General features: G+C 72.0%; 53 protein-coding genes (1 of these 53 only partly in view). 34 read left to right on the top strand and 19 right to left on the bottom strand.

From position 1 onward, the window contains the following. Positions 1-145: 145 nt before the first annotated feature. Positions 146-337, bottom strand: coding sequence for a DUF397 domain-containing protein (locus ACWEN6_RS09805; protein WP_452569821.1), 192 nt, complete (start codon positions 335-337; stop codon positions 146-148). Beyond that, positions 328-1,149 carry a helix-turn-helix domain-containing protein gene (locus ACWEN6_RS09800; RefSeq protein ID WP_452569820.1) on the bottom strand — a complete coding sequence of 274 codons (822 nt, stop codon included), beginning with the start codon at positions 1,147-1,149 and terminating at the stop codon, positions 328-330. The genes ACWEN6_RS09805 and ACWEN6_RS09800 overlap by 10 nt, the downstream gene beginning before the upstream one ends. A gap of 258 nt (positions 1,150-1,407) precedes the next feature. On the opposite strand from ACWEN6_RS09800, the gene ACWEN6_RS09795 reads away from it, so the two are divergent. Further along, on the top strand, positions 1,408-1,806 hold the full coding sequence (locus ACWEN6_RS09795) for an ATP-binding protein (RefSeq protein ID WP_452569819.1): 399 nt from the start codon (positions 1,408-1,410) through the stop codon (positions 1,804-1,806). Between the two features lie 92 nt (positions 1,807-1,898). On the opposite strand, the gene ACWEN6_RS09790 is transcribed toward ACWEN6_RS09795, so the two are convergent. Next, positions 1,899-4,565, bottom strand: a complete 2,667-nt coding sequence (locus tag ACWEN6_RS09790) for a M14 family zinc carboxypeptidase (protein ID WP_452569818.1) — start codon at positions 4,563-4,565, stop codon at positions 1,899-1,901. 122 nt (positions 4,566-4,687) lie between these two features. Then, positions 4,688-5,593 (bottom strand): alpha/beta fold hydrolase, encoded by a 906-nt coding sequence (locus tag ACWEN6_RS09785; RefSeq protein ID WP_452569817.1) that lies wholly within the window; start codon positions 5,591-5,593, stop codon positions 4,688-4,690. A gap of 156 nt (positions 5,594-5,749) precedes the next feature. Between ACWEN6_RS09785 and ACWEN6_RS09780 the strand changes: the two genes are divergently transcribed. Beyond that, the gene (locus tag ACWEN6_RS09780; RefSeq protein ID WP_452569816.1) at positions 5,750-6,919 is read left to right on the top strand and encodes a sensor histidine kinase; all 1,170 of its coding nucleotides are present in this window, start codon (positions 5,750-5,752) and stop codon (positions 6,917-6,919) included. Further along, on the top strand, positions 6,916-7,584 hold the full coding sequence (locus ACWEN6_RS09775; protein ID WP_452569815.1) for a response regulator: 669 nt from the start codon (positions 6,916-6,918) through the stop codon (positions 7,582-7,584). Before ACWEN6_RS09780 ends, ACWEN6_RS09775 begins: the two co-directional genes overlap by 4 nt. Positions 7,585-7,652: 68 nt before the next feature. Here the strand turns inward: ACWEN6_RS09775 and ACWEN6_RS09770 are convergent, their stop codons facing one another. The 3 genes from ACWEN6_RS09770 to ACWEN6_RS09760 form a co-directional block, all read right to left on the bottom strand. Continuing rightward, positions 7,653-8,411, bottom strand: a complete 759-nt coding sequence (locus tag ACWEN6_RS09770) for an SDR family oxidoreductase (protein WP_452569814.1) — start codon at positions 8,409-8,411, stop codon at positions 7,653-7,655. 30 nt (positions 8,412-8,441) lie between these two features. Next, on the bottom strand, positions 8,442-8,894 hold the full coding sequence (locus ACWEN6_RS09765; RefSeq protein WP_452569813.1) for a flavin reductase family protein: 453 nt from the start codon (positions 8,892-8,894) through the stop codon (positions 8,442-8,444). Positions 8,895-9,555: 661 nt separating this feature from the next. Next, complete coding sequence (locus tag ACWEN6_RS09760; protein ID WP_354835281.1) at positions 9,556-9,900, bottom strand: hypothetical protein; 345 nt, start codon at positions 9,898-9,900, stop codon at positions 9,556-9,558. 148 nt (positions 9,901-10,048) lie between these two features. On the opposite strand from ACWEN6_RS09760, the gene ACWEN6_RS09755 reads away from it, so the two are divergent. From ACWEN6_RS09755 to ACWEN6_RS09740, 4 genes are all read left to right on the top strand, one after another. After that, entirely contained in the window at positions 10,049-10,798 is a 750-nt protein-coding gene (locus tag ACWEN6_RS09755; protein ID WP_354835279.1) for a GntR family transcriptional regulator, read from the top strand. A gap of 199 nt (positions 10,799-10,997) precedes the next feature. Continuing rightward, positions 10,998-11,609, top strand: coding sequence for a GNAT family N-acetyltransferase (locus tag ACWEN6_RS09750; protein ID WP_452569812.1), 612 nt, complete (start codon positions 10,998-11,000; stop codon positions 11,607-11,609). A 152-nt stretch (positions 11,610-11,761) separates the two neighbouring features. Continuing rightward, on the top strand, positions 11,762-12,442 hold the full coding sequence (locus ACWEN6_RS09745) for a copper homeostasis protein CutC (protein WP_452569811.1): 681 nt from the start codon (positions 11,762-11,764) through the stop codon (positions 12,440-12,442). A gap of 1 nt (position 12,443) precedes the next feature. After that, entirely contained in the window at positions 12,444-13,694 is a 1,251-nt protein-coding gene (locus ACWEN6_RS09740) for a DUF6986 family protein (protein ID WP_452569810.1), read from the top strand. Here ACWEN6_RS09740 and ACWEN6_RS09735 read toward each other — a convergent pair. After that, positions 13,638-14,960, bottom strand: a complete 1,323-nt coding sequence (locus tag ACWEN6_RS09735) for an FAD-dependent oxidoreductase (protein ID WP_452569809.1) — start codon at positions 14,958-14,960, stop codon at positions 13,638-13,640. The genes ACWEN6_RS09740 and ACWEN6_RS09735 overlap by 57 nt on opposite strands. A gap of 226 nt (positions 14,961-15,186) precedes the next feature. Here ACWEN6_RS09735 and ACWEN6_RS09730 point away from each other — a divergent pair, with 226 nt between their 5' ends. Continuing rightward, entirely contained in the window at positions 15,187-16,950 is a 1,764-nt protein-coding gene (locus ACWEN6_RS09730) for a proline--tRNA ligase (RefSeq protein WP_452569808.1), read from the top strand. A 208-nt stretch (positions 16,951-17,158) separates the two neighbouring features. On the opposite strand, the gene ACWEN6_RS09725 is transcribed toward ACWEN6_RS09730, so the two are convergent. From ACWEN6_RS09725 to ACWEN6_RS09715, 3 genes are all read right to left on the bottom strand, one after another. Then, positions 17,159-17,350 carry a DUF4236 domain-containing protein gene (locus ACWEN6_RS09725; RefSeq protein ID WP_354835267.1) on the bottom strand — a complete coding sequence of 64 codons (192 nt, stop codon included), beginning with the start codon at positions 17,348-17,350 and terminating at the stop codon, positions 17,159-17,161. Between the two features lie 79 nt (positions 17,351-17,429). Further along, the gene (locus ACWEN6_RS09720) at positions 17,430-17,906 is read right to left on the bottom strand and encodes a ferritin-like domain-containing protein (RefSeq protein WP_354835265.1); all 477 of its coding nucleotides are present in this window, start codon (positions 17,904-17,906) and stop codon (positions 17,430-17,432) included. After that, complete coding sequence (locus tag ACWEN6_RS09715; RefSeq protein ID WP_452569807.1) at positions 17,903-18,418, bottom strand: hypothetical protein; 516 nt, start codon at positions 18,416-18,418, stop codon at positions 17,903-17,905. Before ACWEN6_RS09715 ends, ACWEN6_RS09720 begins: the two co-directional genes overlap by 4 nt. A gap of 186 nt (positions 18,419-18,604) precedes the next feature. On the opposite strand from ACWEN6_RS09715, the gene rimP reads away from it, so the two are divergent. The 14 genes from rimP (at position 18,605) to dapB (ending at position 34,794) form a co-directional block, all read left to right on the top strand. Next, on the top strand, positions 18,605-19,120 hold the full coding sequence (rimP, locus tag ACWEN6_RS09710) for a ribosome maturation factor RimP (protein ID WP_354835261.1): 516 nt from the start codon (positions 18,605-18,607) through the stop codon (positions 19,118-19,120). A 23-nt stretch (positions 19,121-19,143) separates the two neighbouring features. Further along, positions 19,144-20,145 (top strand): transcription termination factor NusA, encoded by a 1,002-nt coding sequence (nusA, locus tag ACWEN6_RS09705; protein ID WP_354835259.1) that lies wholly within the window; start codon positions 19,144-19,146, stop codon positions 20,143-20,145. Beyond that, complete coding sequence (locus tag ACWEN6_RS09700) at positions 20,111-20,422, top strand: YlxR family protein (protein WP_354915604.1); 312 nt, start codon at positions 20,111-20,113, stop codon at positions 20,420-20,422. The genes nusA and ACWEN6_RS09700 overlap by 35 nt, the downstream gene beginning before the upstream one ends. 151 nt (positions 20,423-20,573) lie before the next feature. Then, positions 20,574-23,846: a translation initiation factor IF-2 gene (gene infB, locus ACWEN6_RS09695; protein WP_452569806.1), complete on the top strand. Its 3,273-nt coding sequence runs from the start codon at positions 20,574-20,576 to the stop codon at positions 23,844-23,846. 90 nt (positions 23,847-23,936) lie between these two features. Next, positions 23,937-24,236, top strand: coding sequence for a DUF503 domain-containing protein (locus ACWEN6_RS09690; RefSeq protein WP_354835253.1), 300 nt, complete (start codon positions 23,937-23,939; stop codon positions 24,234-24,236). Positions 24,237-24,304: 68 nt separating this feature from the next. Next, a complete protein-coding gene (rbfA, locus tag ACWEN6_RS09685; RefSeq protein ID WP_452569892.1) occupies positions 24,305-24,805 on the top strand; it encodes a 30S ribosome-binding factor RbfA in 501 nt (166 codons plus the stop codon). Further along, positions 24,805-25,827, top strand: coding sequence for a DHH family phosphoesterase (locus ACWEN6_RS09680; RefSeq protein WP_452569805.1), 1,023 nt, complete (start codon positions 24,805-24,807; stop codon positions 25,825-25,827). Before rbfA ends, ACWEN6_RS09680 begins: the two co-directional genes overlap by 1 nt. Positions 25,828-25,881: 54 nt before the next feature. Further along, a complete protein-coding gene (gene truB, locus ACWEN6_RS09675; protein ID WP_452569804.1) occupies positions 25,882-26,865 on the top strand; it encodes a tRNA pseudouridine(55) synthase TruB in 984 nt (327 codons plus the stop codon). An 8-nt stretch (positions 26,866-26,873) separates the two neighbouring features. Further along, positions 26,874-27,983 carry a pyridoxal-phosphate dependent enzyme gene (locus ACWEN6_RS09670; RefSeq protein WP_452569803.1) on the top strand — a complete coding sequence of 370 codons (1,110 nt, stop codon included), beginning with the start codon at positions 26,874-26,876 and terminating at the stop codon, positions 27,981-27,983. A gap of 248 nt (positions 27,984-28,231) precedes the next feature. After that, positions 28,232-29,185 (top strand): bifunctional riboflavin kinase/FAD synthetase, encoded by a 954-nt coding sequence (locus tag ACWEN6_RS09665; RefSeq protein WP_354835245.1) that lies wholly within the window; start codon positions 28,232-28,234, stop codon positions 29,183-29,185. Positions 29,186-29,427: 242 nt separating this feature from the next. Continuing rightward, positions 29,428-29,697: a 30S ribosomal protein S15 gene (gene rpsO / locus ACWEN6_RS09660; protein WP_354835243.1), complete on the top strand. Its 270-nt coding sequence runs from the start codon at positions 29,428-29,430 to the stop codon at positions 29,695-29,697. 404 nt (positions 29,698-30,101) lie between these two features. Continuing rightward, positions 30,102-32,447: a polyribonucleotide nucleotidyltransferase gene (locus ACWEN6_RS09655; protein WP_452569802.1), complete on the top strand. Its 2,346-nt coding sequence runs from the start codon at positions 30,102-30,104 to the stop codon at positions 32,445-32,447. Continuing rightward, the gene (locus ACWEN6_RS09650; protein ID WP_380823966.1) at positions 32,444-33,754 is read left to right on the top strand and encodes a M16 family metallopeptidase; all 1,311 of its coding nucleotides are present in this window, start codon (positions 32,444-32,446) and stop codon (positions 33,752-33,754) included. Before ACWEN6_RS09655 ends, ACWEN6_RS09650 begins: the two co-directional genes overlap by 4 nt. 302 nt (positions 33,755-34,056) lie before the next feature. Further along, entirely contained in the window at positions 34,057-34,794 is a 738-nt protein-coding gene (gene dapB, locus ACWEN6_RS09645) for a 4-hydroxy-tetrahydrodipicolinate reductase (protein WP_452569801.1), read from the top strand. A 165-nt stretch (positions 34,795-34,959) separates the two neighbouring features. On the opposite strand, the gene ACWEN6_RS09640 is transcribed toward dapB, so the two are convergent. The 4 genes from ACWEN6_RS09640 to ACWEN6_RS09625 form a co-directional block, all read right to left on the bottom strand. After that, on the bottom strand, positions 34,960-35,829 hold the full coding sequence (locus tag ACWEN6_RS09640) for a 1,4-dihydroxy-2-naphthoate polyprenyltransferase (protein ID WP_452569800.1): 870 nt from the start codon (positions 35,827-35,829) through the stop codon (positions 34,960-34,962). 237 nt (positions 35,830-36,066) lie between these two features. Continuing rightward, complete coding sequence (locus ACWEN6_RS09635; RefSeq protein ID WP_452569799.1) at positions 36,067-36,651, bottom strand: N-acetyltransferase family protein; 585 nt, start codon at positions 36,649-36,651, stop codon at positions 36,067-36,069. Between the two features lie 94 nt (positions 36,652-36,745). Next, entirely contained in the window at positions 36,746-37,744 is a 999-nt protein-coding gene (locus tag ACWEN6_RS09630; protein WP_452569798.1) for a CGNR zinc finger domain-containing protein, read from the bottom strand. Between the two features lie 46 nt (positions 37,745-37,790). After that, positions 37,791-39,209 carry an aminotransferase-like domain-containing protein gene (locus tag ACWEN6_RS09625; RefSeq protein ID WP_452569797.1) on the bottom strand — a complete coding sequence of 473 codons (1,419 nt, stop codon included), beginning with the start codon at positions 39,207-39,209 and terminating at the stop codon, positions 37,791-37,793. A 190-nt stretch (positions 39,210-39,399) separates the two neighbouring features. Here ACWEN6_RS09625 and ACWEN6_RS09620 point away from each other — a divergent pair, with 190 nt between their 5' ends. After that, on the top strand, positions 39,400-40,371 hold the full coding sequence (locus ACWEN6_RS09620; RefSeq protein ID WP_452569796.1) for a DMT family transporter: 972 nt from the start codon (positions 39,400-39,402) through the stop codon (positions 40,369-40,371). 443 nt (positions 40,372-40,814) lie between these two features. Here ACWEN6_RS09620 and ACWEN6_RS09615 read toward each other — a convergent pair whose 3' ends face one another. Beyond that, positions 40,815-41,555: a GntR family transcriptional regulator gene (locus ACWEN6_RS09615; RefSeq protein WP_380823961.1), complete on the bottom strand. Its 741-nt coding sequence runs from the start codon at positions 41,553-41,555 to the stop codon at positions 40,815-40,817. Positions 41,556-42,043: 488 nt separating this feature from the next. Between ACWEN6_RS09615 and dapA the strand changes: the two genes are divergently transcribed. Beyond that, positions 42,044-42,958, top strand: coding sequence for a 4-hydroxy-tetrahydrodipicolinate synthase (dapA, locus tag ACWEN6_RS09610; protein WP_452569795.1), 915 nt, complete (start codon positions 42,044-42,046; stop codon positions 42,956-42,958). Between the two features lie 247 nt (positions 42,959-43,205). Next, positions 43,206-44,891, top strand: coding sequence for a ribonuclease J (locus ACWEN6_RS09605; RefSeq protein WP_452569794.1), 1,686 nt, complete (start codon positions 43,206-43,208; stop codon positions 44,889-44,891). Between the two features lie 149 nt (positions 44,892-45,040). Here ACWEN6_RS09605 and ACWEN6_RS09600 read toward each other — a convergent pair whose 3' ends face one another. Then, entirely contained in the window at positions 45,041-46,360 is a 1,320-nt protein-coding gene (locus ACWEN6_RS09600; RefSeq protein WP_452569793.1) for a pectate lyase family protein, read from the bottom strand. 125 nt (positions 46,361-46,485) lie between these two features. After that, positions 46,486-47,406 (bottom strand): 5-dehydro-4-deoxyglucarate dehydratase, encoded by a 921-nt coding sequence (locus tag ACWEN6_RS09595; protein WP_452569792.1) that lies wholly within the window; start codon positions 47,404-47,406, stop codon positions 46,486-46,488. A 250-nt stretch (positions 47,407-47,656) separates the two neighbouring features. Here ACWEN6_RS09595 and ACWEN6_RS09590 point away from each other — a divergent pair, with 250 nt between their 5' ends. The 9 genes from ACWEN6_RS09590 to ACWEN6_RS09550 all read left to right on the top strand — a co-directional run bounded on the left by ACWEN6_RS09590 (position 47,657) and on the right by ACWEN6_RS09550 (position 56,256). Beyond that, positions 47,657-48,559: a carbohydrate ABC transporter permease gene (locus ACWEN6_RS09590; protein ID WP_354835215.1), complete on the top strand. Its 903-nt coding sequence runs from the start codon at positions 47,657-47,659 to the stop codon at positions 48,557-48,559. Positions 48,560-48,570: 11 nt separating this feature from the next. Next, entirely contained in the window at positions 48,571-49,452 is an 882-nt protein-coding gene (locus ACWEN6_RS09585) for a carbohydrate ABC transporter permease (protein ID WP_380823956.1), read from the top strand. Between the two features lie 27 nt (positions 49,453-49,479). Next, entirely contained in the window at positions 49,480-50,796 is a 1,317-nt protein-coding gene (locus ACWEN6_RS09580) for an ABC transporter substrate-binding protein (protein WP_452569791.1), read from the top strand. A 107-nt stretch (positions 50,797-50,903) separates the two neighbouring features. Then, positions 50,904-52,055 carry an enolase C-terminal domain-like protein gene (locus ACWEN6_RS09575; protein WP_452569790.1) on the top strand — a complete coding sequence of 384 codons (1,152 nt, stop codon included), beginning with the start codon at positions 50,904-50,906 and terminating at the stop codon, positions 52,053-52,055. Continuing rightward, the gene (locus ACWEN6_RS09570) at positions 52,049-52,861 is read left to right on the top strand and encodes an NAD-dependent epimerase/dehydratase family protein (RefSeq protein WP_452569789.1); all 813 of its coding nucleotides are present in this window, start codon (positions 52,049-52,051) and stop codon (positions 52,859-52,861) included. Before ACWEN6_RS09575 ends, ACWEN6_RS09570 begins: the two co-directional genes overlap by 7 nt. A gap of 41 nt (positions 52,862-52,902) precedes the next feature. Further along, positions 52,903-53,706: an IclR family transcriptional regulator gene (locus ACWEN6_RS09565; RefSeq protein ID WP_452569788.1), complete on the top strand. Its 804-nt coding sequence runs from the start codon at positions 52,903-52,905 to the stop codon at positions 53,704-53,706. A 111-nt stretch (positions 53,707-53,817) separates the two neighbouring features. Further along, a complete protein-coding gene (gene kduI, locus ACWEN6_RS09560) occupies positions 53,818-54,630 on the top strand; it encodes a 5-dehydro-4-deoxy-D-glucuronate isomerase (protein WP_452569787.1) in 813 nt (270 codons plus the stop codon). Continuing rightward, the gene (locus ACWEN6_RS09555; RefSeq protein ID WP_452569786.1) at positions 54,630-55,376 is read left to right on the top strand and encodes an SDR family oxidoreductase; all 747 of its coding nucleotides are present in this window, start codon (positions 54,630-54,632) and stop codon (positions 55,374-55,376) included. Before kduI ends, ACWEN6_RS09555 begins: the two co-directional genes overlap by 1 nt. A gap of 103 nt (positions 55,377-55,479) precedes the next feature. Then, positions 55,480-56,256, top strand: coding sequence for an IclR family transcriptional regulator (locus ACWEN6_RS09550; protein ID WP_452569785.1), 777 nt, complete (start codon positions 55,480-55,482; stop codon positions 56,254-56,256). 15 nt (positions 56,257-56,271) lie between these two features. Here ACWEN6_RS09550 and ACWEN6_RS09545 read toward each other — a convergent pair whose 3' ends face one another. Then, positions 56,272-57,039, bottom strand: partial view of a sugar kinase gene (locus ACWEN6_RS09545; RefSeq protein WP_452569784.1) — the 3' portion only. 201 nt of this gene lie beyond the right edge of the window; only the last 768 of its 969 coding nucleotides appear in the window; its start codon lies off the right edge, out of view; its stop codon occupies positions 56,272-56,274.

The following is a 57,039-nucleotide window of genomic DNA, read 5'->3' as shown; positions in this document are numbered from 1 at the left end:
GCCGTCCGGCAGATGGGCCTCGCCTTCGGCTCGGGCTGTTCTTCCCAGGGGGCTGCCGCCCCCCTCGCCCCCCGACCGGGAGGCGGGTTCCTCAGACGGGCGCTGTGCCGGTCGAGGCGGGGGTGGGCAGATGAGCGAAGGGGGATCAGGGAGTCGTCTTCAGGGAGGTGACGAAGGCGTGCCATTCCGTGTCGGTGCACGCGAGGGTGCCGCCACCGGAGTCCTTGGAGTCGCGAACCGCGACGACCCCGGGGAGATTGGTGGCCACCTCGACACACTGGCCCCCGTCGGGGCCTGATCGTCTTGACTTTCGCCACTTCGCTTCATTCAGGTCCATCGCTGGATCACGTCCTTGATGAGCTGCAGTGAAAGGTACTGGGCGTGAGCCTCTGCTCGTATGGCATCGTAGCGGGCGGCGACCCCGAGAATCGTTGTGCGATCGTCGATCACCTGACCTCGCGCAGATGACTCCACATACACGATATGGGACGCGCCTTGCAGCTCCGCGATCGTGAACGCGCTCAGCATTCCCGCTGTCGATTCTGCGCTGTAAGGGACGACCTGAATGATGACTTTGGGGTGCTGGGCGATTTCCAGGAGGTATTCCAACTGTGTGCGCATCACCGTCGATCCACCGAGCGGCCGGTGCAGGACGCTCTCGTCCATGATGCTCCAGACCGTCGGGGGATGTTCCTTCTCGAAGATCGCCTTCCTGCGTAGTCGGCTTCCGACGTGCTGATCACGTTGGTCCGGGGTGAGCCCGGGCTCGCCTTCGATCACCTTGCGCGCGTACTCCTCTACCTGGAACAGTCCGGGGATCAGAAGGGGATCCCAGCTTCGGAGAGCCGTGGCCTGCTGTTCCACGTCCATCCAATTCCGGAAGTGCTCGGGGACGGTTTCCCACCTGGCTATGGCGCAGAGGCGGGTGAGGACGCCGTCGAGACCGAGGGTCTCGTCGCAGAGATTGGCGAGACGCTTTCCCGGTGGACGCCGGGCGGTTTCGACCATGCCGACGACGCTCGTCGTATAGCCGATCCTGTGCGCCAGTTCCGCCTGTGTCAGCCCTGCCTCTAGGCGGTATCGCCGTAGTTCATAGGCGAACAGCGCCCGGGGGGACTCTTCTGGGTTGACCTCGACGGGTTTCGTCACCTTTTTACCCTCCGTTGCATGCATGGCCCGCCTCCGCACCTCGCCTTCGCCACCCCGCAAGTGAGGCGTCATTGAGAGGTGAATCCGCTGTCGCGGGCACTCCTTCGTCGGCCACTGTATGAAGCCGTCTCTTTACTATCCGTAGAAACGGTGAGGTGGGAAGGCATGTCGACCCCGCAACAACCTCGCAAATCGATGAGTGGTCCCGACCAGGTCGCGTCTTCGCGGGCGGACGGCTCGGTGGAGACCCTCCAGGGCGTGATCGACCTGGTCGGCGTTCCGGAGTCGGCCGGCCAGGCTCGGGCCTTCGTCAGGGAGGCGCTCGGGCGCGCTCATCCGGTCCTGGACGAGGTCGTCTTGCTTGTCTCCGAGCTGGTCACCAACAGCGTCACGCACTCGGACTCGCGCGGCGGCGGACCGGTGACGCTCGCCATCAGCGAGTGTGACGGCGCCGTCCATGTCGAGGTGGTCGACAGGGGATCGGAGCGGGAGCCGCGGGTTCGGGGTGGCCTTGAGGAGGAAGGCGGGCGAGGGCTCTTTCTGGTGGACGCCATCTCGGATCGGTGGGGGATGTACCGGGACGGCGGGGGGAGGGTCGTCTGGTTCGCGGTGAGGTTTCGGGACGCCGGGGCGTCAGAGGTGGGCGCTGAGGGGTGACGGGGGCTTCCCGGTGCCCGGCATGAGTGCGGCTCGCGCCTTGTGCTGTTTCGCGGGAGGCGCGAGCCGCGGTCGTCGGGCGGTGGGCGGGGTCAGGGGAGGACCACCGCGAGGGGGGTCACTCCGGCGGCGCGGAGCGCGGCCGGGAGCTTGGCGGCCCAGGGATGCTCGTCGAGGCCGAGGCCTTCGGGGTTGGGCACGACGAAGCGGAGCGAGCCGCCGGGTCCGGGGCGCTCGGTCCAGGTGGCGCCGAAGCCGGTCAGGGCGGCGGCGACCTTGGCCTTGTCGGCGGCGTTCACGGTGACGCGAATGGCCGACTCGCGGTCCGGAGCGGCCGCGGCCGTCACGGTCGGGTCTCCGGCGGCGGAGGTCCGATTCTGCGGGGCGGCGGTCCCGTCCTGCGGGGCAGTGGTGCGGTTCTGCGGGGTGGCGGTCCCGTCTTGCGGGGTGGCGGTGCGGTTCTGCGGGGTGGTGGTCGTGTTCTCGGGGGTGGCGGGCCTGTTGTCCAGGCCGGAGGTGCGGGGCCGGGGGAGGTCCGCGGTCAGGGCGTTGGTGATGAGGTGCGCGGTGCCGTCGGTGAAGGCGCGGAAGTTGGGCTCGGCGGCGACCAGGATCGCGTGGCCGCGGCCGACGGGCTCGTCCAGCGCGGCGGCGGTCCCGCCGAGTTCCTCGGCGCCGAGCTGGAAGCCGGACACGAACCAGTCCGCCGAGTCCGCCGCCGGGTAGGAGGCCACTACCTGGGCCGGGTCCGAGGCCCGCATCAGCGGGTCGTAGGAGTAGAACTGCCAGGCCGTGGAGCCGATGCCGGCGGCCAGCGGGCCCTTGGCGACCTGGACGCGGAACAGCGAGCCGGGGACGTCGGAGGTCGGCTCGGTGAAGGTCGCCGTGCTCACCCCCGCGAGGGACGCGAGCTGCGCGCCGCCACTCCAGCCGATGTACCGGCCGCCGCCGCTCACCCACGTCTTGAGCGCCGCACGCCCAGGCTCGCCGAGGGCGGTGTTCGCGGTGGCCGCGGGGCCGGCCGGGACGAGCAGCACGTCCAGGCCGGCCAGCTTGCCGGACGCGACGTCCGCCGGCGTCAGCTTGGTGTAGGGGAGCTTCCACTCGCGGTCCAGCCGGTGGCGCAGCCAGCCGAGGGACTCCACCGTGGTGCCCGAGGTGGCGGACAGCTCCAGCACGCCGACCTTGGGCCGCTTGACGGGAGCCGGGGGCGAGACCACGTCGGGGACGCGCTCGGCCGGGGAGGCGGGCGGCGACAGGACGCTGCCGGAGGAGCCGCCGGAGACGTTCGCCAGCAGCGGCAGGCTCCAGGCGGTCACGTCGTAGAAGTAGGGGAACGGGGTGTAGCCGTCCTCGCCGAGCATCGCCTGGATCCAGTGCTTCTGGCCCTGGGCCATGGGGATCCAGTACGTGCCCTTGGGCAGGGTGGCGCGGGCCGGCGGGCGGCCGTACTCCTTGTAGTCGGAGACGGTGATCTGCTTGGCGAGCTTGTAGACCTTGACGTCCATGCGCTGCAGCCGGCGCACGACCGACTCGACCGCGGCCTTCTTGGCGGGGTCGCCGGCGCGCAGGAAGTAGTGGCGGACCGGCCGGTCGGGCACCTGGCTGATCACCTCGTGGCCGGGGTTGTACACCTGATTGGGCTCCAGCCTTCCGGCCAGGCCCTCCTTGAGCGCGTCGGTGTACATGCCGTGCCAGGTGGTGAGGATGCTCTCCTTGTGCGAGGCCGCGGCCGACAGCGACACCCACTGGGTGAGGTACTGCTCGAAGGCGCGGGTGGCGATGGGGGAGTCGCCGCCCTTCTCGTAGGTCATGCCGGCCGCGTTGAAGCCGGTGGTCGGGACGGTGTCGCCGTAACCCATGTAGAACAGGTCGTAGACGTCCCGGTTGGTGAAGGGCAGGCCGCGCCGGGTGAACTCGTCGATCATCGCCTGGCCGTACAGGTTGCTGATCCAGTCGTAGGCCGGCTCGGCGATTTCGTGGTAGATCGGGTCGGCGTTCGGCGGGAAGAAGTACGCCGTGCCGTCCTGCTCGTGGGCGTCGATGTAGAGCTGCGGCGGGTACCTGCGCAGCAGTTCCAGCTTGCCGTCGGTCTCCGGCTGGGTGCGGGCGAACCAGTCGCGGTTCATGTCGAAGCCGTAGGCGTTGCGCCGCTTGCGGGCCTCGCGCCCGTCGGGGTTCTGGATGGGCAGGATGACGACGGTGGCGTTGTCCAGGATGTGCCTGGCCGCGCAGTCGTCGCGGTCGGACAGGTCGTACAGCGTCTTCAGCGCCGCGTCGGCGCCGCTCTCCTCGTCGCCGTGGACGTTGCCGGTGACCCACAGGACGGCGGTGGCGCGCTTGGCGAGCAGCTTGGCCAGAGCGGAAGGCGTGAGCGGATCGCGCAGCGCCTTGATGGCCAGTTCGGTCGCGGTGAGCCCGGCCTTGGTGACGTTCGCGGGCTTGCCGACGATCGCGTACTTCAGCGGCCGGCCTTGGGCGGTGGTGGCCAGGGTGCCGGAGACGACGCGGTCGCTGGCCCGCGCGATCGCCTCAAGGAGCGTGTCGGACTCGGCGGAGGTGACCTCGCGCTCGCCGAGGTCGAAGCCGAGCACGCTCTTGGGGGTGGGGACCTTGTTCGAGTAGACAGGTGCGGTCTGGGTGGGATCGCACGTGCTGGACGCCTGCGTAGGGGTGGGATCCGCGAGCGCGGCCCCGGCGGGGAGGACGAGCGCGACGGTCACTGCGACCGGCGCGACCACCTTGAGACGCGTGAGCATGTGATCACCGTGTCATCGACATATATCCATGACAAGAGTGATTTTTAAGGTTTACGTTACGTCTGAGCCGATTGCCGATTACCGTCCGGATATGTCGCAGGGCTCTCCGCCGGCGGGCGTGCTCAGGTCAGGACCGCGTGAAGTTTCCCGGCGAACTCCCGGGGGCGCCAGATGTAGCCGGTGTGGTCGCCGGGAAATGGCGTCGCCTCGGCGCCGAGTCGATCGGCGAGGGTCAGGACGATCCGGGTCGCGATCTCGGCCTGGTACCGGCCCACTCCTAGCACCAGGCCGGGGAGCTTCAGGCGGAGGGCGGCGAGGCCGGGCCGGTACCGGATGAACGGGAGCATCTCGTGGGCCAGCAGGAATTCCAGGTTGCCCTGGATCCGGGCGCCGAAATCCGGGTCGGCGGGATAGTCGCCGTCCGCCGCCGGATCCTCCTTTCCTGGATCTATGGCGATGAACTGGCGAAATGCCTCTTGTGCTCCCCTTGAGCGGTACGTCTGGTAGACGGCCTCGTACTTGGCCTGCTGCGCCGCGGCGTCGGCGAGCACGGCCGGCACCGGCGGCTCGTGCGCGACCACCGTGCCGAGGCGGTTTCTGTAGCGGGTGGCGAGTTCGAGCGCGACGATGGCGCCTCCGCTGCTGCCGAACACGTGCGGCGGCGTGTCGATCAGCGTCTTGAGCAGCAGGGCGGCGTCGTCGGCCTGCTGGTCGAGTCGCAGGTCGGCCGGCGGCCCGTCCAGGTGGCTCCTGGAGTTCCCGCGCCGGTCGTAGGTGATGACCGTGTAGTGTTCGGCCAGTTCGGGGGCTATGGCGGCGAAGGAGCCGGCGTCGGTCCCGCCGCCATGGATCATCAGCAGGGGTGGCCCGGAGCCTCGCGTCTCGTAGTACAGCCGTGCTCCCGGTACTTTCAGGTACCCCGTGCGGGCCTTCGGCCGAGGTCTCGTCGTGCTTCGCCCGCACGCGCCGAGCAATATCGCTCCAGTGGCCGCGGCGGATCCCAGCAGCAGTTTCCGTCTGTCGAGCATGAGCCGATTCCAGCGCGGCGCGGACCGCCGGCGACAGCGCGTGAAGAAGGGATTCGCGACCGCTGGAACGTCCCGAAGGGGGTGCTGTATGCGACTTAAGTATGGTTTTTGCTCGGTCTCGGTCGTCGGCTGAACGGCGTTGGCTAGGGTCTCGCCATGGGGCGTGAGCGGGTTGCGGACATCGTCGTGGTGGTCGTGGCCGGCGTCGTCTCGCTGTCGGGAACGGTGACCCAGGTCCCGGTTCTCCGCGAGCCGTATGACCTGTGCGTCTTCTGCCTGCTGGTGGCGAGCGCGCTATCGCTCTGGTTCCGCCGCCGGGCACCGGTGGCGGTCGCCTGGCTCATGGCGCTGCTCGCGGTCATCCTGGTGGCGGCGGTGCGGGTGTGGCCGGGGCTCACGCCGGGAACCCGCCTGGAACCGGAGATCACACTGATTCCGGCGGCCGTCCCCTTCGCCGCGTACGCCGCGGCGGTCTTCGCCCGCAACCCTCGCCTGGCCTGGCCGCCGCTGGTCCTGGTGGCCGCCATCGCGTTTGTGGGCGCGCCGCCCTCGTCCCGCGCGGTCGCCGTCGCCGGCATGGTCCTGATCCTGGTCGGCGCGCCCGTCGTCCTGGGCAGATACGTCGTGGCGCGAGCCGAACGCGCCAGGCGCGGCCACCACCTGCGTGCCGAGCAGGCCCGCAGGCAGGAGCGGCTGCGGCTGGCGGCGGAGATACACGACGTCGTCAGTCATCGGGTGAGTGTCATGGTGCTGCAGGCCGGAGCGTTGCAGCTGACCGCGTCCGACGAGGCGTCCAGGCAGGCGGCGGGACAACTTCGCACGACCGGGTGCCAGACCCTCGGCGAACTGCGTGACCTGGTCGGGCTGCTCAACGCCGCCGGCCCCTCGGACGCGGCGAGCACGGGGCCGCTCGAACCGATGCCCGACCTGTCCGGGCTGGTCGAGTCGGCGCGGTCGATCGGGACGGTCGTCGAGGTGGACGGCGCGGAAGGCCCGTGCCTGCTGCCGCCCGTGGTCGGCCGTACCGCGTATCGAGTCGTTCAGGAGGCCTTGACGAACGTGTACAAGCACGCACCGGGAGCGCGGGTGCGGCTGCAGGTCCGGCATCTCCCCGCCGGCGTCCGGGTGAGCGTCCGCAGCACCGCACCGACCAGAGCGGGCGATGCGGTGCTGGCGTCGGCCGGTGCCGGTGCCGGGCTGCTCGGCCTGCGACGGCGCATCGAACTGATCAACGGTACGCTGCGCGCCGAAGCGTGCGCCGACGGCGGCTATCGGGTCGAGGCGGACCTGCCCTCGGTCCTCCCGGCGGCGGGGGAGGGCCCGTGATCCGCCTCCTTCTGGTCGACGACGACCCGCTGGTCTGCGCGCACCTGCGGACGATCCTCGACACCTCCGGCGAGGTGGAGATCGTCGGCGAGGCGTACGACGGCGCCGAGGCGCTGGACGCCGTCACCAGGTACCGTCCCGATGTCGTCCTGATGGACCTGCGGATGCCGGGCGTCGACGGCATCACCGCCATCCGTCACATCGCCGCGCTGCGTGAGCCGCCGATCGTGGTCGCGCTCACCACCTTCGACACCGACCACCACGTTCTTCGAGCCCTGCAGGCGGGGGCGGCCGGCTTCCTGCTCAAGTCCACCCCGCCTCAGGACCTCATCGGGCTGGTCCGGGTGGCGGCCGGCGGCCACACCGTGCTGTCCGACGCCACGACGCGGAGGCTGCTGAACGCCGCGGCCGGCCGCCAGGCGAGCCAGGACGGCAGGCTCACACTGATCGGGGCCCTGACCGGGAGGGAGCGGGAGGTCTTCGACCGCCTCGGCGAGGGTCTGTCCAATGCCGAGATCGCCCGCCGGCTGCACCTGTCCGAGGCCACGGTCAAGGGGCACGTGTCGCGCATCCTGGTCAAGCTGGACTGCCCCAACAGGACCCGGGCCGGACTGCTCGCGCAGCATGCCATGCTCGGCCATGCCACGGCGCCGGCAGTGCCTTGAGCCCGCGGACGATGCCCGACGCCGACTCGAGATGGCCGAGGTCCGGGTGGGAGGACACCACGCGCGGGTCAGACGGTGGAGATGCCGCCGTCTACGGGGATCACGGCGCCGGTCAGGTAGGCGCCCGCGCGGGAGGCCAGGAAGATCGCCGCTCCGGCCATGTCGTCCGGGCGTCCGATGCGCCCGAGCGGCACCTGGGACTCGACGGCGGCGCGCATCCCCGGATCGTCCAGCGCGAAGGCCATCATCTTGGACTCGAACGGCCCGGGTGCGATGGCGTTGACGGTGATCGACTCGCCGGCGAGCCGGTGCGCCAGGTGGCGGGTCAGCATGTGGACGCCCGCCTTGGCCGCCGAGTAGGCGTAGTTCTCGACGCCCGGCGCGCGAAGGCCGTCCACGGACCCGATGTTGATCACGCGGGCCGGGTCGTCGGCGGTCGCGGAGGCGCGCAGCAAGGGCAGGAAGCGCTGGGTCAGGTAGAACACGCCCTTGACGTTGATGCCCCAGAGCTTGTCGAAGGCGTGCTCGGGATACTCCTCCAGCGGAGCGCCCCAGGTGGCGCCGGCGTTGTTCACCAGCACGTCCAGCCGGCTCTCGCGCTCGGACACGGCCGAGACGAGCGTCTCGATGCCCTGCGGCGTCGACAGGTCGGCGGGGACGGCGGCGCAGCCGAGTTCGGCGGCCGTCTCGTGCAGCTCGGCGGCCTTGCGTGAGGAGAGGTAGACGGTGGCGCCGGCCGCCGCGAAACCGGCGGCGATCATCTTGCCGATGCCCCGCGAGCCGCCCGTGACCACGACGGTCTTGCCGTCCACCGAGAACAGAGTCATGCCCCCCGATGATGCCGTACAGCGGCTCGGTCAGGCGTTGAAGCGGCCGTAGTCGCCGCGGAAGAACAGCAGGGGGCCATGGTCGGCGTGCGCGTCCAGCGCCAGCACGCGGGCCACGACGATGATGTGGTCGCCCGCCGGGTGCTCGGACTCGATCGCGCAGTCGAGCCAGGCCAGCGCGCCCTCGAACAGCGGGCCGCCTCCCGGCGACGGCCTCCACGACAGGCCGGTGAACTTGTCGGAGACCCTGGCGGCGAGCCGCCTGCTCACGTGCTCCTGCCGCTCGGACAGGACGTTCACGCAGAGGGTGGGCGCGGCCTTCATGCGCGGCCAGGTCGTGCTGGCGGTCGAGACGCAGAAGGACACGAGCGGCGGATCCAGCGACACCGAGGTGAAGGAGTTCACCGCCAGGCCGCGGGGTGCGCCGTCGGCCGGGTCGATCGCCGTCACCGCCACCACGCCGGTGGCGAACCTGCCGAGCACGTTCCTGAAGTGCCGGGGGTCGGACGCGTCGCCTCCCGGGGACGACGTGCCGGGCGCCGGCGCGTGTCCGTTATCGGGGTGCGGTCGGTGTCCGTTATCGGGGGGCGCACCGTGTCCGTTATCAGGGGTCTGAGAGCGTCGGTCGCCCGCCCCCGAGGCGTGCCCGTCGGCCCCGGCGGAGTGGCGCCCGGCGGCCGGAGCGGGCGGCCCGCTCCGGCCGGAGACGTCCGGCCCGGGCGAGTCGGCGGCCCGCACGTGAGGGAGAGGGGGAAGGGGAGGCGGAGCGCTCTGCCTGTCGATCAACGCCCGGTCCCTCCTGGAAGGCTGCCCCGCGCGGCCGGGCGGGTCGGTCCGCCCGGCGAGGGTGCCGCGATTCAGCATGCAACCTCAACCGTGGTTCAGGTCAAGACCGCGACGTGTGACGGCGGCCACGTCCGCGTCACGAGGAACCGGGGAGGGCCGGGCGCGGGACGGAGAGCCGCCGTGACGGGGGGGCGGGGAGCGCCGTGAAGGGGCGGGGAACGGCCTTGACGGGGGGAGGGCCGTGGCCGACGGTGATAGCGGAAGGCGTGTCCTGGCGGGCGTGGGGGACCCGCCAGGACACGTTCCGCCCCGGCGCGACTTCCAGGACCCCGGCGAGGGTTGGGGTCCTGGCCGTCGTTTACCGCACGGAGTCTGTGGGCGGCCGGTCGCCGGAGTCGTGGGCCCGGGAATCCTCGGGCTCCTCCTCGACCGGCCGGCGGAGATGGCGCTTGACGAGCTGCGCGGCTCCGACGGGGTCATCGGACGGATGGGTGACCGTGAGGCCGTCCTCGTTCCACACGAACGACCCGCTGCGGCACCACACGGTCAAACCGGTGGTCACCGACAGCACCGACATCCCGTTCGCGCTGCTCTGGTAGGTGTGGGTGAACCCCTCCCGGTGCAGCGCGTAGCGCAGTAGACGCGTCGCCTCGCGGGGATCGTGCCAGGGCAGATATGGCGTGCCCGCCCGGACTGCCAGCACAGGCCCTCACCCCTCGCCGCCTCTTTGATGGATTTGTACCAACGTTTGGATAATGCGGTGTGGAGACGCTTGGGTCAAGGGGTTGTTTGCCGTCAGATCGAGATCGTCTAAATTCGTAGGTACAAAAGGACGCAACCGTAGGTGAGATTTGGCACGGTCGACGCTGTACCAGCAGGTGGCCGGCGAGCTACGCAGGGCGATTTACTCCGGCGAGCTCGGGCCGGGCGCCCAGCTGCCGACGGAGATGGACCTCATGGACAGCCATGAGGTCAGTCGCAACACGGTACGGCTCGCCCTGGCCGAGCTGGAGAACGAGGGTCTGATCACCCGGATGCGCCGGCGCGGCAGCTTCGTTCGCGACCGCCGCGCGCTTCTCATGCGTCCCCAGGCCGAGCTCAACACCCCGCCGGGCGTGCTGCGCCGGGAGGCGTTCGCCGAGGCGGTCACCAAGGAGGGCCGCAAGCCCGGCCAGGAGATCGAGGTCTCGATCGTGGAGCCGCCCGAGGAGATCGCCGCGAGGCTGGAGCTGGAGGAGCACGCGCTCGCGGTGGTGCGGCGGCGGCTGCGCTATGTCGACGACCAGCCCTACAACACCAACGACTCCTACTTCCCGCACACGCTGGTGCGCGATTCCGAGATCGCCCGTCCGGCGGACATCACGCGTGGGGCCAACCGCGTGCTGGAGGAACTGGGTCACCGCCAGGTCCGCGTCGTGGACGACATCTCGGCTCGTATGCCGACTCCTGAGGAATCCGCCCGCCTGCAACTCGAACCTGGTACCCCTGTTGTCGTATATGTCCGAGTTGGCTACGACCGTGAGGGCACCCCGGTCCGGGTCGCCTTGTCGGTACTGCCCGCCGACAAGCATCTGATCAGGTACGAGCTCGCACTGAGCTGACCTCGCGCGCGCCGTCTCGCTTCGCGACGCGGCCGCGCCGTCCTGCCGCCGGCGCGGGCCGGGGCCGCCATCGCGGCCCTTGACGCCCACAGGCCCGGCGGCTGACGCCGTTCACTCCGGCCTTGACTGATAGGGCCGCGCCCCCGGTCGAGCACGTTCGGTGTTCGAGGCGCTACACACGGCGACGAAAGGACGAGTCATGTACTCCCACACCCTCCAGCAGGCCGGTTCCCTCACGCTGCGTAATGCCACCCCCGAAGACCTGCCCGGCGTCCTCGCGCTACTGGCGGAGACGGCGGGCTGGCTGCACACCCGGGGCATCCGCCAGTGGCCGGCCGACGGCTTCCCGGCCGCGCGCATCGAGCCGCTGATCGCCGAGGGGACCATGTACGTGCTGGACGACGAGGACGCCCGCCAGGAGGGAGAGATCCGCGTCCCCGCCGCCACGATGGCCCTGGACGACCACGCCGACCCGGAGTTCTGGCGGCGCGCCGACCACCCCGAATCGGGCCTGTACGTCCACAAGCTGGCCGTCAAGCGGGCCTTCGCCGGGTCCGGCCTCGGCGGGACGCTGCTCGACTGGGCGGCTCTGCGCGTGGCGGCGACCGGCCGGCGATGGCTGCGGCTCGACTGCTCCAAGAACAACCCGGGCCTTCAGGGGTACTACCGCAAGCTCGGGTTCCGGCACGTCCGCACGGTGGACCTCCCGCACCGCGCCTCGGGTGCGCTGTTCCAGCGGGCCGCCGACCTGGCGTCCCCGGCGCTGCCGCACGCGCGGCGCCGCAGGTCCGCGCATGTGGCGACCCACTGAACCGCCTGCCCGGCGGCACTTTCCGGCGGTGGACCGGATCATGGTGCCCCCGGAACAGATCATGATGTAGCCGGCCTACCCCGGATCATTGGCCGGCTTGCGGGTGGTAGCGGTCCATCTATGGACAAGAGGGTCCGATAACCTCAGGACCCATGACCGGATCGCTGCTCGAGGTGATCGCGCTGAACGTGCGCGACGCCGTGGCCGCAGAGGACGGCGGCGCGGACCGCCTGGAGATCGTGGCCGACATGTCCGTCGGCGGGCTCACCCCCGCCCCGGAGACCGTGGCGGCGATCGCCAAGAAGTCCGCGCTGCCGCAGATGGTGATGCTCCGCTCCAACGCCGGCTACGGCGCCACCCCCGAGGAGCTGGAGGGCCTGGAGCGCGACGCGCGCGTCCTGGCCGACGCCGGAGCGGCGGGGTTCGTCTTCGGCTTCCTCGACGAGGAGGGGAAGGTGGACCTCGCGGCCACCGAGGCGCTGATCCAGGCCGTCACGCCGCTGCCCTGGACCTTCCACCGGGCCGTGGACAACGCGGCCGACGTGCAGGCGGGCTGGCGCGCCGTGCGGCTGCTGCCCAACCTCGCCACCGTGCTCACCTCCGGCGACCCCTCGGGCATCGCCGCGGGGCTGCCGGTGCTGCGGTCGCGCGCCGAGGCGGGCGACGCGCCGATCATCCTGGCCGGCGGCGGGCTCCGGCCCCACCTGGTCCCTCCGCTTCTCGACTACGGCGTGCGCGCCTTCCACATCGGCAGCGCCGCGCGCTCGTCCTGGTCCGACCCGGTCGACGCCGAGCGCGTCCGGCGCTGGCGCGACCTGGTGGACACGATCTGAGGTGCGCCTGACCCTGGGCGGCCACGACGTGCCGGGCGCGGACGCCGCCCTGGCCGAGCAGTCGCGGCGCTACCCCGCGACCGGCGGCGCCTGGCAGCCGGTGCACACCGTGTACGTGCCCGCCGACCGCTTCGGCGCGGGGACCGTGCAGGCGTGGGGCGAGGAGGCCCTGAGCCTGCTGGAGCGCCACCTGCCCGGCGGCGCGGCCCTGCCGGCGCTCTTCGGGCCCGTCGCGGCGGAGACGGCCGATGACGTCCGCGGCCGGGTGGCCCGCAAGCTCGCCCGCGAGCCCGTCGAGGACCTGCGGATCGACTTCGAGGACGGGTACGGGACGCGCCCGGCGGCCGAGGAGGACGAGCACGCCGTCCGGGCCGCCGAGGCGGTCGCCGCCATGCACGCCGCCGGTACGCTGCCGCGCCGCTGGGGGCTGCGGGTCAAGTCGTTCGCCGACGGGGACCCGGCCCGCAGCCTGCGCACCCTCGACGGCTTCCTCACCGAGGTCGCCGCCCGGGCCGGCGGGCTGCCGCCCGGTTTCACCATCACCTTCCCCAAGGTCCTCATGGAGGCCTACCTCGGGCGGTTCGCCGGATGCCTGGCCTCTCTGGAGGAGGGACTGGGGCTCGCGTCCGGCACGCTGCGCTTCGAGATGCAGGTGGAGGCGCCGCAGACCGTGCTCTTCCTCGCCCGCTCGCCCGACCTGGTGCCGTCTTTGGGCGGGCGCCTGGCCGCGGCGCACTTCGGGGTGTTCGACTACACCGCCGCCTGCGGGCTCCCGCCCGCCGAGCAGCGCCTTGACCATCCGGTCTGCGACCACGCCCGAGAGGTGATGCGCGTCGCGCTCGCCGGCACCGGGGTTGAGCTGTCGGACGGCTCGCTGGCCGCCTCACCCGCCTCCGGCTCGACGCGGGATGTGCACGCGCTGTGGCGGGCGCACGCCGGCATGGTGCGCCACTCGCTGCGCCACGGGTTCTACCAGGGCTGGGACATGCACCCCTCGCACCTGGTCAGCCGGTACGCCACCGTGTACGCCTTCCACCTGGCGACCCGCGACGCCTACGCCGGGCGCGTCCGCGCCTGGGAGGAGCGGCGCGACGCCGGCGGCGGCGTGATGGACGAACCCGCGACCGTCAGGACCCTGGCCGCCGCCCTCCGCCGCGCCGGCCACGCCCTTGGGGCCCCCGTCGCGGAAGGCGGATCAGGGTTCGGGGGTGGAGGGGGTGAAGGCGGCGAGCATGGCGGGGCGGCCTACTAGCTTGACGTGTTCGCCGCGGCCCAGGGACAGGGCCAGGGCCGCCTCGGCGGCCTCGATGGCCAGCCAGTTCGCGTAGGTCACCGGACGCACCCCGCGCGCGGCCAGCATGTCCTCCAGCCGGGAGCCCGGCTCGGGCCGCTCAGGGCGCGCGGCGAGGTCGGCCAGCAAGGTGCGCACGGTCTCGGCGGCGTCGGACTTGTTGGTGCCGATGACGCCGGTCGGCCCGCGCTTGAGCCAGCCCGCGACGTACTGCCCCTCGCCGACCCGCCCGGCCGTGTTGGGCACGGTCATCGTCGCGGTGTCGAACGGCACCCCCGGCAGCGGGACGCTCTGGTAGCCCACCGAGCGCAGCACCATGCCGGCCGGGATGGTCTCGTACTCGCCGGTGCCCACGACCCGGCCCTCCGAAAGGCGCGTGCGCTCCAGCCGCAGCGCCTCGACCCTGCCGGCGCCGAGGATCTCCACCGGGCGCAGCCAGAACCGCACGTCCAGCCGGCGGGGCCGGCCGGACGGGGTCCGCGACGACCAGGACCTCAGGACCTCCACGTTGCCCCGGATCTGCCGCGAAAGCTCGCCCAGTTCGCCCGACCCGGCCTCGTCCGGACGGACGAGCACGTCGCAGTTGGCCAGCTCGCCGAGCTCGCGAAGCTCCTTGAGGGTGAACTTGGCGTGCTCGGGACCCCGTCTGCCGATCATGTGGATGGTCGTCACCTGGCTCTTGGCCAGCCGGTCGAGGACCTCCTGCGGCACGTCGGTGGAGCGCAGTTCGTCGGCCGTCTTGGCCAGGATGCGCACCACGTCGACCGCCACGTTGCCGACCCCGATGACCGCCACCTCGGCGCTGTCGAGGGAGAAGGCGTCGGGCGGCACGTCGGGGTGACCGCAGTACCAGTTGACGAAGTCGGTGGCGGCCACGCTGCCGGGGAGGTCCTCGCCGGCGATGCCGAGGTGCCGGTCGACCATCGCGCCCGTGCAGTAGACCACCGCGTCATAGCAGGCGGCGAGATCGTCGACCGTGACGTCGGAGCCCAGCTCCACACCGCCGAAGAAGCGCACCGACGGCAGCTCCAGCACTTTGCGCAGGTAGCCGGCGATCGACTTGATCGAGGTGTGGTCGGGGGCGACGCCGTACCTCACCAGCCCGTACGGGGTGGGCAGGCGGTCCAGGACGTCGATCTCGACGGGCTCGCCCGCCTGCTTGGTCAGGGCCTCGGCCGTGTAGATACCGGCGGGACCCGATCCGACGATCGCCACGCGCAGCGACATGCGGCCTCCTTAGCGGGACCCTGCCGGCCCCGCGACGTCTTGCGCCGATTCTCGCCCAGGCGGGTCCTCCCGACCAGACTCGCACGCCGAGGGCGGTCGCAATAATCCGGTCGGGCCACCCGGCGACGGCGGCGGGGGCCACCGGGCGAGCGGCGTAAATCGGCCGGCGGTCCCGCGGGACTCGATAGCCTGTATACCTGTCAACCACCGCGACCGAGGAGTAGCCGTGCTGCTGCGTATGTCCACCCTGTTCCTGCGCACCCTGCGTGAGGATCCGGCGGACGCGGAAGTGCCGAGCCACAAGCTGCTCGTCCGCGCCGGCTACGTCCGCCGCGTCGCCCCGGGCATCTACTCGTGGCTGCCCCTCGGCAAGATCGTCATGGAGAACGTCGCCCGCGTCGTGCGCGAGGAGATGAACGCCATCGGCGGCCAGGAGGTCCTGTTCCCCGCGCTGCTGCCCCGTGAGTACTACGAGGCGACCGGCCGCTGGACCGAGTACGGCGACACGCTGTTCCGGCTGAAGGACCGCAAGGGCGCCGACTACCTGCTCGGCCCCACCCACGAAGAGATGTTCACCGACATGGTCAAGGGGGAGTACTCCTCCTATAAGGACTATCCGGTCATCCTCTACCAAGTTCAGACCAAGTACCGCGACGAGGCCCGGCCCCGGGCCGGCATCCTGCGCGGGCGCGAGTTCGTCATGAAGGACTCCTACTCCTTCGACCTCGCCGACGACGGCCTCAAGCGCTCCTACGAGCTGCACCGCGAGGCCTACATCAAGATGTTCGACCGGCTCGGCATCCACTACAAGATCTGCTTCGCGATGTCCGGCGCGATGGGCGGCTCGGCCTCCGAGGAGTTCCTCGCGCCCACCCCCACCGGCGAAGACACCTTCGTGGCCTGCCACAACTGCGGGTACGCCGCCAACGCCGAGGCCTTCACCACCCCCGCGCCCCCGGCCGTGACCGCCGAGCACCCCGCCATGGAGGTGCTGGACACCCCCGACACCCCGACCATCGACTCGCTGGTCTCCTTCGTCAACGAGCGCTACGGCCTCGGTGTCGGCGCCGCCGACACCCTGAAGAACGTCGTGGTCAAGGTGCGCACCCCCGGGTCCGGCGAAGCCGAGACGCTGGTCATCGGCGTGCCCGGCGACCGCGAGGTCGACTTCAAGCGGCTGGAGGCCTCGCTGTCGCCCGGCGTCCCCGAGATCTTCGAGGCCGCCGACTTCGCCAAGCACCCCGGCCTCGTGCGCGGCTACATCGGCCCGCAGGTCCTCAAGGGGCTCGGCATCCGCTACCTGGTCGACCCCCGGGTCGTGGCGGGCTCGTCCTGGGTCACCGGCGCCAACGAGCAGGGCCGGCACGCCGCCCACGTCGTCGCGGGCCGCGACTTCGAGCCCGACGGCATCATCGAGGCCGCCGAGGTGCGCGCAGGCGACTCCTGCCCCCGCTGCGCCCACCCGCTGTCCATCGACCGCGGCATCGAGATCGGCCACATCTTCCAGCTCGGCCGCAAGTACGCCGACGCCGCCGGCCTGGACGCCCTCGGCCCCGACGGCAAGCCCATCCGCATCACCATGGGCTCCTACGGAGTGGGCGTCTCGCGTGCCGTCGCGGTGCTCGCCGAGCAGAAGCACGACGAGCTCGGCCTGGTCTGGCCGCGCGAGATCGCGCCCGCCGACGTCCACATCGTCGGCACCGGCAAGGACAACCAGGTCGAGGTGGCGCTCGCGCTCGCCGAGGAGCTGGAGGGCAAGGGGCTGCGCGTCCTGGTCGACGACCGCCCCTCGGTCTCCCCGGGCGTGAAGTTCAAGGACGCCGAGCTGCTGGGCGTCCCCACCATCCTGATCATCGGCCGCGGGCTGGCCCAGGGGGTCGTGGAGCTGCGCGACCGCGCCTCGGGGACCAAGCAGGAGATCCCCCTGCCCGAGGCCGTCGGCCGGGTGCTGGCCGCGGCCGCCGAGCCGGAGCCCGCCCAGGGCGCCTGACCCGCGGCCCGGGCCGCCCGCGCCGCCTCGCGCGGCGCCCGCGCGCTCCGGGCGGCCGGCATGGAGATCCGGCCGGCATGGAAAGCCGGCATGGAAAAGGGCCCGCCGCCTCTCGGCCCGAGGCGGCGAGCCCCTACACGCACCGCGTCAGAGTCGAACTGCACGGCGCGCGGCTCGTGGACGCCGGGCCACCGGCCCGGCGACCGGTCTAACTACGGCTGCCGCCGAGCGTCTTGCGCCAGTGGAAGCCGCCCGGCAGGTTCACGGTGATGGTGCGCCGCCCGTCGGCGGTCTTGGTGACACGGAAGCCTCGTCCGCCATAGCTGTGTCCGACACCGCTGCGCGACAGGTTGAGCCTGAACGGCCCCATCTTGATCGACTTACGGTAACTCCAGCCCATGTGTCCCTCCGTGCGTTGCGATGGATCAGCAACTACCCCGCGCACCGATCGCAAACGTGGAGGTATGGGAGAAAGTGCCTTACTGGTCGAGGGAAACGGGCGGCGAGCCGGTCGCCCGTCCCGCCGGAGAAGGGGCCGGCGCGGGCGCCGGGTGCCCCGGCAACGCGGCGATCACCGGCTGCCAGCCGTAGCCCCGTACGGCGCACTCTTGCATGGCCTGCGCGGCCAGCCGCCGCAGCGACAGATCGCCGACCGCGACCAGCTCCAGATAGGCCGCCGTCACGCGGTCTTCGACCAGCGCGGCCAGCCGGGCGGCCTCGCGCGGGGCGGTCACCGGGAACGGCAGCTCATAGGCGGGGCCGGCCTCCGAGGGCGTGCCGCCCCTGGCCGCGATCAGGCCGCGGATCTGGTCGCGCCTGGCCCGGTGGGCGTTGAAGCCCGCCGTCGCCGTGGTGCGCTGGTCGCCGGAGGAGCGCGCGCCGACGACGCCGTAGGCGTAGACGGCCGCGTGCTCGGCGGCCAGCACCTTGTTCAGCTCGCTGAGGGCGTCGGTCACCTCGGCCTCGCCAGGGCCGCCGCGTGCGCGGCCTCGCACGCGCCGATGGAGGCGAGCAACTGGGCCAGCGGGGCGGAGACCGTGCGGACCTGCCGGAGGCGGGCGGCCGCCGCCTTGCCCTCCATCTGCCTCAGCGTGCCGATGGAGACCGCCGCCGCCGAAGGAGAGCCGCCCGCCGAGGCCGACGGCGTGGGCGTGCCCGCCGGAGGCGATGCCGGGGCGGGCAGGCGGCGCCGCAGCTCGGCCAGGTGGGCCTCATGGCGCTGCTGGAACGGCTGGAGCCTCGCGGCGGTCTTGGCGTTCGCGCGGGCCGCCTGCCGGTAGAGGGCGACCATCTGCTCCTTGTCGGCGATGACGCCGGTGAGCAGCACCGTCTCGGCATCGGGCGGCCGCGGCGTGGGCGCGGCGCCCGGCGCCGGCCCGCCGCCGGAGCATCCGGCCACGGAGGCGGCGACCGCCGCGGCCGCGGTGCCGCGCAGCACCACGCGCCGGGTCAGGGCACGCTGACGCACGGTGCGGCCTCCTTGTGAATGACGGCTTTTCCTGGCTTGGCACATAGCATCGTACGGCGCGTCGCCCGGTGGGTAACCGAGTGACGCTCTTTCCGTGCCCCGGTGTCGATAGGCTGGTGAACCGTTGGGCGAGGTACGCATTCGGCCGTCCCTTGAGACGGCCGTTGAAACAACTGGGAGGTCAGCATGGGCGCAGACGCTCGACGTGACCGCCTGATCAAGCTTCTTGAACCCGTCGCGGCCTCCGAGGGCCTCGATCTTGAAGATGTCATCGTCACCCCGGCGGGCAAGCGGCGCCTCCTGCGCGTCATCGTGGACGGCGACGACGGCGTCAGCCTCGACAAGGTCGCCGACATCAGCCAGATGGTGTCGCAGGCACTCGACGACAGCGACGTGATGGGCGGCAGCCCGTACGTGCTGGAGGTCTCCTCGCCCGGGGTCGACCGCCCGCTCACCGAGCCGCGCCACTGGCGCCGCGCCAAGGGCAGGCTGGTGAAGGCCGACCTGCGTGACGGCACCTCGCTGGAGGGCCGCGTCCTGGCCGTCGGCGACACCGGCGTCGAGCTGTCGGTGGGGGAGGCCTCACGCCCGCTGGCGTGGGAAGAGCTGGCCAAGGGGCGGGTGCAGGTTGAGTTCCGCCGGCTCGACGACGAGACGGATGATGAAGACGACGCCGGCGACGACGACGGCGATGAGGGCTAGGGGGGAGCCTTGTGGACATTGACATGAGCGTCCTGCGCAGCCTGGAGCGGGAGAAGGACATTTCCTTCGACCTGGTCGTCAAGGCCATCGAGGACGCGCTTCTGATCGCGTACTTCCGCACCGAGGGAGCGGCGGCCAAGGCTCGCGCCGAGCTCGACCGCACCTCCGGGCACGTGACCATCTTGGCGGCCGAGCTCGACGACGAGGGCCAGATCGCCAGGGAGTACGACGACACCCCCGGCAACTTCAGCCGCATCGCCGCGACCACGGCCAAGCAGGTCATCCTGCAGCAGCTCAGGGACGCCGAGGACGAGATCAACTTCGGCGAGTTCGCCAGCCGCGAGGGCGAGCTGGTCGCCGGGGTCATCCAGCAGGGTAAGGACCCCCGGGTGGTGCTGGTCGACCTGGGCAAGATCGAGGCGATCCTGCCGCACAACGAGCAGGTCCCCGGCGAGGACTACGTGCACGGCGAGCGCCTGCGCTGCTATGTGGTGCAGGTGAAGAAGGGCCACAAGGGCCCCTCGGTCACGCTGTCGCGCACGCACCCGAACCTGGTGAAGAAGCTCTTCGCGCTGGAGGTGCCCGAGATCGCCGACGGCACCGTGGAGATCGCCGCCATCGCCCGCGAGGCCGGCCACCGCACCAAGATCGCGGTCCGCTCGCGCCGGGGCGGGGTCAACGCCAAGGGCGCCTGCATCGGCCCGATGGGGTCACGGGTGCGCAACGTCATGACCGAGCTGCACGGCGAGAAGATCGACATCATCGACTGGTCGGACGATCCTGCCGACTTCGTCGGGAATGCCCTGTCGCCGGCGCGGGTTTCACATGTCGAGGTGATCGATCTCGATGGTCGCGTCGCCCGGGTGACCGTGCCCGACTACCAGCTCTCGCTCGCGATCGGCAAAGAGGGGCAGAACGCCCGGCTGGCCGCTCGCCTCACCGGGTGGCGCATCGACATCCGGCCCGATACCCAGGCGCCCGCCGCAGGGGATGCCGTCGGCCCCGCCGATGCCTCCACAAGGTAAGCTTGAGTACGGTGGCCGGGCGGCCCCCCTAAGAACGTGTGTGGGCTGCCGGGTTCGCACGGTAAAGTCCGAGCTGCTCCGCCTGGTGGTGGTCGGGAGTGAGATCATTCCCGACCAGCGAGGACGGCTTCAGGGCCGAGGTGCATATCTGCACCGGGCGCTGAGCTGCCTGGAGCTCGCCGAACGTCGCCGGGCGTTTCCGCGTTCGTTCCGAGTCGCGGAGTCGCTTGACGCGGCGTGTCTGCGCGCTCACCTGGCAGGGCTTGACGCCGAGTAGGACCGGGTGAATGGTTACCAACTGTCATGTAGGACGCCGAGTCGATGGGCGGGTCAGATAGCGATGAGCGCCTGATGAGCATGCGGCGATGAGTACGTCTAGGTAGCGACGGTCCGGCGGCACAGCCTCCCGGGCCGAGTTAGGGAGTGCAGTGGCGAAGGTCCGAGTCTACGAGCTCGCCAAGGAGTTCGGAGTAGAGAGCAAGGTCGTGATGGCCAAGCTCCAAGAAATGGGCGAGTTCGTGCGATCGGCGTCTTCAACGATAGAAGCGCCGGTGGTCCGCAAGCTTACGGAGGCCCTGAAGGGGTCCTCCGATTCCAGGGGCGGCGACAGGTCGTCCAGGGCGCCGAAGGCGTCCCCCCGGCCGGCTCCGAGCCAGGCCGGCAACGGCGCGCCCGCGCCGGGTCAGGGTGTTCCGCGGCCGGGCCCCAGCCCGCGTCCCGGCCCTGGTCCGCGTCCGGGTCCGGCGAACGTCGCGCCGCGCCCGCCAGTTCCGATGCCCCACGTGAACCAGCCTCCGCAGGAGGCCCCCCGCCCGGCCGCGCCGCGTCCCGAGGCCGCTCGCACCGAGGCTCCGCGCCCGGCTGCGCCGCGTCCTGAGGCCGCTCGCGCCGAGGCTCCCCGCACCGAGGCGCCCCGCACCGAGGCCCCCCGCACCGAGGCCCCCCGGTTCGAGGCCCCGCGTTCCGACGCCCGTCCGGCCTCGCCCGGTGGGCGCCCGGGTCCCGGCCCGAAGCCCGGCCCCCGTCCGGGCCCGGCCGCTCCGCGTTCCGGCGCCCCGGCGGCGTCCGGTGGCGGTGCTCCGAGCGCTCCGAGCGCTCCCGGCGCTCCGGCGGGTCCGCGATCCGGCGCGCCCGGCTCCGGCGCTCCGCGTCCGGGCGGCCCGAAGCCGGGTCCGCGCGGCCCGCGTCCGGGCAACAACCCGTTCTCCTCGACCGCGAGCGGCATGGGCCAGCGCCCGCCGCGTCCGGGCCGTGAGGGCGGTGGCCCTCCCGGCCGCGACGGCGCTCCCCGTGAGGGCGGTCCCCGCGAGCCGCGCCGAGATGGCGCCGGTCCGCGCGAGCCGCGCCGCGAGGGTCCCCGCGACGGCGCGATGCCGCGTCCGCCGGGCGCGCGTTCCGGCCCGCCCGGAGCGGCGGGTCCGCGTCCGGGTCCCGGCGCCGGCGGGCCGCGTCCCGGTCCCGGTGCGGGCGGTCCCCGTCCCGGTGGGCCGCGTCCGAACCCGATGATGATGCCTTCGCGCCCGTCCGGCCCCGGCCAGGGCGGTGGCGGCGGTGGCGGTGGCCGTCCCGGTGGCGGCGGCGGTCGTCCCGGTGGCGGCGGTGGCCGTCCCGGCGGTGGCGGTGGCGGTGGCGCCGGTCGTCCTGGTGGCGGCGGCTTCAGCGGCCCCCGCACGGGCACCGGCGGTCGTCCCGGCGGTGGCGCCGGCGCGGGTGCCGGTGGCGGTGGCGGTTTCGCCGGTCGTCCCGGTGGCGGCGGTGCCCGCGGCCGCGGCGGCACGGCGGGAGCCTTCGGGCGTCCCGGCGGCCGTCCGACGCGCGGACGCAAGTCCAAGCGCCAGAGGCGTCAAGAGTTCGACAACATGCAGGCCCCGTCGATCGGCGGCGTGCAGGTCCCCCGCGGCACCGGCCAGACCCTGCGCCTGCCGCGCGGAGCCTCGCTGTCCGACTTCGCCGACAAGATCGGTGCGAACCCCGCCTCGCTGGTGCAGATCATGCTGCACCTCGGCGAGATGGTGACCGCCACCCAGTCGGTGAACGAGGAGACCCTGCAGCTTCTCGGCGCCGAGCTCAACTACGCCATCCAGGTCGTCAGCCCGGAGGAGGAGGACCGCGAGCTTCTCGAGGCCTTCGACATCGAGTTCGGCGAGGACGAGGGCGACGAGAGCGACCTCGCGGCACGCCCGCCGGTCGTGACCGTCATGGGTCACGTCGACCACGGTAAGACCAAGCTGCTGGACGCCATCCGCAACACCAACGTGGTGGCCCGTGAGGCCGGTGGCATCACGCAGCACATCGGCGCCTACCAGGTCGCGACCGAGCACGAAGGCCAGGAGCGCAAGATCACCTTCATCGACACCCCGGGTCACGAGGCGTTCACCGCCATGCGTGCCCGTGGTGCGCAGGCGACCGACATCGCCGTGCTGGTGGTCGCCGCCGACGACGGTGTGAAGCCGCAGACCATCGAGGCCCTCAACCACGCCCACGCGGCGGAGGTGCCGATCGTGGTCGCGGTCAACAAGATCGACAAGGAGGGCGCCGACCCGACGAAGGTCCGCGCCCAGCTCACCGAGTACGGTCTGGTGGCCGAGGAGTACGGCGGCTCGACGATGTTCGTCGACATCAGCGCCAAGCAGGGCCTCGGCATCGACGACCTGCTCGAGGCGATCCTGCTGACCGCCGACGCCGAGCTCGACCTTCGGGCCAACCCGACGATGGACGCCCAGGGCATCGCGATCGAGGCCCACCTGGACAAGGGCCGCGGCCCCGTGGCGACCGTGCTCGTGCAGCGCGGCACCCTGCGGGTCGGCGACTCCATCGTCTGTGGCGAGGCCTTCGGCCGCGTCCGGGCGATGCTGGACGACAGCGGCGAGCAGGTCACCGAGGCCGACCCGTCGCGTCCGGTCCTGGTGCTGGGCCTGACGGCCGTGCCGAGCGCCGGTGACAACTTCATCGTCGTCACCGACGACCGCATGGCCCGCCAGATCGCCCAGCAGCGGGCGGCCCGGCAGCGCATCGCCGACATGGCGAGGTCCAGCCGTCGCCGCACCCTCGAAGAGCTGTTCAGCGACCTGGAGAAGGGCAAGGTCGACGAGCTCAAGCTCATCATCAAGGGTGACGTCTCCGGTTCCGTGGAGGCCCTGGAGGACGCGCTGCTCAAGATCGATGTCGGCGACGAGGTGCGCCTGCGGGTGCTCCACCGTGCGGTCGGCGCGATCACCGAGTACGACGTCAACCTGGCGATCGCGGACGACAACGCCGTCATCATCGGCTTCAACGTGCGACCCGAGGTCCGGGCGCGCGACCTGGCCGAGCGCGAGGGCGTCGACATCCGCTACTACTCGGTCATCTACCAGGCGATCGAGGAGATCGAGGCGGCCCTGAAGGGCATGCTCAAGCCGGAGTTCGAGGAGGCCCAGACGGGCACCGCCGAAGTCCGCGAGGTCTTCAAGGTCCCGAAGATCGGCAACGTGGCGGGCTGTCTGGTCCGCTCGGGCACGATCACCCGCAACAGCAAGGCGCGCATCATCCGCGACGGCGTCGTCGTGGCCGACAACCTCACCGTCTCGTCGCTCCGCCGCTTCAAGGACGACTCGACCGAGGTCCGCGAGGGCTTCGAGTGTGGTATCGGTCTCGGCTACAACGACATCAAGATCGACGACGTCATCGAGACGTTCGAGATGCGGGAGAAGCCGCGCGCCTGACGGCGGTGACGGACACGACGGAGGGTGTCCGTGGGTCTCGGCCCGCGGACACCCCCGGCGTTCCATCGCCCCGCACCCGCGGCGACAGCCATGTACATAGGTGCTCTGACCCTGGACATCCTGCTCGGCGACGTGCACTCGCTCAAGCAGAAGCGCTCAGTGGTGCGTCCTTTGATCGCCGAGGTGCGCCGCCGGTTCCCGGCGGTCGCGGTGGCCGAGACCGGCCATCTCGACCTGCACCGGCGCACCGAGATCGGCGTCGCCGTGGTGTCGGCGACGGCCGGCAACTGCGGTGAGGTGCTCGACGCCTGCGAGCGGCTGGTGGCGTTCCATCCGGAGATCGAGCTGCTGTCCGCCAAGCGGCGGCTGTTCAACGAGGACGAAGATTAGGGGCCCGCGGGAAGTCTCCATTCCCGCGGGCCGTTAAGCGATTAAAGCGAGTAAAGAGGGGGAGCGCGATCGTGGACGCAGCACGCGCCCGCAAACTTGCGGACCGCATTCAGCAGGTCGTCGCCGAGATGCTGGAGCGGCGGATCAAGGATCCCCGCCTCGGCTTCGTGACGGTGACCGACACCCGCATCACCGCCGACCTCCGTGACGCGACGGTGTTCTACACCGTGTTCGGCTCCGAGGCCGAGCGCGCCGACACCGCCGCGGCCCTGGAAAGCGCGAAGGGGATCATCCGTGCGGAGGTCGGCCGCCAGACCGGCGTGCGGTTCACCCCGACCCTGACCTTCAGCCACGACCCTCTGCCCGACAGCGCCCGCCACCTCGACGAGCTGCTCGCCGAGGCCAAGGCCCGGGACGAGGAGATCGCCAAGCGCGCGCAGGGCGCCGTGCACGCCGGCGAGCCCGACCCCTACCGCAAGCCGGGCGACGAAGAGAGCCCGGACGGCCAGGAGCCGCCAGTGGGGGTGGAGGCAGAGTCGCACGACCGGGCGGGGCGTTCGGCGCAGTGATGCCCAGCACGCACACCGGCGATCCCGTGCCCGCGGTGCGCGAGGAGGACTGGCGCCGGGCCGTCGCCCTCATCTCAGGCGCGCGCGAGGTGGCGCTGATCTGCCACGTGACCCCTGACGGCGACGCCCTGGGCTCCATGCTCGGCTTCGGCATGGCGCTGCGGCGGGCGGGCAAGCACGTGGTGGCCTCCTTCGGCGACCGCCACTTCGCCGTGCCTCGCCTGCTGCGCTTCCTCCCCGGCCAGGACCTTCTGGTGGAGCCGGCGGCCTACCCCGCCGAGCCCGACCTGATGATCAGCTTCGACGTCCCCACCATCGACCGGCTCGGCCTGCTCGCCCCCCACGCGGGCAAGGCCGCCGAACTGATCGTCATCGACCACCACCCCTCCAACACCGGGTTCGGCAGCGTCCCCATCGTCGACCCCCGTGCCGCCTCGACGTCCATGCTGGTCGAGGAGCTGATGGCCCGGCTCGGCTACGAGCTCGACCGCGACGTCGCCACCTGCCTCTACACAGGCCTGGTCACCGACACCGGCTCCTTCAAGCACTCCTCCACCACGCCGGCCGTGCACGAGATGGCGGCGCGGCTGGTGGCGACGGGCCTGCGCACCGACGAGATCGCCCGCGAGCTGTGGGACCGCTCCCCGTTCTGCTACCTCAAGCTCCTCGGCACGGTCCTCGGCCGCGTCCGGCTCGACCAGGACGCCGCCGCGGGCGCCGGCATGGTGTGGACCTACGTGTCCCGCGTCGACCGGGCCGCCTACTGCCTGCCCTACGAGGAGGTCGAGGGCATCATCGACGTCATCCGCCGCACCGACGAGCCGGACGTCGCCGTCGTGCTCAAGGAGGACGACGACGGGGCCTGGCAGGTCTCCACCCGGTCCAAGGGAGGAGTGGACGTCGGCCGTGCCTGCACGGCCCTGGGAGGCGGCGGTCACGTCCGGGCGGCGGGCTTCACCTCCCGCGACACCCCCGAGGAGACCATCGCCAAGCTGTGCGCGCTCCTCGGCCCGAAGAGCTGAGCGGCGCCCCGCCCGTTCCCTTCCACCCGCAGACGAGACATCGAGGATGTGCCGATGAGTACGGCCGGCAGCGAGCCGAGCCCCCTGGCGGGCAGCGAGCCGATCACCCTGACGGCCGGTGAGCCGGGTGCTCCGGCAGCCAGAGGGACGCGCGAGAAGCGTCCCGCGCCGCCCAGCGGGCTGGTCATCGTGGACAAGCCGGCCGGCTGGACCTCCCACGACGTCGTGGGCCGGATGCGGCGCCTGGCCGGCACCCGCCGCGTCGGCCACGCGGGCACCCTGGACCCGATGGCCACCGGGGTGCTGGTGGTGGGCGTCGAGAAGGCCACACGGCTGCTCGGCCACCTGGCGCTCACCGAGAAGGGCTACGACGCCACGATCCGGCTCGGGGTCACCACCAACACCGACGACGCCGAGGGCGAGATCCTGGCCGAGGTCGCGGCGGGCCAGGTGACCGACGAGGCGATCCACGCGGGCGTCGCCGCGCTCACCGGGCCGATAGAGCAGGTCCCGCCGCAGGTCAGCGCGATCAAGGTGAACGGCGAGCGCGCCTACAAGCGGGCCAGGGCCGGCGAGGAGGTCGAGCTGCGGGCCCGCCCGGTGACCGTCCACGCCTTCGAGATCACCGCCGTGCGGCGCGAGGGCGACGCGGTCGAGGTGGACGCCTCGGTGCGGTGCACCAGCGGCACCTACATCCGTTCGCTGGCCCGCGACCTCGGCGCCGCGCTCGGCGTCGGCGGTCACCTGACCCGCCTGCGCCGCACCCGCGTCGGCCCCTACGACCTGTCGGTGGCGCGCACCCTGGACGAGCTCGCGCAGGACTGCGTGATCCTGCCGATGGCCGAGGCGGTCGCGGCGGCGTTCCCGCGCATGGACGTCTCGGCCGAGGACGCCCGGCTCATCGGCCACGGCGGCCGGCTCGCCTCGGCGGGTCTGGGAAGCGGCCCGATCGGCGTTTTCGGCCCGGACGGCGCCCTTCTCGCCCTGGTCGAGGAGCGCGGCCGCTCGGTCAAGCCTCTCGCCGTCTTCGTCCCCTGAGGTGCCCGTTGACGCGTGATCTGCCGGACTACGTGTGCGCCTGCGGCCGTTCCAGCGTTCCCTCGGCCCGCCGGTGGCGGTGCGACTGCGGAGGAACGCTGGACCTCGCGCCCGTCCCGCTCGCCTGGAACCCCCGCCCCGGCGACCACTCCCTGTGGCGTTACCGGGACGCCATCGCCGTGCCCGGCCGGGAGCTGAGCCTGGGCGAGGGCATGACGCCGCTGGTCGACGCCGCCCTCGACGGCGAGCCCGGCGTGCGGCTGAAGCTCGAGTACGCCTCGCCGACCGGTTCGTTCAAGGACCGCGGGGCGGTCATGCTGGTGGCGCTCGCCCGCCTGCTCGGCGCCGACCGGCTGGTCGCCGACAGCAGCGGCAACGCGGGCACGGCCGTGGCGGCGTACGCGGCCCGCGCGGGCGTCCCGGCCGAGATCTTCGTGCCGGCCGGCACCAGCGAGAAGAAGCTCCACCAGATCAGAGGGCACGGCGCCCGGGTGACCGTGGTGGAGGGGACCCGCGAGGACACCGCCCGCGCCGCCGCCGGCCACGTGGAACGTACCGGAGCCTTCTACGCCAGCCACGTGTACAACCCCTACTTCTACGAAGGCACCAAGACCTACGCCTTCGAGCTGTTCGAGCAGCTCGGCGGGAGGGTCCCCGGCACGGTGGTCCTGCCGGCGGGCAACGGCACACTGGTGATCGGCGCCCACCTCGGGTTCGCCGCCCTGCGCGAGGCGGGCCTCGCCGACCGGGTGCCGCGCATCGTCGCCGTGCAGGCCGAGCGGTGCGCGCCGCTCGCCGCGGCGTTCGCCGCCGGGCGCGCCGAGGTGGCGCCGGTGGCCTCCGGGCCGACGGTGGCCGAGGGCATCGCCATCGCGGCGCCCGCCCGCGGCGCGCGCATCCTCGCGGCCGTCCGCGCCACCGGCGGCGCCGTGGTCACCGTGTCCGAGCAGGAGGTCGCCGGCTCGCACGCCGCCCTGGCCGCCCGGGGGCTGTGGGTGGAGCCCACGGCGGCGGTGGCGTACGCGGCGGTGCGCCGGTTGCGCGCCGAGGGCTCGCCCTACGCCGAGGGGGAGGTCGTGGCGCCGCTGTGCGGCTCGGGGCTCAAGGCGTCCCTCTGAGCCCGTTCGGCGCGCACGACGCCCGGCCGCGCGGCGCCGGAGACCCTGGGCCGGCGCCTGCACCCGGCCGTCGGGGCGCCCGCACCCGGCCGTCGCGGTGTCCGCACCCGGCCGTCGCGGTGTCCGCGAGCCGGGGCCGTCGCCCGGCGGGCCCGCCGCTGGGCTACCCTCGTCCCCGTGCGGGGAAAATGCCCTCCGCGCATGGCAGGCTTGGATGAGCGCGACCATCACCAAGGAACGAGGTCGAGGTGCAGGGCTGGCACGGACTCGACGACGTGCCCGGAGACTGGGGCAGGTCCGTCATCACGATCGGGGTGTTCGACGGTGTGCACCAAGGTCATCAGCGCATGGTCGAACGTGCCGTCGCCATGGCGGCCGACCTGGGGGCCGCCTCCGTGGCGATCACGTTCGACCCCCATCCGGACGAGGTGGTCAGGCCGGGCACCCACCCGCCCCGGCTGAGCACGGCGCGGCACCGCATCGAACTGCTGGGCGCGCTCGGCGTGGACGCCGTGTGCGTGCTGCCGTTCACGCTGGAGTTCTCGCAGATGAGCCCGGACGAGTTCGTCCAGGCGGTGCTCGTCGACCGCCTGCACGCCGCCGGGGTCGTCGTGGGGGAGAACTTCCGCTTCGGCCACAAGGCCGCGGGCGACATCGAGACGCTCCGCCAGCTCGGTGAGAAGTACGACTTCGTGGCCGAAGGGGTTCCGCTGGTGAGCAACGGCGAGGCGATCTCCTCCAGCATGATCCGAGAGCTGCTCGCCTCGGGCGACGTCGAGGGCGCCGCGGTGGCGCTCGGCCGGCCGCACCGCGTCGAGGGCGTCGTCGTGCGCGGCCATCAGCGCGGCAGGGCGCTGCTCGGCTTCCCGACGGCCAACGTCGAGTCGCCCTCGTTCACCGCCATCCCGGCCGACGGGGTCTACGCGGGGTGGCTCGAGTGCACCCAGTCGCCCTCCCCGTACGAGGGCGAACGGTGGCCGGCGGCCATCTCCATCGGCACCAACCCGACCTTCGAGGGCGTGGAGCGCACCGTCGAGGCCTACGCCCTCGACCGCGACGACCTCGACCTGTACGGGGCGCACGTGGTGGTCGACTTCACGGCCCGGCTGCGCGACACGCTGAAGTTCGACTCCATCGACGCGCTGATCGACCAGATGCGCCACGACGTCGACCAGGCGCGCCGGCTGCTCACCGGCCCCTGACCCGTGCGCCGCGGCCCGGCGCCGCGACCCGGCCGCGGCCCGGCGCCGCGGCCGGTCGGCCGCGCCCTGTTCGCGGGCCTGTTCGCGCATTGAACGCGCCGGTCTCGCGGCGATGGTAGCCTGACGTGTCGGCTCGGTCGCGGCTTCGCGCTGCCCGCCGACCTGTTACGGCGACTGTAGGCACACACGGTCGTGCGTAGTTCCGAATCTGAGGTGTGCCCGTAGACAGTTGAAGGAGAGCCGTGTCGCTCGACACCGCCGCCAAGAAGACGATCATCGACGAGTACGGGACCGGAGACGGTGACACCGGGTCCCCCGAGGTGCAGATCGCGCTGCTCAGCAAGCGCATCAGCGAGCTCACCGAGCACCTCAAGACCCACAAGCACGACCACCACAGCCGCCGGGGGCTCCTGCTGCTGGTCGGCCGGCGCCGGCGCCTGCTCAAGTACCTCATGAGCAAGGACATCACGCGCTACCGCACCCTGATCGAGCGGCTCGGCCTGCGCCGATAGTCTGGGAGGGAGCGGCTCCGCGCCGCTCCCTCTCTCATATCAGGGCAAAGGCCGCCTGATATGGAGAAACGGGTCGGCGCGTCCCGTGCGACGGGCGCCGTTTCCGAGCACACTGGCCTGACGAGACAACTGAACAGCCGAGAAAGTGCCCCGCGTCCGCACAGCACAGCAACGCGCGTCCCGTGACGCCTGCGGGCCGGTCCTCGGTAGTGGCTTCCGGATGCCGACGGCGAATGCGCCGCGCAGTCCGGGTGCTTCGATCGAAGACCGGCGCTGCACATGACGGGGAGCCGGCATAACGGAGCCAGGCACGAGCCCGCCGACCGCGACGAGAAACCGGTCGGCCCGGCGAGTGCCTGAGTGCGCGACAACACGGACGCGGGCGACCGAAGAGGAGGTCCCCCGTGGAGGGTGTCCACAGCACGGAAGCCGTGATCGACAACGGCTCGTTCGGCACGCGTACCATCCGGTTCGAGACCGGGCGGCTCGCGCGCCAGGCGGCGGGAAGCGCCGTCGTCTACCTTGACGACGACACTATGGTCCTGTCCGCCACCACCGCGTCCAAGCATCCGAAGGAGAGCCTGGACTTCTTCCCGCTCACCGTCGACGTCGAGGAGCGGATGTACGCCGCGGGCCGCATCCCCGGCTCGTTCTTCCGCCGTGAGGGGCGGCCGTCCGAGGACGCCATCCTCACCTGCCGCCTGATCGACCGCCCGCTGCGCCCGTCCTTCGTCAAGGGCCTGCGCAACGAGGTGCAGGTCGTGGCGACGATCATGGCCCTCAACCCCGACCACCTGTACGACGTGGTGGCGATCAACGCGGCCAGCCTGTCCACCCAGCTCGCCGGACTGCCGTTCTCCGGCCCGATCGGCGGCGTGCGCGTCGCGCTGATCAGCGGCCAGTGGGTGGCCTTCCCGACCCACTCCGAGCTGGAGGGCGCGACCTTCGACATGGTCGTCGCCGGCCGGGTGCTCGAGGACGGCGACGTCGCGATCATGATGGTCGAGGCCGAGTCCACCCGCGACACCCTCAAGCTGGTCGCCGACGGCGCGGTCGCTCCGAACGAGGAGACCGTCGCCGCGGGCCTGGAGGCCGCCAAGCCCTTCATCAAGGTGCTTTGCGAGGCGCAGGCCAAGATCGCTCAGGTCGCCGCCAAGGAGACCGCGCAGTTCCCGATCTTCCTGGACTACCAGGAGGACGCCTACGAGGCCGTCGCCGGGGCCGTCAAGAGCGAGCTGGCCTCCGCGCTGACCATCGCGGGCAAGAAGGAGCGCGAGACCGAGCTCGACCGGGTCAAGACCCTTGCCCTGGAGAAGGTCGGCTCCGACTTCGAGGGTCGCGAGAAGGAGATCTCCGCCGCCTTCCGCTCGCTGACCAAGAAGCTCATGCGCGAGCGGGTCATCAGCGAGGGCGTCCGCATCGACGGCCGCGGCACCAAGGACATCCGCCAGCTCAGCGCCGAGGTCCAGGTGGTCCCGCGGGTCCACGGCTCGGCCCTGTTCGAGCGCGGTGAGACCCAGATCCTGGGCATCACCACGCTGAACATGCTGCGCATGGAGCAGATGATCGACACGCTCAACCCCGAGCGCACCAAGCGGTACATGCACAACTACAACTTCCCGCCGTACTCCACCGGTGAGACCGGCCGCGTGGGTTCGCCCAAGCGCCGGGAGATCGGCCACGGCGCGCTCGCCGAGCGGGCGCTGCTTCCGGTGCTGCCCACGCGCGAGGAGTTCCCGTACGCCATCCGCCAGGTGTCGGAGGCGCTCAGCTCCAACGGCTCGACCAGCATGGGCTCGGTCTGCGCCTCGACCATGGCCCTGTTGGACGCGGGCGTCCCGCTGAAGGAGATGGTCGCGGGCATCGCCATGGGCCTCATCGGCGAGGGCGACCAGTACGTCACCCTGACCGACATCCTCGGGGCCGAGGACGCCATGGGCGACATGGACTTCAAGGTCGCCGGCACCCGTGAGCTCATCACCGCCCTGCAGCTCGACACCAAGCTCGACGGCATCCCGGCCTCGGTGCTGGCCGGCGCGCTCAAGCAGGCCAGGGCGGCGCGGCTGGCGATCCTCGACGTGATGCAGGAGGCGATCGACTCCCCGGCGGAGATGAACCCGACCGCGCCGCGCATCATCACCATCAAGGTTCCGGTCGACAAGATCGGCGAGGTCATCGGCCCCAAGGGCAAGATGATCAACCAGATCCAGGACGACACCGGCGCCGAGATCACCATCGAGGACGACGGCACGATCTACATCGGGGCGACCGACGGGCCGTCGGCCGAGGCCGCGCGGACGACGATCAACTCGATCGCCAACCCGCACATGCCCGAGATCGGCGAGCGCTACCTGGGCACGGTCGTCAAGATCGCCGCCTTCGGCGCGTTCATCAGCCTGCTGCCCGGCAAGGACGGCCTGCTGCACGTCTCGCAGATCCGCAAGCTGCACGGCGGCAAGCGCATCGAGAACGTCGAGGACGTCATGAACGTCGGCGACAAGGTCCAGGTGGAGATCGCCGAGATCGACTCGCGCGGCAAGCTGTCCCTGGTGCCGGTGGAGGTCATCGAGAAGGAGGCCGCGGCCAAGGCCGAGAGCGGCGACGACGTCGAGGACGCGCCGCACGCCGACGCCGAGCCGCGCGAGGACCGTCCGGAGCGCGGTGAGCGTTCCGAGCGTTCCGAGCGCTCCGGCGGCGACCGGCCGCGCCGTTCCCGCACCCGAGGCGGACGGGACGACCGCAACTCGTGACGACCACCACTCTGCACCCCGGCAAGGACGGCGCCGGAGTCGTCCGGCGCACCGTCCTCCCAGGTGGGCTCCGAGTGGTGACCGAGACCATGCCGACCGTGCGATCCGTCGCGGTCGGCATGTGGGTCGGCATCGGCTCGCGTGACGAGGCCCCCGAGCACACGGGGGCCACCCACTTCCTCGAGCACCTGCTGTTCAAGGGCACTCCCACCCGCGACGCGCTGGAGATCTCCGCGGCGATCGAGGGCATCGGCGGCGAGATCAACGCCTTCACCGCCAAGGAGTACACCTGCTACTACGCGCGGGTGCTCGACGAGGATCTCCCGCTGGCCATCGACGTGCTCGCCGACGTGGTGACCTCCTCCCTGGTCACCGCCGAGGACGTCGAGTCCGAGCGCGGGGTGATCCTGGAGGAGATCGCCATGCACGACGACGACCCCTCGGACGTCGTGCACGAGCAGTTCTCCGCCGAGCTGTACGGCGACACCCCCATCGGGCGGCCCATCCTCGGCTCGGTCGAGTCGATCAACGAGCTGTCGCGCGACCGCATCGCCGAGTACTACCAGAGCTACTACCGGCCCCCGCACACCGTCGTGTCGGTGTGCGGCAACATCACCCACGAGCGCGTGGTCGAGCTGGTGGCCGCGGCCTACCAGCGGGCGGGCGCCCTTGGCGGCTCGGCCGAGCCGGCCGCCCCGCGCCTGTCCGGCCCGGGAGCCGCGCCCCGCGCGGGCGTCCGGGTCGTCGACCGGCCGACCGAGCAGGCCAACCTGGTCCTGGGCACCACCGCCTACGCGCGCACCGACGACCGCCGCTTCGCCCTGGGCGTCCTGAACGCCGCCCTGGGCGGAGGCATGTCGTCGCGGCTGTTCCAGGAGATCCGCGAGAAGCGCGGGCTGGCCTACTCGGCCTACAGCTACACCGCGCAGTACGCCGACACCGGCCAGTTCGGCATCTACGTCGGCTGCCTGCCCGGCAAGGCCGACGACGTGCTGAAGATCTGCCGCGAGGAGATCGCCCGCGTCGTCGCCGAGAGCTTCACCGAGGAGGAGCTCCAGCGAGGCAAGGGCCAGATGCGCGGCGGCCTGGTCCTCGGCCTGGAGGACACCGGCTCGCGCATGTCCCGCATCGGCAAGAGCGAGCTGGTGTACGACACGCTGATGCCGGTGGACGAGGTCCTGGCCCGCATCGAGGCGGTCACCCCCGACCAGGTCGACGCGGTGGCCAAGGAGATCCTGACCCAGCCCCTCACCCTGGCCGTCATCGGCCCCTACGGCGACAAGGACTTCAGCTCCTTCATCGCCTGACCTGCCACACCCGAGGATGCCCCGCCTGCGCACGACCGGCGGGGCATCCTCATCGTTTCCGGCCCTCTCCCTTCCCCGAGCCATCGCGGGCCTGGTGATCAGACGGGCGCCGGTGATGCGCGTTCGCCGGGTGTGGTGCTCTCTCCGTCCTGGCCGGGTTTCTTCCCGGCGCCGGGTCGGTGGGGTGGTGTGCGGCGGAGTCGGCGCCGTCGTATGGCGCGGGAGGTGGCGCAGTGGCCGCGGGGTTCGCGGAGGCCGGTCTCCGGAATGGCGCGGTGGTGGTGGCGGTACGCTTGGGGCTCGTGATCAGGGTTGGGGTTCTGGGCGCCCGTGGGCGCGTCGGCGTGGAAGTCTGCAAGGCCGTGCACGCGGCCGACGACATGGAGCTGGTGGCGGCGGTCGACGCCGGCGACGACATCGAGGGGCTGTCCGCCGCCGAGGTGGTCGTCGACTTCACCCATCCCGACGTGGTCATGGACAACCTCAGGTGGTGCGTCGAGCACGGCGTCCACCCCGTGGTCGGCACCACCGGCTTCGACGCCGGGCGGTTGGCGACCGTCCGGGGCTGGCTGGAGGCCAACCCCGGGGTCAACGCGCTGATCGCCCCCAACTTCGGCATCGCCGCCGTGCTGATGATGCACTTCGCCCAGCAGGCCGCGCGCTACTTCGACTCCGTCGAGATCGTCGAGCTGCACCACCCGAACAAGGCCGACGCACCCTCCGGCACGGCCCGCCGCACGGCCGAGCTGGTCGCCGAGGCGCGCCGCGCGGCCGGCCTCGGCGCCATGCCCGACGCCACCACCGCCGAGCTCCCCGGGGCGCGCGGCGCCGACGTCGAGGGAGTGCGGGTGCACGGGGTCCGCCTGGCCGGTCTGATCGCCCATCAGGAGGTCCTGCTCGGTGGCGATGGCGAGATCCTGACGATCCGTCACGACACCATGAACCGCTCGTCGTTCACCCCGGGCGTCCTGCTCGGCGTCCGCCGCGTCCGTGACCTGCCCGGCCTCACCGTCGGCCTGGAGCACCTGCTCGACCTGTGACCGTCCGGCGTGCCGGGCCCCGGCAGCCGGTGGAAGGGGAAGCTGCGGCGGCTCTTGGCGGTGGCCGTGAGACCGGCCTGGCGGCGTCCCCAGGCACCGTAGAGCGGCATTCAGCCCTCGGGGCGGGATTCCTACCTATAACGGGTCATACGCCGTCCTAGCCGCTTACAGGGCGAGCCCGATCGTGAACAAAAGGCCGAAGGCGAGCTGCAGGCGCCCGGTCTGCTGCAGCGTGGCGATCAGGGCCGGCCCCGTCGCACCGTCCCGCACCGCCCGCACGGGCATCAGCGCCAGGGGCAGCGCCAGCACGGTGAGCGCCGTGAAGGGGCGTGCGAATGCCAGGGCCAGCGCGACGGCGAAGGGCAGCAGCAGGCAGCCGGCGTACAGCGTGCGGGTGCGCGCGTCGCCGAGCACGACGGCGAGCGTGCGCTTGCCGGCCGGGCCGTCGGTGGCGATGTCGCGCAGGTTGTTGACCACCAGAAGCGCGCAGGCCAGCAGCCCCACCGGTACGGCCGCCGCGACCGCGAGCCAGGGCAGGGACTCAAGCTGGACGTAGGTCGTGCCCGCGACCGCCACCAGGCCGAAGAAGACGAAGACCGAGATCTCGCCGAAGGCCCGGTAGCCGTACGGGCGCGAGCCTCCGGTGTAGAACCACGCGGCGGCGATCGCCAGCGCCCCCACGGCGAGCAGCCACCAGGCGCCGGTCGCGACGACCAGCGCGAGCCCGGCCACGGCGGCGGCCAGGAAGCATCCCAGCGCGGCGAGCAGCACCGAGCGAGGGGCGGCGACGCGGGAGCCGACCAGCCGCAGCGGCCCGACGCGCTGCTCGTCGGTGCCGCGCACGCCGTCGCTGTAGTCGTTGGCGTAGTTGACGCCTACCTGCAGGACCAGCGCGACGAACAGGGCGAGCAGCGCCCGCCACCAGACCGCTCCGCCGTAGGAGATGGCCACCCCCGTGCCGACGGCGACGGGGACCACCGCGGCGGGGAGGGTGCGGGGCCGTGCCCCCGCGAGCCACTGAGCGGGTGTCGCCAACGTCGCCTCTTCCACGAGTCCGGTCCTGCGCGGCCTGGCCTCCACGGTGGTACGCGCGCGCCGGAGCCGCCCAGGAAAGTGCCTATGCAGGGTAAATCATGATGACTCCATGACCAGCGCCGGGGTGCCGGCCACACCACATCCGACCGCCCCGCCGGGCCGCTGCGGCACGCTCCGGCGGGTGCGCATGGAGGAGTGGATGCCGGTCGGGACGGGGGCGCCGGCTGGGGGGATCGGTCAGCCGATGTCGGTGGTCATGCGGATCATGCGCACGGCGCGGTCCATCTCCAGGATGCGCTCGGCTTCGTCGGGGCCCCAGCCGGCCGAGGACAGGAAGTCGAGCATCGCCTTGTCCTCGGCGAAGACCCAGGTGACGACCGTGGTGAAGCCGTCCTCGCGGAGGTGGTCCACGGTGGCGTTCAGCAGCCTGCTGCCGTGCCCGCGGCGGGTGTGGCCGGGGTCGACGAGCAGCGTGAGCAGCTCGGCGGTGGTCGCCGGATCGAGATCGGGATCCTCGGCGGGCCCGTGGGAGGCCAGCCCGACCACGCGCTGCCCGCCGGGCTCGGCGTGCCCCTCGGCGAGGGAGGTCAGCGGGTCGTCGGTCTCGACCGCGACCAGCACCCGGTGGCGCGGAGAGGGAGGCGAGACCACGGCCTCATCCCACTGGCGGTTCCAGATCTCCTGGGACGCCGGGCCGGTCATCTGCTCCAGCGGCCCCTCGGGCAGGACGTCGCGGTAGGCCGCCTTCCACGCCCGGATCTGAGTGCCCGTCACCGCCGGGACGTCCTCGCGCCGCGCCGCGCGCACCCCAACGTCAGCCATCGGGCCGCCCCCTTCTCCTCCGGTTTCCAACACCGTATCGGGACCCGTGCCCACCGGTGACCCGTGGGCCTCGGCGAACCGCGGCGGGGAGGCCTCAGGAGGGGAGAGGGGCGTGCCGGCGGCGTCTGGCGCGGTAGGCGCGGGTCTTGGTGCGGTTGCCGCAGACCCGCATGGAGCACCACGAACGCGAGCGGTTCTTGGAGGCGTCGATGAACGCCCACTGGCAGGAATCCTCGGCGCATACCTTCAGGCGCGGCCAGCCGCCCTCGGCGTGCGCCCGCAGGATGGCCGCGGCGAGCATCCCGACGCCTCGGGCCGCGCCGGTGCCCAGCGGCTCGGCGACGGGGACCCGCTCCGCGCCGAGCCTGACCCGCAGAGGCAGCGCCGCCAGCGCCCCCTCCAGTTCGCCCGGCATCGCGTCAGGCCCGACCGGCGTCTCGCCCAGGCCGGCCCCTGCGCCGAGGTCGTCCGCTGCGCCGAGGTCGTCTGCCGCGTCGAGGTCAACGGCCCCGTCGAGGTCTGCGGTCGGACCGGGGTCATCGGCCGCGTCGAGGTACGCGGTCGGACCGGGGTCGGCGGTTGGGCCAGGGGTGGCGGTCGCGCCGGGGGCCACGGTTGCGCCGAGGTCTTGGGTCGGGCCGAGCTCTCCGGTCATGCCAGGATCTCCGGTCGGGCCGGGGGCGGCGGTCGGGCCGGGATCGGGGGGTGCGCCGTAGTCCGTGGTCGGGCTGAGGGCGCCCGTCGCGTCCGGGCCGGCGGGCGGGTGGAGGTCGTTCCGTGCCGGGTTCCATCCGGCGGGCGGGTGGAGGTCGTTTCGTGCCGGGTCCGGTTCGGCGGGTGCAGGAGTCTGCGCGGTGTCCTGCCCGGCGAGGCGCGGATGCCCGGGCGGGCGCTGGCGCAGCGCCGTGCGCAGCCCTTCGCGCAGGGCGATCGCGAGCGCCCAGTCATCGTCCACCGCGCGGTCGGTCGCGGAGATGAGGCCGCGCTCGCGCAGCCAGACGGCCAGCTCGGCGGGGGAGGCCAGTTCGTCTGTGTCCGCTTCGGCGTCGTAGGTGTTCATGAAGTCGCGGAGCAGCTCGACGGGCCCGTCCATGCGACCACTGTAGGGCAGCCTCCGGTACGGTCCGCCTGCGCCGGGCTCAGCCGGACCCCGGCGCGAGCTGGGCGTCCAGCGTCGCGCCGAGGCGACGGACGCCCTCGGCCAGCTCGGCGACATGGGCGGCGGCGATGTGGGTGACCCGGATGTGCGGGCAGGGTGGTTCGGCGGAGTGGTAGATCGCCCCTGGGCTGACCAGGACCCCGGCGCGCTGGGCGGACTCGACGAGCGCCGTCTCGTCGACGTCCTGGGGGAGCCGCACCCACAGGTGGAGCCCGCCCGGGGGCATGTAGGGCACGCGCGCGGAGGGCAGGTGGCGGGCCAGGGCGGAGGCCAGCGCGTCACGCCGCACCGCCAGCTCTGCCGTCACCGCCGCCCGGTGACGCCGCCAGGCGGGGGAGCCGAGCAGCTCCAGCGCGGTCTCCTGCAGGGGGCGGGCGACGAAGAACGACTCCACGAGCTGGGCGGCTCGCAGCCGCCGCGCCGCCGGGCCCCGCGCGATCACCGCGGCCACCCGCAGGCTCGGCGCGGTGACCTTGCTGAGCGAGTTGACGTGCACGACGGTGCCGTGGGCGTCCATGGTGACCAGCGGCGGCGGGACGGGGCTCGTGGCCAGGTAGCGCGCGTAGTCGTCCTCGATCACGAACGCCCCGGCGGCCCTTGCCACGGCGAGGACCTGGCCGCGGCGTTCGGCCGACAGCACCACGCCGGTGGGGTTGTGCAGGGTCGGCTGGCAGTAGAACACCCGCGCGCCGGTGACGGCGAACGCCTCGGCCAGCAGGTCGGGACGCACTCCGGCGGCGTCCATCGGCACGGCTACCGCTCGCAGCCCGGCGGCGCGGGCGGCGGCCAGCGCTCCGGGGTAGGTGGGCGTCTCGACCAGCATCGCGGCGCCGGGCGCGGACAGGGCGCGAAAGGCATGGGTCAGCGCGGCCTGCCCGCCGCTGACGATCAGTACGTCGGCGTGGGTGACACCGCCGCCCACCTCGGCGGCGAACCAGCGCCGCAGCTCGGCCAGGCCGTTCAACGGCGGGATCGCCCAGGCGTCCGCGCGGCGCACGGCGCGGACGGCGGCGTTCGCCAGGGCCTTGGACGGGCGCAGCCCCGGGTGGAGGTAGCCGCCGGCCAGCGGGATGACGCCCTCGGGAGGCGGGGTGAGCAGTCCGGCGACCGCCGCGTCGTCGACGGACCGGTCGCCAAGCGAGACCGTCTGCCATGACAGGTCGGTGGCCTCTCCGGTCGTCGCGGCGACGGAGGGCGCGACGAAGGCGCCGCTCCCCGGACGGGTGACGACCCTGCCTTCGGCCGCGAGCGCCGCCAGCGCCCGGGACACGGTGACGGGGCTGACCTTGTGGCGTCGCACCAGCTCGCGGCTGGACGGCAACCGGTCGCCCGGCCGCAGCCGCGCCGCCTCCTCGCGCAGCGATGCGGCGATCCGGACGATACTGCTATCGTCATTCATGAAAGGCAACAGTAGCGCTACTGCTCGAACGGCAGTAGCGATCCCCCTTGGTCTGCTCCGCTCTTGGCGCAGGCCCACCGGCGACCAGAGCGACGTCCCCCGAGCGGCGGCGGCGGGAGAACGTGCCGGAGTGGCGGAGGATGCCGCGCCAGGATCAGGGCCCGGGACGGCGGACGGCGCGGTCCCGCGAGTGCGGTCCGGAGTGGCGCAGGGCGCCGAGCCGGGAGTGCGGGCCGGCACAGGGGACGGCGCGGTGCCGGGGAAGCCGTCCGTGCCCGGTGGCCGGATGGTGGCCGGTGCGGGCCGGTGGGCGGGGACGTCGCTGGCGGGCCTGGGGGTCGTGGCGTTCTCGGGGACGTTGACGGCGACCGCTTTCGCCCTGCGGGGCTTCGACCCGTACTTCGTGGCGGTCGGCCGGGCCGCCGTGGCCGCGGTGGCGGCGGTGGTCTGCCTGCTGGCCGCCGGCGCCGCGCCGCTGCCTCCTCGGGCCCAGTTCCGGTCCTACGCCGCGATCGCGTTCGGCGTCGTCTTCGGGTTTCCCCTTTTCAGCGGCCTGGCTCTGGCCGCCGGGGCGAGCGTCTCGCACGCGGCCGTCGTCGTCGGCCTGCTCCCGGCCGCTACGGCCGTGTTCGCCGTTCTTCGGGCCGGGGAACGGCCGCGCCCGCTGTTCTGGGTTGCGAGCGCGGCGGGCGCGGCCTCGGTCACGGTCTTCACGCTCACCAGGGGAGGCGGCCGGCTCGCCGCCGCGGACCTGCTCATGGTCGCCGCACTGGTCTGCGCCGCGGTGGGGTACACCGAGGGCGGACGCCTGGCGCGGCACACGGCCGGCTGGCGGGTGATCTCCCACGCCCTGGTGCTGGCGGCCCCGGTGACCGTGCCGGTCGCGGTGATCCTGTGGTTCACCACCGCTCACCGTCTGTCGACGGACGTGATGGCCGGGTTCGCCTACGTGTCACTGGTGTCGATGTTCCTGGGCTTCATCCCCTGGTACGCGGGCCTCGCGCGGGGCGGCATCGCCCGCGCCGGTCAGACCCAGCTCCTCCAGCCGCTGCTGACGCTGCTGCTGGCATGGTGGCTGCTGGGGGAGAGTTCGGACCCCGCCACCCTGACCGCCGCCGTGGCCGTGCTGGTGTGCGTAGCCCTGACCCAGCGCGCCCGCTGACCGATGTCCGGGGAACGACTCCATGTCCCGGGAACGGCCGCGCGCCGCACATGGCGCCGAATTCGCCGTACTCCTTCCCGCCGACGCGGCGCCGGGTGGAGGCCCGGTCGATGCGGGGAGGGGATCATGCCGGGGAGGGGTGGGTGGTCGGGCGTTCGGCGCTTCCCCTTTCTGCCGCGTGGGGGCGGGTAGCGGCGGCCCGCGGAGGGCGGATGGGGGTGGTGCGCTCTTGCGGAGTCGGGCGCCGGGTGGAGGCCCGGTCGAGGCGGGGAATGGATCGTGCCGGGGGAGAGGTGGGTGGTCGGGCGTTCGGCGCTGTCCCTTCTGCCGCGCGGTGTTGCGTAGCGGTAGTGCAGGGAGAGCGGATGGGGTGGTGGGCGCTTGTGGAGCCGGGTGCCGGGGGGGTGGGGGAAGGAGTCGGGTGCCGGGCGTGGGGGAAGGGGTCAGGCGCCTAGGGGGACGGAGTAGACCAGGCGGAAGCGGTCGCCGGGGACGACGATGTCGCTGGTCTCCACGGGGCGGTCGCCGGACCAGTGGGTGCGCTCGATGTGCAGGACGTGCACGCCGGTGGGCAGGTCGAGCAGGTCGCTCTCGGTCGGCTGCGGGACGCGGGTGTGCACGCTCTCGCGAATGTCGGTGATCTTGACTCCGGCGGCGGACATGCGGGCCAGCAGGCTCTTGCGCCCGTTGGTGCCCTCTTCGGGGCAGGAGTGGGGGCGGCCGAACTCGACCGGCTCATAGGAGGTGGCGAGCTGCATCGGCTTGCCGTCGGTGCGGAAGACGTAGCGGGTGCGGGTGACCGGCTCGGCGGCGTCGAGCCGGAGGCGGCGGGCGATCTCGGGCCCGGCCTTGACCGGCTCGCTGCGCCAGTCCCACGTGGCGCGGTGGCCGCCGGCCTGCATGTCGGCGGCGAACGGGGCGTCGTGGTCGATGTTGCGGCACCGTTGCAGGGGATAGAGCACGGACTTCTCGCGGACGTAGTGCCCGGAGCCGACCTTGCCGATGATGAGGCCTTCGGCGGCCAGGACGCGCAGGGCGTGACGGGCGGCGGTCTCGCCGACGCGGAAGCGCTGGGTGAGTTGCGCGCGGGACGGGATGGGCGCGCCCGGCGGCAGGGTGCCATCGACTATCTGCGCCCGCAGCTCTTCGACCACACGGAGGTACACCGGATCGTTGCCAGTCATCCGTCCATCCCTAAGGGTGTTCGAGATCGTTTTCCTATCTTGCCGTAATCGAAGGACAACTAGGAGTAATGGCGAACACTTGGAGTCCCAACTTTACGAAACGTGATTCTGTGGCGACATTGCGTTCCACCTGGACGGAAAAGTGAGGAGCGGTACGGGGGACGCCGCCCGCCACCAGGACGGGCGCACGACCGGGTGGGACGGGAGTGCGTCCGGCCGGCGGGCCGGAGCCCCCGCCGGCGCCGCCCGCACGGACGATCGGAAAATTCTTCTCAGATGTGTGTAACGCCGCCGTAAGCGGGGCCGATTGCACGGATAGAGGTCGTCGATGTGTGTACCCCCGAGCACATATCGACGGCCTCTGTCCATGTCACACCATGTCAGGCCATCTCCCCAGCAACCGGTGCACACCCGGATCGACCGACGTGCCGCCACGAACCGGGGTGGCGGGGTCCACCGTCTTCGCGGATCCAGGTACCGTTCCGTCTATGGCATCGCCAACCGGAACCTCCGACGCGCCCTTCGGGCGCATGCTGACCGCGATGGTCACGCCGTTCACCGCCGACGGCGCCGTGGACATCGACGGTGTCCAGCGCCTGGCCACCTACCTCGTTGACGACCAGCGCAACGACGGTGTCGTCGTCAGCGGCACCACGGGAGAGTCCCCCACCACCAGCGATGCCGAGAAAGAGCTCATACTGAAGGCCGTGCTCGAGGCGGTCGGCGACCGGGCGACCGTCGTGGCCGGCGCGGGCACCAACGACACGCGCCACTCCGTCGAACTGGCCAGGACCGCCGAGCGCGCCGGCGCCCACGGCCTGCTGGTGGTGACGCCGTACTACAACAAGCCGCCCCAGGAGGGGCTGTACCGCCACTTCACGGCCGTCGCCGACGCCACCGGCCTGCCGGTCATGCTGTACGACATCCCCGCCCGCACGGGCACCCCGATCGCCACCGAGACGCTGCTCCGCCTGGGCGCCCACCCGCGCATCGCCGCGGTGAAGGACGCCAAGGGCGACCTGTTCGCCGCCTCGCAGGTGATGGCCGCCACCGACCTCGCGTACTACTCCGGGGACGACGCGGTCAACCTGCCCTGGCTGTCGATCGGGGCGGCCGGGTTCGTCAGCGTGGTCAGCCACGTGGTGGGCGCCGAGCTGGCCTCCATGATCGGCCTGTTCCAGTCGGGCCACGTGGAGGGCGCCCGGTCGGTGCACCAGCGCCTGCTGCCGGTGATCACGGGCATCATGACCCGCAGCCAGGGCGCGATCATGGCGAAGGCCGCGCTGGGCCTCATGGGAAGGCCGGTGGGCCCGGTGCGCGCGCCGCTCGTCGACGCCACCGGGGAGCTCGTCGCGACTCTGCGCGAAGACCTGGTCGCGGGCGGGGTGAAGTTGTCCGACTGAAATGCCGCCTACTCTGGGTGCGGCCGACGAAACCGCGCGCCCGGCCGGGCGCGCGCCGGGCCGGGGCCGCCGCGCGTACGTCGTGAGCGGCGGAGCACCCACCTGAACGAGTCGCCGCGCGCTGTTCGCGGCGGGGAGGAACTGAGAGTTTGAGAGAGAGACACGACGATCTCGGCCCGCGACGCGCCGGACGGCTCGGCGAGGGAGCCGTACACGCGCGGCGGGCCGATGTACACGGGGGGAGAGCATGAGTCATCCGCATCCCGAGCTGGGGCCGCCTCCGGCCCTGCCGGAGCACGGCCTGCGCATCGTCGCGCTCGGCGGGCTCGGTGAGATCGGCCGCAACATGGCGGTCTTCGAGTTCGACGGCCGGCTGCTGGTGGTCGACTGCGGCGTGCTGTTCCCGGAGCCGGACCAGCCGGGCGTCGACCTGATCCTGCCCGACTTCGACTACATCCGGGACCGCCTGGACCAGGTCGAGGCGGTCGTGCTGACCCACGCCCACGAGGACCACATCGGCGCCGTCCCGTACCTGCTGCGCGAGCGCCGCGACATCCCCCTGGTCGGCTCCCGCCTGACCCTGGGCATGATCGAGAGCAAGCTCACCGAGCACCGCATCCAGCCGGTCAAGGTCGAGGTCGCCGAAGGGCAGCGGCAGCGGTTCGGCCCGTTCGAGTGCGAGTTCTTCGCGGTCAACCACTCCATCCCCGACGCCCTCGCCGTGGCGATCAGGACGCCCGCGGGCATCGTCCTGCACACCGGCGACTTCAAGATGGACCAGCTTCCGCTCGACGGCCGGTTGACCGACCTCGGCGGGTTCGCCAGGCTCGGCGCCGAGGGCGTCGACATGCTGATGTCCGACTCCACCAACTCCGAGGTGCCCGGCTTCGTGCCGAGCGAGGCCACCATCGGGCCGGTGGTCGACGAGGTCTTCCGCAGCGCGACCAAGCGCATCATCGTGGCCTGTTTCGCCTCGCACGTGCACCGCGTGCAGCAGGTGTTCGACGCCGCCGAGCAGAACGGCCGCAAGGTCGCGCTCATCGGCCGCTCGATGGTCAGGAACATGGGCGTGGCCCGCGACCTGGGTTACCTGCGAATTCCGCCGGGCCTGCTGGTGGACGCCCGCGAGATCGAGGAGTGGCCGCCGGAGGACGTCGTGCTGATCTGCACGGGGTCGCAGGGCGAGCCGATGGCCGCGCTGTCGCGCATGGCCAACCGGGACCACCCCATCCGGGTCGCCGAGGGCGACACGGTCATGCTCGCGTCGTCGCTGGTGCCGGGCAACGAGACGGCCGTCAACAAGGTCATCAACGGCCTAACCCGCTGGGGCGCGCGCGTGGTCCACAAGGGCAACGCGCTGGTGCACGTCTCCGGCCACGCCGCCGCGGGCGAGCTGCTGTACGTGCTGAACGCCACCAAGCCGTCGAACTTCATGCCCGTGCACGGCGAGTGGCGCCACCTGCGGGCGCACGCGAAGCTGGCCGCGCTCACCGGCGTGCCCGACGACCACATCGTCATCGCCGAGGACGGCGTGGTCGTCGACCTGGTCGACGGCCGGGCGCGCATCGTCGGCGCGGTCCCGTGCGGCTATGTCTACGTGGACGGCTCGTCGGTCGGCGGCATCACCGACGTCGCGCTGAAGGACCGCCGCATCCTCGGGGACGAGGGCTTCATCTCGGTGGTCGTGGTGGTCGACTCCACCACGGGCAAGGTCAGCGGCGGCCCCGAGATGTACGCGCGGGGTTCGGGCATCGAGATCGACGCCTTCGACGCGGTCATCCCGCTGATCGAGAAGGCGCTGCAGGACGCCGCCGCCGACGGCGTGGCCGACATCCAGCAGATGCGCCGCGTCACCCGCCGCATCGTCGGGCGCTGGGTCAACGACACCTACCGCCGCCGGCCGATGATCGTCCCGGTCATCGTCGAGGTGTGAGCACGGGGACCGTCACGCCGCGGTTCGACGGCGTGACGGTCCGGGGGTGCCTGGCCGCCGGGGAAGGGGCCCGTCAGGTCAGGCCTGACAGGGCGCTCGGCTCAGGGGTCCGGGGCGGAGCGTGGCGGCACGCCGCCGCCCGCGCCGGGTCAGCGCAGGCGGCCGGGGCCCGCCAGCAGCGGCACGGTCAGCGGCACGACGGCCGCGGGGTCGACGCGGGTGTGCAGGGCCGGGGTCCATCCGACGTCGCCGGACAGGTCGGGGTCGTGGGTGGCGTTGTGCGCGGCCAGGATGTCCACCTGGCGCACCCTGCCGCCCGAGGCCACCAGCGTGCCGGTGGCGTGCAGGGCGGTGCCGCCCCAGTTGTAGATGATCGTGCCCGGGTCCACCCCGGCGCCGAGCCGGAAGAAGTTGTTCTCGGCGTAGATCTTCGACTCCACCCCGGCGCCGAAGCTGTAGACGTACTCGTCGCCGGCCGGGATGTCGTAGTAGTTGTCGTACACGTGCACCTGGCCGAACCGCACGCGCGGCGCCCGCTGCAGGATGGTGTCGAACACGTTGTGGTGCACGGTCACGTTCAGCTTGCCGCGGTCGGCGGCGGGGTTGTTGGTCGAGCCGATCAGCATGGTCTTGTCGTGGTCGGCGAACCGGTTCCACGAGACGGTGGCGAGGTCGGAGCCGCTGGTGATGTCGAGTTCGCCGTCGTGCACCTGGTAGGGCCGGCCGAAGTACAGCGGCTGGGCCGAGTCAGGGTTGCCGCCGTCGTCGAAGCCGTTGTGGTCCACCCAGACGTGGGTGGAGCCGGTGACCGAGATGTTGTCGTACAGCGAGTTCCAGTTGCCCTCGTCGCCGTCGGTCGGGTCCCACTGGGGGAAGCAGTCGTAGGCGTCCTGGAACCTGATGTTCCTGATGATGACGTTGTCGGCCTTGTCGACGTGCAGGTTCAGGCCCTTGATCACGGCGTTCCCCAGGCCGATGATCGTGGTGTTGGAGCCGACCTTCGGCTTGATCTGGGCGGTCTGGCGGGCGGCGGAGGCGGCGCGCGCGTCCTCCAGGGGCCCGGACGGCTCGGCGTCGCGGCCCCACACCGCCGGGTCGTAGGCGGCGAGGTAGGCGGGCCGAGTGTAGCCGCCGGTCGCGTAGTCGTCGCAGGTCAGCCGGGCGCCGGTGTCGTCGGTGTTGCCGTCGATGACGCCCTTCACGTAAATGATCTTGGGGGTGGCGTCGCCCTTGTTCAGGGCGGTGACCAGTTCCTTGCGGTTGCGGACGGTGAACACGTGGGCGTCGTCGGCCGCGGCGCCGCCGGTGGTGCCGGTGGTCGCGGCGGCCCATCCGTCGCCGGCGGGCAGCGTGCGCCGTCCGAGCGGGACGTCGTGGCCGGTGGCGGCCGAGGCCGCGGGGACGGCGGTCAGCGTGACGGCGCACAGGGCCGCGGCCAGGACGGCCGCGGTCGTGGTGGGTGCTGGCAAGGGGATACCTCCTGGGTCAGGGAGGCCCCCGCTCCGGCGGAGGGCGGCCTCCAGGGGGTCCGGGCCCCGGGCGGGCGTGCCCGCGGGGCCCGGGCGGGCGCCTCCCGGGCGCGGCGTCGTGCGGGTCAGGGGCTCTCGGTGATCGACAGCGCGCGCTCGATCAGCTCGCCGAGCCGCTTGACGTGCTCGGGCGCCGGCTCGCACAGCGGGGCGCGCACGGGGCCGGCGTCCAGGCCGCGCAGGCGCACGCCGGCCTTGATCAGCGACACCGCGTATCCGGCGCCCTGGCGGCGCAGCTCGACCAGCGGCCGGTAGAACTCGTCGATCAGCCGGTCGGTCACGGCGTCGTCCCCGGCGAGCAGGGCCTTGTGGAAGGCCAGGGCCACGCCCGGGACGAAGCAGAACACCGCGGAGGAGTACCGGGTGATGCCGAGCCCGCGGTAGGCGAGCGCGGACATCTCGGCGGTGGGCAGGCCGTTGAAGAACAGCAGGTCCGCCGAGGCGGTGCGCGCGGCACTGATGACGCGCTGGAGCAGGTCCAGGTCGCCGTGGCCGTCCTTGAACCCGATGATGCCGGGATGGCGGGCCAGTTCGACGACGGTCCGCGGCTCGAAGATCGCGTTGTCGCGCTGGTAGAGGATCACCGGCAGCCGGGTGCCGTCGGCGAGGGCCTGGTAGTGGCGCCGCAGGCCCTCCTGGTCGGGCTGCACGAGGTAGGGCGGCAGGGCGAGCAGTCCGTCGGCGCCGGCCTGCTCGGCGGCCGCGGAGAAGCCGGCGGCGAGTGCGGTGGCGTATCCGGTGCCGGCGATGACGGGCACCCGCCCGGCGGTCTCCTCGACGGCGGCGGCGACGCACGCCGCGTAGTCGGCGAGGCTCAGCGAGGGGAACTCGCCCGTGCCGCAGCAGGCGAACACCGCGCCGCATCCGGCGGCCACGCCGCCGCGGACGTGCTCGCGGAAGGCATCGAGGTTGAGCCGCTCTCGGTCGTCGCAGGGGGTGACGGGAAAGAAGAGCGGCCCGTCGAGCCGATCCACCAGCGAAGTCATACGGTCCTCTCTCGCGTACACATGCCAGGACTGTATTCACGTATATGAACACAGGGAACGTATGGCGGCCATGCCCCGCCAGTCAAGGGAGCGGGGGAAACCTGCGTGCCCGGCATCCGAAATGCTTTGGTTACCTGGCGAAGGGTTGACATCGCGCGTGCCGCCTTCCTACGTTGACGGCGCGTCCACAAGTGTGAACCTTGTTCAAGAATGTGTCACTCATTCGACGGCCGACCGAACGGAGCGCGAGGTGGCATTCGCCAGGACAGCGGCGGCGAGGGGGCGTCCCCGGGCCCTGCGCTGGGCCCCGTACCTGTTGATCTCCCCGACCGTCCTGCTGATCACGGTGTTCCTCGTCTACCCGATCGGCAGCGTCCTGTACTACAGCCTCCAGCACTACAACCTGACCAAGCCGTGGTCCAACGGCTTCGCCGGGCTGGCGAACTTCCGGGAGATGCTCTTCGAGGACCCGTTGTTCTGGACGAGCCTCGGTTTCACCGCCAAATGGGTGGTCGTCGAGATCGCGCTGCAACTCGTGCTCGGCCTCGCGCTGGCGCTCATCGTCAATGAAAGTTTCATCGGCCGGGGGCTCGCCCGTTCGATGGTCTTCTCCCCCTGGGCGGTCTCCGGAGTGCTCACCACCGGCATCTGGATCCTGCTCTACAACCCCACCACCGGCATCGTCCGCTACCTCGGCGCGCCGGAGGCCGCGGTGCTCGGCAATCCCGACACCGTGTTCGGCGCCGTCGTGGTCACCGAGCTGTGGCGCGGCGTGCCCTTCTTCGCGATCCTGCTGCTCGCGGGGCTCCAGGGCATCCCCGGCGAGCTGTACGAGGCGGCGGCCGTCGACGGGGCGGGGCGCGCCCGCCGCTTCCTGCACGTCACCCTGCCCCACCTGCGCGACGCCATCGTGCTGGCCACACTGCTGCGCTCGGTGTGGGAGTTCAACAACGTCGACCTGATCTACACGCTCACCGGCGGCGGCCCGGCCCAGGTCACCACCACCCTGCCGCTGTACGTGGCCCAGCGCGCCATCGACTCCAAGGACTTCGGGTACGGCTCGGCGCTCACGACGGCGGGTTTCCTGATCCTGCTGTTCTGCTCGCTGCTGTACCTCCGGCTGAGCCGGTTCGGCGCGGACCACAAGGCATGAGGGGCGCTTCCATGGCAACCGAGACCATCGTGCGGCGCCCCGGGAAGGTGGGCGTCCGGACGGCCCCCGGGCCGCGGCCCCGCAAGGACCCGGGCAGGGTGCTGCGGCTGTACGTCCCGCTGGGCCTCTACCTGGTCTTCACGCTGGTGCCGTTCTACTGGATGATCGTCTTCGCGCTGCGGCCGACCGGCTCCACCGCGCCGGTGCCCTGGCCGATCACCTTCGAGCACTTCGAGACCGTGTGGAACGACATCGGCTACGCGGTCTTCTTCAGGAACAGCGTGGTCGTGGGCGTGCTGTCGCTGCTGTTCACGACGGTGGTCGCGCTCATGGGCGGGTACGCGCTGGCGCGCTTCCGCTTCCGCGGCCGGACGGTGTTCATGGTGGCCCTGCTGTGCACGCAGTTCATCCCGGGCGCCATGATGCTGATCCCGCTGTTCACGATCTTCCGCGGCCTCGGGCTGATCAACTCCCTGTGGAGCCTGGTGATCGCGGACACGGTGTTCAACCTCCCGCTCTCGATCATCCTGATGAGCGGGTTCGTCGCCGCGGTGCCCTTCCAGGTGGAGGAGGCGGCGATGGTGGACGGCTGCACGCGCGTCCGGGCCTTCTTCGCGGTCGTGCTCCCGCAGCTGCGTCCCGGCCTCATCGCGGTCGGGTCGTTCGCCTTCATCCACACCTGGAACAACTTCCTGTTCGCGCTGATGTTCATCAGCAAGCAGGCCAACTTCACCATCCCCGTCGGCCTGAGCTACACGATCGGGGAGTACAGCGCCGACTTCGGGGCCCTGGCGGCGGGCGGCGTGGTGGCGGCCGTCCCTGTCGTCTGCGTGTTCGCAGTGATCCAGCGCTATCTCGTGCACGGCATCAGCGCCGGTGCCGTGAAGGGATAGCCACCCCCGCCTGGAGGACACCACACCATGAGATCCATCACCAAGGTCTGCACGGCGGCCCTCGCCGTCCTCGCCCTTTCGGTCACCGCGTCGGCCTGCGGGTCGGATTCCGGAGGCGGCGGGCAGGCGTCCGGCGGCAAGACGACGATCACCTTCTGGGACAACAACGGCGGCGTCCGCACACCGCTCTACCAGGAGCTGATCAAGCGGTTCGAGCAGGCCAACCCGACCATCCACGTCGAGTACGTGGGCATCCCGATCGCCTCGGTCCAGCAGAAGTACGACACCGCGATCGCCGGCGGCGAGACGCCCGACGTGGGCGGCGTGACCACCAGCTACCTGGCCGGCCTGACCGGGCAGCAGGCCCTGGAGCCGGCCGACGACTGGCTCGCCAAGAGCTCGGTGAACGGCAAGCTGCTGGACAGCATGCTCGCCTCGGTCAAGCGGACCACCCCCGACGGCAAGCTCTACATGGTGCCGGCGACCTCCAACCTCGACGTCGTCTGGTACCAGAAGGACAAGTTGTCGGCCGCCGGGGTCCAGGCGCCCAAGACCTGGGACGAGTTCTTCGCGGCGGCGGACAAGCTGACCAAGGCCCCCGACCAGTACGGCTGGACCATCCGCGGCGGCGCCGGTTCGATCTTCCAGCTCCTGGCCGAGGCCTACGCCTACTCCGGGGTCACCGAGTTCTTCGACGCCTCCGGCAAGAGCACCGTCAACGACCCCAGGAACGTCGAGCTGGTATCCAAGATCGCCGCGCTGTACAAGAAGGACACGCCGGAGGCGGACGTCACCAACGACTTCCCGAAGATGGTGGCCCAGTTCACCAGCGGCAAGGTCGCGATGATGCACCACAACCTCGGGTCCTACAACGATCACGTGAAGGCGTTCGGCGCCGACAAGATCGACGCCTTCCCGATGCCGGTCGGGGTCTCGGGCAAGCGCACCATCGTGGCCAACCCGGTCGACGGGTTCGCGGTGTTCAAGAACAGCGAGCACAAGGACGCGGCCTGGAAGTTCGTCGACTTCCTGGTCTCCAAGGACAACAACAGCTACTGGAACCAGCAGACCGGCCAGATCCCGGCCAACAAGGACGCCCAGGCCGACTCCTGGCTCGACGAGCGGCCTTACCTGAAGAACGCCGTGCAGGTCCTGGGCGACCCCTCGACCGTGGTGGTCTCGCCGCCGTACTACCTGCCGCAGTTCTCCTCCATCACCAAGGCCGACGCCGAGCCGCTGTTCCAGAAGGTCCTGCTCGGACGGATGAAGCCGCAGGAGTTCCTCGACACCCTGGCGAGCAAGCTCACCGAGGCGCAGGCCGAGTGGAAGCAGTCCCACTCCTAGCCCGGCCCGGCACGACCCCGGGACCGGCACCCGTCACCTGACCGCGGGCGCCGGTCCCGGTTCCACCCCGGCGGCGAGGCGGGGGCGATCGAGCGGAAGGAGAGGTCATGGCCGTCATCGAGCGCGTCGGCGTCACGGTGTTCACGACCGTCGCCAGATCGGTGGTGGACGGGCACGGTCACCGGCATCCGGGCCCGCCGCGGGAGGTCAAGGAGGCGTTGCTGGAGATCACCGACAGCGACGGCGCCAAGGGGTACTGCCTCGGACAACCCGAGACGCTGCGCGAGAGCATGATCCAGGCGCACGTGCGCCCCGTGCTGACCGGCCAGGACGGCCTCGAGCGCGAGCGGCTGTGGCACGCGCTCGCGCGGCGCCAGCGCGGCGCCCACGGCCACCTCACCGACCGCCTGCTGAGCACCGTGGACCAGGCCCTGTGGGACCTGGCGGGCCGCAGGCTCGGCCTGCCGGTCTGGAAGCTCCTCGGCGGCGCCCGCTCGGTCGTCCCCGCCTACGCCAGCACGATGTGCGGCGACGACATCCCCGGCGGCCTGGCCACGCTCTCGGACTACGCGAGCTTCGCCAAGGATCTGGTGGCGCGGGGCTACCGGGGCATCAAGCTGCACACCTGGATGCCGCCGATGCGTCATGGCGTCGAGCTGGACATCAAGGCGTGCGCGGCCGTGCGGGACGCGGTCGGCCCCGACGTCGCCCTGATGCTGGACAGCAACCACTGGTACAGCCGCACCGAGGCCCTGCGGCTCGGCCGGGCGCTGGACGAGCTGAACTTCGCCTGGTACGAGGAGCCGATGGAGGAGGCGTCGGTGCAGTCCTACCGCTGGCTGGCCGACCAGCTCGCCACCCCGATCCTCGGTCCGGAGACCTCCTGGGGCAAGCACATGGCGCGGGCCGAGTGGATCGCGGCGGGGGCGTGCGACATCCTGCGCGTGGGCGTCGTCGGCTCCGGCGGGATCATTCCGGCGCTGAAGGCCGTGCACACCGCCGAGTCGTTCGGGATGGGCTGCGAGATCCACGGCAACGGGTCGGGCGCGCTCGCCGTGATCGGGGCGACGCTGTGCGGCGAGTGGTACGAGCGCGGCCTGCTGCACCCGCACTCGGACTACGACACCCCGCCGCCGCATCTCCGCTCGATCATCGATCCTTTGGATGATTCGGGAAATGTCACACTCCCGTGTCGTCCAGGACTGGGTGACGATCTTGACGTGGACCACATCGCCGCCCATACGGTGGCCACATGGTGAACACGGCGAACATGGTGAACACGGCGAACCCGGCGAACCCGGCGAACAACGTTCTTGTGACCGGTGCCGCCGGACGTATCGGCGCCTGCCTGACCTCCGGTCTGCCCGAGTACGGCCACACGTTGCGGCTGCTCGACCGCACCCCGATGGAGCACGAGCGCTTCGAGGTGATCTGCGGGGACATCACCGACCCGGCGGTGCTCGACCGGGCGATGAAGGGAGTGTCCGCGGTCGTGCACCTGGCCGGCGTCCCCTCCACCGGCGCCACGTTCGAGGAGGCGCTCACGGCCAACATCGAGGGCACCTACCACGTGATGGAGGCCGCGCGGCAGGCCGGGGTCGAGCGGTTCGTGTACGCCAGCAGCAACCACGCGGCGGGGTTCACGCCCCGGCGGGAGTCGGTGCCCGCCGACACCCCGGTGGCGCCCGACTCGCACTACGGCGTGTCCAAGGCCTACGGCGAGGCCCTCGGCCGCTACTACTCCGACCGGTACGGCATGCGGGTCGCGTGCCTGCGCATCGGCACGTTCGAGCAGCGCCCGCCGAGCCCGCGCGCGCTGTCCACCTGGCTCAGCCCGGGGGACATGGTGCGCCTGGCCCACGCCTGCCTGACCTCGCCGGATCTGACCTACGCGGTGGTCTGGGGCGTGTCGGCCAACACCCGCAACTGGTGGGACCTGTCGGCGGGGCGGGCGCTCGGCTACGAGCCGGTGGACGACGCCGAGGCCTACGCGGCCGAGCTGGCGGAGCTCGATGCGTCCGATCCCGAGTACGCCTGGCTCGGCGGTCGCGTCGTCGAGTCGTGACCGGGCGACAATGGAGGTAACGTGCGGCAGGGAGGGCGCAAATGACGGAGCAGGGAACCGCGGTGCCACAGGAGGGGACCGCGGTGCCGCACGTCAAGTCCGCCGTGCGGACCGTCGAGTTGCTCGACTTCTTCGCCCAGTATCCCGGCCTGCACAGCCTGTCCGACCTCCAGGGCAAGCTCGGCTATCCCAAGAGCAGCCTGCACGCCCTGCTGCGCACGCTGGTCGGCCTCGGGTGGATCGAGACCGACGTCACGGGCACCCTCTACCGCATCGGCATGCGGGCGCTGCTGGTGGGCGCCACCTACATCGACGGCGACCCGGTCGTGCAGATCGCGCGCGATGCGCTCGACTGGCTCGCCGAGGTCACGGGCGAGACGGTCCACCTGGCGCGGCTCGACCACTTCGACGTGGTGTACCTCGCCACGCGGGCCTCGCGCCACTACCTGCGGCCCTTCACCAGGGTCGGCCGGCGGCTGCCGGCCAGCACCACCTCGCTCGGCAAGGCCATCCTCGCCACCCGCGACGACGCCGAGGTGGCGCGCCTGCTGCCGGCCGAGCTGCCCCGCCTCACCAAGAGCACCATCGTCGACCAGGCGCAGCTCATGGCCGACCTGCGGCGCATCCGCAAGCGGGGGTACTCCGTCGACCGCGAGGAGAACACCGAGGGCCTGCGCTGTTTCGGGGTGGCGCTGGACATCGCCTATCCGCCGCGTGACGCGGTGAGCGTGTCGGTCCCGGTGCCCCGGCTGACGGCCGGCCGCGACCGCGAGATCGCCGCCTGCCTGCTCGAGGCGCGCGACCGCATCGAGGTGGCCGCCCGCGGCGTCCGCCGCACGTACTAGACGCCCTCCGGGCGGGTCCCGCCACGCCGTCCTCCCGGCGGCTTGACCTGGCACGCCCAGCGCTGTTCTATATAGCGATATGGCATTTTATGTAACGGAATAGGAGGCGTGGTGGAGGTACGGTACGCGACGGCACCGGACCAGGTGCCGGGCATGACGACCGACCGGCTCAGGAGCCGCTTCCTCGCCGAGGACCTCTTCGTCCCCGGCGAGATCCGCCTGGTGTACTCCCACGAGGACCGCATCATCGTCGGGGGCGCGGCGCCCGGCGACGCGCCGTTGGACCTTCCCTGCCCCGACGGGCTCCGCGCGGAGTACTTCCTGGAGCGCCGCGAGCTCGGCGTCGTCAACCTCGGCGAGCCCGGCATCGTCACCGTCGACGGCGAGGAGCACCCGCTCGGGACCAAGGAGTGCCTGTACGTGGGCATGGGCTCGCGCGCGGTGTCCTTCAGCGGCGGGGCGTTCTACCTGGTGTCCACCCCCGCGCACGCCGGGCACCCGACCGTCAGGGCGGGGCTGCCGGAGGCAGAGCCGGTGCGGCTGGGCTCGCAGGAGGGCTCCAACGACCGCACCATCTACAAGTACATCCACGCCAAAGGCATCCAGAGCTGCCAGCTCGTCCTCGGCGTCACGGTGCTGGAGCCGGGCTCCATGTGGAACACCATGCCCTGTCACACCCACGAGCGGCGCACCGAGGTCTACCTGTACTTCGACGTACCGCAAGACGCCCGCGTCGTCCACCTCATGGGCAGGCCGGACGAGACGCGCAACCTGATCGTCGCCGACCGGCAGGCCGTCATCTCGCCGCCGTGGTCGGTGCACTGCGGGTTCGGCACCCGCAACTACGCCTTCGTCTGGGCGATGGGCGGCGAGAACCAGGCCTACGACGACATGGAGCAGGTCGCGATCGGCGCAATGCGGTGATGTTCTCCCTGGAAGGCAGGACGGCGCTGGTCACCGGCTCGCGCACCGGCATCGGCCGGGCGATCGCGGCCGGCCTCGCCAGGGCGGGGGCCGACGTCGTCCTGCACGGCCACCGCGACGACCTGGACGAGGTGGAGGCCGAGGTCCGCAAGGCCGGCAGGGAGGCCTGGCGGTGGGTCCTGGACCTGTCCGACGTCGCCCGGCTGCCCGAGGCCGCCGAGGAGCTGATCGCCCGGCACCGGGTCGACATCCTGGTGAACAACGCCGGGATCATCCGCAGGGCGCCGGCCGTCGAGCACGACTACGCCGACTGGCGGGACGTGCTCGACGTCAACCTCGACGCGGTCTTCCTGCTCAGCCGGGCTCTCGGCGTCCCCATGCTCGACCGGGGCCAGGGGAAGATCATCATGATCGCGTCGATGCTGTCGTTCCAGGGCGGCATCAACGCGGCCGGGTACGCCGCCGCCAAGCACGGCGTGGCCGGGCTCACCCGCTCGCTGGCCTGTGAGTGGGCGCCGCGGGGGGTGCAGGTCAACGCGATCGCCCCCGGGTACATCGTCACCGGCAACACGCGCGCGTTGCGCGCCGACCCCGACCGTGAGCCCGCCATCAGGGCCCGCATCCCGGCCGGCCGCTGGGGCGCCCCCGAGGACCTCGCCGGCGCGGCCGTCTTCCTCGCCTCCGCGGCCTCCGACTACGTCAACGGCCACATTCTGGCCGTGGACGGCGGCTGGCTCGCCCGGTGACCTCGCCCGCCGGCCGCGCGACCTCGCCCTGTCGCGGCCCGGTCACGGCCCTCGCACGGCCGTGCGGAGCGTGCCGGGCGGTGGCTGTTAGTAGGCTCAGGACGTGGTCAGGGAAGGCAGCTCCATCGACAAGGCGCTGGCGGTGCTCGAGGCGATCGCCGAGCACCACCGCGTGACCGACATCGCCGCGGCGACCGGCGTCTCCAAGTCGACCGTTCACCGCATCCTGCAGTCGCTCGTCGAGTGGGGGTTCGCCCGCGCCGACGGCGCCGGAAGCTATGAGCCGGGGCCGCGCATCCTCACCCTCGCCGGCCGGGTCATGACCAGGTTCGACCCGTCCCGGCAGGCCTCGGCGGCGCTGCGCGCCCTGCACGAACGCACCGGCTACACCACCCACTTCGGCATCCGCAGCGGCGACGAGGCGGTCTACGTGGACAAGCTGGAGGGCCGCAGGCCCTACCAGATGCCCTCCCGGGTCGGCATGAGCCTGCGCCTGCACACGACGGCCATCGGCAAGGCCATCCTCGCCGGGCTGGGCGACGACGAGGTGCGCGCCATCGCCGGGCGCACCGGCCTCCCGCGGCTCACCCCGGGCACGCTGACCGGGGTGGAGGAGCTGCTCGCCCACCTCGAGAAGATCCGCGCCCTCGGCTACGCCATGGACGACGAGGAGAACGAGCCGGGCATCCGCTGCGTCGGCGCGGCCGTCTTCGACCACACCGGCCAGGTGCTGGGCGGCATCTCCATCTCCACCCTCGCCATGGACATGGACCGCGCCGCTCTGGAGGAGCTCGCCCCGATCGTCACCGCCGCCGCCCGCGACGTCTCCCAAGCCCTGGGCGCCCCCACCACCACCCCCACCACCACCCCCACCCGCTGACCCCCGCCCACCTGGTCAGGCTTCCTCGGGGTGGGTGAGGAGGCGGTCGATCTCCTCGGGGGTGGCGACGCGGCCGGTGCCGCCCTGGCCTTGCAGGCTGATGGCGGCGGCCGCCGTTCCCGCCCGCACGGCGTCACGCAGCGCCGTCCCCGTGGCCAGTCGCGCCGCCACCGTGCCGATGAAGGCGTCACCGGCCCCTGTCTGGTCCACCACGGCCCGGGCGGCGACCGCCGGGATCTCCACCAGCGGGCCCGCGCTCCCGTCCGCCCGCCCGTCCCTCCCGCCGGACAGGCCGAGCAGGACGCCCTCGGGGCCGCGGGTGACGGCGACCGCGCGGGCGCCGAGCTTCAGGCAGGCACGCACCACTTCGGCCGGGTCGGCGGTGCCGAGCAGCGGAAGGCTGTCGCCCGGGCAGGACGGGGCGACGAGGGCGGCCATCGGCGCGATGTCGGCGAGCACGCCGGCGGCCTGCTCGGGCGTGGTGAGCCGGGAGCGGAAGTTCGGGTCGTACACGACCTTGCCGCCGGACGCGTGCACGATCTCGGCCGCATGGCGCACCGCGTGGGCGCACGAGGCCGACAGTGCGGCGGTGATGCCGCTGACCAGCAGTACGGCGGTCTCGGCCAGCGGCGCGTCGGCCACGTCCGAGGGGCCGAGCCTCGCGGCGGCGCTGCAGGCCCGCATGTAGGCGAATGCCCGCTCGCCGCCGGGGTCGGCGCCCACGGCGTAGGCTCCCGTGGACCCGGCGCCCGGCAGCATCCACCGGGTGTCCACGCCGTGCGC

Source organism: Sphaerisporangium sp. NPDC004334 (genome assembly GCF_053602655.1).
Note: the sequence above shows the minus strand (reverse complement) of the source record. Positions and strands in the feature narration are given on the sequence as shown.

Bases quoted from the DNA above. Each gene is read 5' to 3' on its own strand.
- ACWEN6_RS09785 (WP_452569817.1), bottom strand. From the start codon at position 5,593: ATGCTCGACAGACGGAAACTGCTGCTGGGATCCGCCGCGGCCACTGGA.
- dapA (WP_452569795.1), top strand. From the start codon at position 42,044: ATGGCATCGCCAACCGGAACCTCCGACGCGCCCTTCGGGCGCATGCTG.
- ACWEN6_RS09555 (WP_452569786.1), top strand. From the start codon at position 54,630: ATGTTCTCCCTGGAAGGCAGGACGGCGCTGGTCACCGGCTCGCGCACC.
- ACWEN6_RS09575 (WP_452569790.1), top strand. From the start codon at position 50,904: ATGGCCGTCATCGAGCGCGTCGGCGTCACGGTGTTCACGACCGTCGCC.
- ACWEN6_RS09780 (WP_452569816.1), top strand. From the start codon at position 5,750: ATGGGGCGTGAGCGGGTTGCGGACATCGTCGTGGTGGTCGTGGCCGGC.
- nusA (WP_354835259.1), top strand. From the start codon at position 19,144: ATGAGCGTCCTGCGCAGCCTGGAGCGGGAGAAGGACATTTCCTTCGAC.
- ACWEN6_RS09625 (WP_452569797.1), bottom strand. From the start codon at position 39,209: ATGAATGACGATAGCAGTATCGTCCGGATCGCCGCATCGCTGCGCGAG.
- ACWEN6_RS09680 (WP_452569805.1), top strand. From the start codon at position 24,805: ATGCCCAGCACGCACACCGGCGATCCCGTGCCCGCGGTGCGCGAGGAG.
- ACWEN6_RS09770 (WP_452569814.1), bottom strand. From the start codon at position 8,411: ATGACTCTGTTCTCGGTGGACGGCAAGACCGTCGTGGTCACGGGCGGC.
- ACWEN6_RS09690 (WP_354835253.1), top strand. From the start codon at position 23,937: ATGTACATAGGTGCTCTGACCCTGGACATCCTGCTCGGCGACGTGCAC.
- ACWEN6_RS09750 (WP_452569812.1), top strand. From the start codon at position 10,998: ATGTACTCCCACACCCTCCAGCAGGCCGGTTCCCTCACGCTGCGTAAT.
- ACWEN6_RS09735 (WP_452569809.1), bottom strand. From the start codon at position 14,960: ATGTCGCTGCGCGTGGCGATCGTCGGATCGGGTCCCGCCGGTATCTAC.
- ACWEN6_RS09700 (WP_354915604.1), top strand. From the start codon at position 20,111: ATGCCGTCGGCCCCGCCGATGCCTCCACAAGGTAAGCTTGAGTACGGT.
- ACWEN6_RS09745 (WP_452569811.1), top strand. From the start codon at position 11,762: ATGACCGGATCGCTGCTCGAGGTGATCGCGCTGAACGTGCGCGACGCC.
- ACWEN6_RS09805 (WP_452569821.1), bottom strand. From the start codon at position 337: ATGGACCTGAATGAAGCGAAGTGGCGAAAGTCAAGACGATCAGGCCCC.
- ACWEN6_RS09580 (WP_452569791.1), top strand. From the start codon at position 49,480: ATGAGATCCATCACCAAGGTCTGCACGGCGGCCCTCGCCGTCCTCGCC.
- ACWEN6_RS09630 (WP_452569798.1), bottom strand. From the start codon at position 37,744: ATGGACGGGCCCGTCGAGCTGCTCCGCGACTTCATGAACACCTACGAC.
- ACWEN6_RS09595 (WP_452569792.1), bottom strand. From the start codon at position 47,406: ATGACTTCGCTGGTGGATCGGCTCGACGGGCCGCTCTTCTTTCCCGTC.
- ACWEN6_RS09790 (WP_452569818.1), bottom strand. From the start codon at position 4,565: ATGCTCACGCGTCTCAAGGTGGTCGCGCCGGTCGCAGTGACCGTCGCG.
- ACWEN6_RS09570 (WP_452569789.1), top strand. From the start codon at position 52,049: ATGGTGAACACGGCGAACATGGTGAACACGGCGAACCCGGCGAACCCG.
- rimP (WP_354835261.1), top strand. From the start codon at position 18,605: ATGGGCGCAGACGCTCGACGTGACCGCCTGATCAAGCTTCTTGAACCC.
- ACWEN6_RS09635 (WP_452569799.1), bottom strand. From the start codon at position 36,651: ATGGCTGACGTTGGGGTGCGCGCGGCGCGGCGCGAGGACGTCCCGGCG.
- ACWEN6_RS09605 (WP_452569794.1), top strand. From the start codon at position 43,206: ATGAGTCATCCGCATCCCGAGCTGGGGCCGCCTCCGGCCCTGCCGGAG.
- ACWEN6_RS09615 (WP_380823961.1), bottom strand. From the start codon at position 41,555: ATGACTGGCAACGATCCGGTGTACCTCCGTGTGGTCGAAGAGCTGCGG.
- ACWEN6_RS09565 (WP_452569788.1), top strand. From the start codon at position 52,903: ATGACGGAGCAGGGAACCGCGGTGCCACAGGAGGGGACCGCGGTGCCG.
- ACWEN6_RS09585 (WP_380823956.1), top strand. From the start codon at position 48,571: ATGGCAACCGAGACCATCGTGCGGCGCCCCGGGAAGGTGGGCGTCCGG.
- truB (WP_452569804.1), top strand. From the start codon at position 25,882: ATGAGTACGGCCGGCAGCGAGCCGAGCCCCCTGGCGGGCAGCGAGCCG.
- ACWEN6_RS09725 (WP_354835267.1), bottom strand. From the start codon at position 17,350: ATGGGCTGGAGTTACCGTAAGTCGATCAAGATGGGGCCGTTCAGGCTC.